The organism is Pseudomonas sp. LBUM1655 (assembly GCF_059716085.1).
Map to the genome: position 1 here is coordinate 990515 of NZ_CP166801.1, position 56058 is coordinate 1046572.

The 56058-nt window shown below is 59.4% G+C and carries 56 protein-coding genes and 1 pseudogene (2 of these 57 only partly in view); 33 read left to right on the forward strand and 24 right to left on the reverse strand.

The window, feature by feature from the left end:
* On the forward strand, window positions 1–607 hold the 3' portion of the coding sequence (locus ACA074_RS04250; protein ID WP_187676755.1) for a FadR/GntR family transcriptional regulator. It extends 143 nt beyond the left edge of the window; 607 of the gene's 750 nt are visible here — the last part of the coding sequence; its start codon lies beyond the left edge, outside the window; its stop codon occupies window positions 605–607.
* A 4-nt stretch (window positions 608–611) separates the two neighbouring features.
* Here the strand turns inward: ACA074_RS04250 and ACA074_RS04255 are convergent, their stop codons facing one another.
* The 3 genes and pseudogenes from ACA074_RS04255 to ACA074_RS04265 all read right to left on the reverse strand — a co-directional run bounded on the left by ACA074_RS04255 (window position 612) and on the right by ACA074_RS04265 (window position 2647).
* A complete protein-coding gene (locus ACA074_RS04255; RefSeq protein WP_489879241.1) occupies window positions 612–926 on the reverse strand; it encodes a hypothetical protein in 315 nt (104 codons plus the stop codon).
* A 210-nt stretch (window positions 927–1136) separates the two neighbouring features.
* On the reverse strand, window positions 1137–1328 hold the full coding sequence (locus ACA074_RS04260) for a hypothetical protein (protein ID WP_489879240.1): 192 nt from the start codon (window positions 1326–1328) through the stop codon (window positions 1137–1139).
* Between the two features lie 15 nt (window positions 1329–1343).
* Window positions 1344–2647 (reverse strand): annotated as a pseudogene (locus ACA074_RS04265) (phospholipase).
* A 235-nt stretch (window positions 2648–2882) separates the two neighbouring features.
* Here ACA074_RS04265 and kdgD point away from each other — a divergent pair.
* The 5 genes from kdgD (at window position 2883) to ACA074_RS04290 (ending at window position 9607) form a co-directional block, all read left to right on the forward strand.
* Window positions 2883–3794: a 5-dehydro-4-deoxyglucarate dehydratase gene (gene kdgD / locus ACA074_RS04270; protein ID WP_042557640.1), complete on the forward strand. Its 912-nt coding sequence runs from the start codon at window positions 2883–2885 to the stop codon at window positions 3792–3794.
* Window positions 3795–3867: 73 nt separating this feature from the next.
* Window positions 3868–5313, forward strand: a complete 1446-nt coding sequence (locus tag ACA074_RS04275; RefSeq protein WP_497678502.1) for an aldehyde dehydrogenase family protein — start codon at window positions 3868–3870, stop codon at window positions 5311–5313.
* Between the two features lie 163 nt (window positions 5314–5476).
* The gene (locus tag ACA074_RS04280) at window positions 5477–6838 is read left to right on the forward strand and encodes an MFS transporter (RefSeq protein ID WP_497678503.1); all 1362 of its coding nucleotides are present in this window, start codon (window positions 5477–5479) and stop codon (window positions 6836–6838) included.
* A gap of 11 nt (window positions 6839–6849) precedes the next feature.
* The gene (garD, locus tag ACA074_RS04285) at window positions 6850–8403 is read left to right on the forward strand and encodes a galactarate dehydratase (RefSeq protein WP_497678504.1); all 1554 of its coding nucleotides are present in this window, start codon (window positions 6850–6852) and stop codon (window positions 8401–8403) included.
* Between the two features lie 262 nt (window positions 8404–8665).
* Complete coding sequence (locus tag ACA074_RS04290; protein ID WP_489879237.1) at window positions 8666–9607, forward strand: AEC family transporter; 942 nt, start codon at window positions 8666–8668, stop codon at window positions 9605–9607.
* A gap of 77 nt (window positions 9608–9684) precedes the next feature.
* On the opposite strand, the gene ACA074_RS04295 is transcribed toward ACA074_RS04290, so the two are convergent.
* The 7 genes from ACA074_RS04295 to gatC all read right to left on the reverse strand — a co-directional run bounded on the left by ACA074_RS04295 (window position 9685) and on the right by gatC (window position 16202).
* Entirely contained in the window at window positions 9685–10656 is a 972-nt protein-coding gene (locus tag ACA074_RS04295; RefSeq protein ID WP_497657519.1) for an IS110 family RNA-guided transposase, read from the reverse strand.
* A 262-nt stretch (window positions 10657–10918) separates the two neighbouring features.
* Window positions 10919–11296: a carboxymuconolactone decarboxylase family protein gene (locus tag ACA074_RS04300; RefSeq protein WP_187676762.1), complete on the reverse strand. Its 378-nt coding sequence runs from the start codon at window positions 11294–11296 to the stop codon at window positions 10919–10921.
* Window positions 11293–12354, reverse strand: a complete 1062-nt coding sequence (locus ACA074_RS04305) for a calcium/sodium antiporter (protein ID WP_489879235.1) — start codon at window positions 12352–12354, stop codon at window positions 11293–11295. The genes ACA074_RS04300 and ACA074_RS04305 overlap by 4 nt, the downstream gene beginning before the upstream one ends.
* Window positions 12355–12400: 46 nt before the next feature.
* Complete coding sequence (locus tag ACA074_RS04310; protein WP_187676764.1) at window positions 12401–12772, reverse strand: septal ring lytic transglycosylase RlpA family protein; 372 nt, start codon at window positions 12770–12772, stop codon at window positions 12401–12403.
* A 218-nt stretch (window positions 12773–12990) separates the two neighbouring features.
* Entirely contained in the window at window positions 12991–14436 is a 1446-nt protein-coding gene (gene gatB, locus ACA074_RS04315) for an Asp-tRNA(Asn)/Glu-tRNA(Gln) amidotransferase subunit GatB (protein ID WP_489879234.1), read from the reverse strand.
* A 10-nt stretch (window positions 14437–14446) separates the two neighbouring features.
* The gene (gatA, locus tag ACA074_RS04320; RefSeq protein ID WP_489879233.1) at window positions 14447–15898 is read right to left on the reverse strand and encodes an Asp-tRNA(Asn)/Glu-tRNA(Gln) amidotransferase subunit GatA; all 1452 of its coding nucleotides are present in this window, start codon (window positions 15896–15898) and stop codon (window positions 14447–14449) included.
* 16 nt (window positions 15899–15914) lie between these two features.
* Window positions 15915–16202 (reverse strand): Asp-tRNA(Asn)/Glu-tRNA(Gln) amidotransferase subunit GatC, encoded by a 288-nt coding sequence (gatC, locus tag ACA074_RS04325; RefSeq protein WP_007901429.1) that lies wholly within the window; start codon window positions 16200–16202, stop codon window positions 15915–15917.
* A 211-nt stretch (window positions 16203–16413) separates the two neighbouring features.
* Between gatC and mreB the strand changes: the two genes are divergently transcribed.
* The 8 genes from mreB to tldD all read left to right on the forward strand — a co-directional run bounded on the left by mreB (window position 16414) and on the right by tldD (window position 27604).
* The gene (gene mreB / locus ACA074_RS04330; RefSeq protein WP_002555108.1) at window positions 16414–17451 is read left to right on the forward strand and encodes a rod shape-determining protein MreB; all 1038 of its coding nucleotides are present in this window, start codon (window positions 16414–16416) and stop codon (window positions 17449–17451) included.
* Window positions 17452–17592: 141 nt separating this feature from the next.
* The gene (gene mreC / locus ACA074_RS04335) at window positions 17593–18720 is read left to right on the forward strand and encodes a rod shape-determining protein MreC (protein WP_497618195.1); all 1128 of its coding nucleotides are present in this window, start codon (window positions 17593–17595) and stop codon (window positions 18718–18720) included.
* Entirely contained in the window at window positions 18720–19211 is a 492-nt protein-coding gene (gene mreD, locus ACA074_RS04340; RefSeq protein WP_497616443.1) for a rod shape-determining protein MreD, read from the forward strand. The genes mreC and mreD overlap by 1 nt, the downstream gene beginning before the upstream one ends.
* Before the next feature lie 37 nt (window positions 19212–19248).
* The gene (locus tag ACA074_RS04345; protein WP_497678505.1) at window positions 19249–19845 is read left to right on the forward strand and encodes a Maf family protein; all 597 of its coding nucleotides are present in this window, start codon (window positions 19249–19251) and stop codon (window positions 19843–19845) included.
* A gap of 57 nt (window positions 19846–19902) precedes the next feature.
* A complete protein-coding gene (gene rng / locus ACA074_RS04350) occupies window positions 19903–21360 on the forward strand; it encodes a ribonuclease G (RefSeq protein WP_305441406.1) in 1458 nt (485 codons plus the stop codon).
* 75 nt (window positions 21361–21435) lie between these two features.
* Entirely contained in the window at window positions 21436–25239 is a 3804-nt protein-coding gene (locus tag ACA074_RS04355; protein WP_497678506.1) for a YhdP family protein, read from the forward strand.
* A 58-nt stretch (window positions 25240–25297) separates the two neighbouring features.
* Window positions 25298–26158: a carbon-nitrogen hydrolase family protein gene (locus ACA074_RS04360; RefSeq protein ID WP_305441410.1), complete on the forward strand. Its 861-nt coding sequence runs from the start codon at window positions 25298–25300 to the stop codon at window positions 26156–26158.
* A 3-nt stretch (window positions 26159–26161) separates the two neighbouring features.
* Window positions 26162–27604, forward strand: a complete 1443-nt coding sequence (tldD, locus tag ACA074_RS04365; RefSeq protein WP_064387936.1) for a metalloprotease TldD — start codon at window positions 26162–26164, stop codon at window positions 27602–27604.
* A 51-nt stretch (window positions 27605–27655) separates the two neighbouring features.
* Here the strand turns inward: tldD and yjgA are convergent, their stop codons facing one another.
* The gene (yjgA, locus tag ACA074_RS04370) at window positions 27656–28180 is read right to left on the reverse strand and encodes a ribosome biogenesis factor YjgA (RefSeq protein ID WP_007915377.1); all 525 of its coding nucleotides are present in this window, start codon (window positions 28178–28180) and stop codon (window positions 27656–27658) included.
* Between the two features lie 102 nt (window positions 28181–28282).
* On the opposite strand from yjgA, the gene pmbA reads away from it, so the two are divergent.
* From pmbA to ACA074_RS04400, 6 genes are all read left to right on the forward strand, one after another.
* The gene (gene pmbA, locus ACA074_RS04375; protein WP_187676772.1) at window positions 28283–29635 is read left to right on the forward strand and encodes a metalloprotease PmbA; all 1353 of its coding nucleotides are present in this window, start codon (window positions 28283–28285) and stop codon (window positions 29633–29635) included.
* A 152-nt stretch (window positions 29636–29787) separates the two neighbouring features.
* Complete coding sequence (locus ACA074_RS04380; RefSeq protein WP_095190848.1) at window positions 29788–30195, forward strand: FagA protein; 408 nt, start codon at window positions 29788–29790, stop codon at window positions 30193–30195.
* On the forward strand, window positions 30176–31552 hold the full coding sequence (locus ACA074_RS04385; protein WP_489879230.1) for a class II fumarate hydratase: 1377 nt from the start codon (window positions 30176–30178) through the stop codon (window positions 31550–31552). Before ACA074_RS04380 ends, ACA074_RS04385 begins: the two co-directional genes overlap by 20 nt.
* Before the next feature lie 27 nt (window positions 31553–31579).
* Window positions 31580–32020, forward strand: coding sequence for a DUF2753 family protein (locus ACA074_RS04390; RefSeq protein ID WP_110719038.1), 441 nt, complete (start codon window positions 31580–31582; stop codon window positions 32018–32020).
* Between the two features lies 1 nt (window position 32021).
* Window positions 32022–32633, forward strand: a complete 612-nt coding sequence (locus tag ACA074_RS04395) for a superoxide dismutase (protein WP_489879280.1) — start codon at window positions 32022–32024, stop codon at window positions 32631–32633.
* Between the two features lie 30 nt (window positions 32634–32663).
* Window positions 32664–33557: a ZIP family metal transporter gene (locus ACA074_RS04400; RefSeq protein WP_497678507.1), complete on the forward strand. Its 894-nt coding sequence runs from the start codon at window positions 32664–32666 to the stop codon at window positions 33555–33557.
* A 94-nt stretch (window positions 33558–33651) separates the two neighbouring features.
* Here the strand turns inward: ACA074_RS04400 and ACA074_RS04405 are convergent, their stop codons facing one another.
* The 10 genes from ACA074_RS04405 to ACA074_RS04450 all read right to left on the reverse strand — a co-directional run bounded on the left by ACA074_RS04405 (window position 33652) and on the right by ACA074_RS04450 (window position 40679).
* Window positions 33652–33927, reverse strand: a complete 276-nt coding sequence (locus ACA074_RS04405) for an HPr family phosphocarrier protein (RefSeq protein WP_497616454.1) — start codon at window positions 33925–33927, stop codon at window positions 33652–33654.
* Window positions 33928–33942: 15 nt separating this feature from the next.
* Window positions 33943–34800 carry an RNase adapter RapZ gene (gene rapZ / locus ACA074_RS04410; RefSeq protein WP_401271477.1) on the reverse strand — a complete coding sequence of 286 codons (858 nt, stop codon included), beginning with the start codon at window positions 34798–34800 and terminating at the stop codon, window positions 33943–33945.
* A 2-nt stretch (window positions 34801–34802) separates the two neighbouring features.
* On the reverse strand, window positions 34803–35267 hold the full coding sequence (gene ptsN, locus ACA074_RS04415; RefSeq protein ID WP_187676779.1) for a PTS IIA-like nitrogen regulatory protein PtsN: 465 nt from the start codon (window positions 35265–35267) through the stop codon (window positions 34803–34805).
* Between the two features lie 11 nt (window positions 35268–35278).
* Window positions 35279–35587: a ribosome hibernation-promoting factor, HPF/YfiA family gene (gene hpf, locus ACA074_RS04420; protein ID WP_187676780.1), complete on the reverse strand. Its 309-nt coding sequence runs from the start codon at window positions 35585–35587 to the stop codon at window positions 35279–35281.
* A 73-nt stretch (window positions 35588–35660) separates the two neighbouring features.
* A complete protein-coding gene (locus ACA074_RS04425; RefSeq protein ID WP_489879229.1) occupies window positions 35661–37154 on the reverse strand; it encodes an RNA polymerase factor sigma-54 in 1494 nt (497 codons plus the stop codon).
* A gap of 187 nt (window positions 37155–37341) precedes the next feature.
* Complete coding sequence (gene lptB / locus ACA074_RS04430; protein WP_008085069.1) at window positions 37342–38067, reverse strand: LPS export ABC transporter ATP-binding protein; 726 nt, start codon at window positions 38065–38067, stop codon at window positions 37342–37344.
* On the reverse strand, window positions 38067–38612 hold the full coding sequence (gene lptA, locus ACA074_RS04435) for a lipopolysaccharide transport periplasmic protein LptA (RefSeq protein WP_008085067.1): 546 nt from the start codon (window positions 38610–38612) through the stop codon (window positions 38067–38069). Before lptA ends, lptB begins: the two co-directional genes overlap by 1 nt.
* Window positions 38599–39171 (reverse strand): LPS export ABC transporter periplasmic protein LptC, encoded by a 573-nt coding sequence (lptC, locus tag ACA074_RS04440; RefSeq protein ID WP_497678508.1) that lies wholly within the window; start codon window positions 39169–39171, stop codon window positions 38599–38601. The genes lptA and lptC overlap by 14 nt, the downstream gene beginning before the upstream one ends.
* Window positions 39172–39179: 8 nt before the next feature.
* Entirely contained in the window at window positions 39180–39704 is a 525-nt protein-coding gene (locus tag ACA074_RS04445) for a KdsC family phosphatase (RefSeq protein WP_042557670.1), read from the reverse strand.
* Window positions 39705–40679, reverse strand: a complete 975-nt coding sequence (locus ACA074_RS04450; RefSeq protein WP_047299779.1) for a KpsF/GutQ family sugar-phosphate isomerase — start codon at window positions 40677–40679, stop codon at window positions 39705–39707. It abuts the gene before it with no gap.
* 275 nt (window positions 40680–40954) lie between these two features.
* Here ACA074_RS04450 and ACA074_RS04455 point away from each other — a divergent pair, with 275 nt between their 5' ends.
* From ACA074_RS04455 to hisC, 10 genes are all read left to right on the forward strand, one after another.
* Window positions 40955–41764 carry an ATP-binding cassette domain-containing protein gene (locus ACA074_RS04455; RefSeq protein ID WP_187676785.1) on the forward strand — a complete coding sequence of 270 codons (810 nt, stop codon included), beginning with the start codon at window positions 40955–40957 and terminating at the stop codon, window positions 41762–41764.
* On the forward strand, window positions 41764–42561 hold the full coding sequence (gene mlaE, locus ACA074_RS04460) for a lipid asymmetry maintenance ABC transporter permease subunit MlaE (RefSeq protein ID WP_497616459.1): 798 nt from the start codon (window positions 41764–41766) through the stop codon (window positions 42559–42561). Before ACA074_RS04455 ends, mlaE begins: the two co-directional genes overlap by 1 nt.
* Window positions 42561–43028 carry an outer membrane lipid asymmetry maintenance protein MlaD gene (gene mlaD, locus ACA074_RS04465; RefSeq protein WP_187676787.1) on the forward strand — a complete coding sequence of 156 codons (468 nt, stop codon included), beginning with the start codon at window positions 42561–42563 and terminating at the stop codon, window positions 43026–43028. The genes mlaE and mlaD overlap by 1 nt, the downstream gene beginning before the upstream one ends.
* Window positions 43029–43039: 11 nt before the next feature.
* On the forward strand, window positions 43040–43681 hold the full coding sequence (locus ACA074_RS04470; RefSeq protein WP_187676788.1) for an MlaC/ttg2D family ABC transporter substrate-binding protein: 642 nt from the start codon (window positions 43040–43042) through the stop codon (window positions 43679–43681).
* Complete coding sequence (locus ACA074_RS04475; protein WP_187676789.1) at window positions 43678–43983, forward strand: STAS domain-containing protein; 306 nt, start codon at window positions 43678–43680, stop codon at window positions 43981–43983. The genes ACA074_RS04470 and ACA074_RS04475 overlap by 4 nt, the downstream gene beginning before the upstream one ends.
* Before the next feature lie 115 nt (window positions 43984–44098).
* On the forward strand, window positions 44099–44338 hold the full coding sequence (locus tag ACA074_RS04480) for a BolA family protein (RefSeq protein ID WP_007912386.1): 240 nt from the start codon (window positions 44099–44101) through the stop codon (window positions 44336–44338).
* Window positions 44339–44360: 22 nt separating this feature from the next.
* The gene (murA, locus tag ACA074_RS04485; RefSeq protein WP_187676790.1) at window positions 44361–45626 is read left to right on the forward strand and encodes a UDP-N-acetylglucosamine 1-carboxyvinyltransferase; all 1266 of its coding nucleotides are present in this window, start codon (window positions 44361–44363) and stop codon (window positions 45624–45626) included.
* Window positions 45627–45753: 127 nt separating this feature from the next.
* Window positions 45754–46389 carry an ATP phosphoribosyltransferase gene (hisG, locus tag ACA074_RS04490; protein WP_016771668.1) on the forward strand — a complete coding sequence of 212 codons (636 nt, stop codon included), beginning with the start codon at window positions 45754–45756 and terminating at the stop codon, window positions 46387–46389.
* A gap of 125 nt (window positions 46390–46514) precedes the next feature.
* Window positions 46515–47840: a histidinol dehydrogenase gene (gene hisD / locus ACA074_RS04495; protein ID WP_497678509.1), complete on the forward strand. Its 1326-nt coding sequence runs from the start codon at window positions 46515–46517 to the stop codon at window positions 47838–47840.
* A gap of 2 nt (window positions 47841–47842) precedes the next feature.
* On the forward strand, window positions 47843–48895 hold the full coding sequence (gene hisC, locus ACA074_RS04500; RefSeq protein ID WP_497616465.1) for a histidinol-phosphate transaminase: 1053 nt from the start codon (window positions 47843–47845) through the stop codon (window positions 48893–48895).
* A 119-nt stretch (window positions 48896–49014) separates the two neighbouring features.
* Here the strand turns inward: hisC and ACA074_RS04505 are convergent, their stop codons facing one another.
* The 3 genes from ACA074_RS04505 to algW form a co-directional block, all read right to left on the reverse strand.
* Window positions 49015–49734, reverse strand: coding sequence for a DUF4198 domain-containing protein (locus ACA074_RS04505; protein ID WP_497678510.1), 720 nt, complete (start codon window positions 49732–49734; stop codon window positions 49015–49017).
* A 12-nt stretch (window positions 49735–49746) separates the two neighbouring features.
* A complete protein-coding gene (locus tag ACA074_RS04510) occupies window positions 49747–51864 on the reverse strand; it encodes a TonB-dependent siderophore receptor (RefSeq protein WP_497678511.1) in 2118 nt (705 codons plus the stop codon).
* A gap of 87 nt (window positions 51865–51951) precedes the next feature.
* Window positions 51952–53109: a Do family serine endopeptidase AlgW gene (gene algW / locus ACA074_RS04515; protein WP_187676795.1), complete on the reverse strand. Its 1158-nt coding sequence runs from the start codon at window positions 53107–53109 to the stop codon at window positions 51952–51954.
* Between the two features lie 103 nt (window positions 53110–53212).
* Here algW and ACA074_RS04520 point away from each other — a divergent pair, with 103 nt between their 5' ends.
* The 3 genes from ACA074_RS04520 to cysN form a co-directional block, all read left to right on the forward strand.
* A complete protein-coding gene (locus ACA074_RS04520) occupies window positions 53213–53971 on the forward strand; it encodes a Nif3-like dinuclear metal center hexameric protein (protein ID WP_489879226.1) in 759 nt (252 codons plus the stop codon).
* A 249-nt stretch (window positions 53972–54220) separates the two neighbouring features.
* The gene (cysD, locus tag ACA074_RS04525; protein WP_007912374.1) at window positions 54221–55138 is read left to right on the forward strand and encodes a sulfate adenylyltransferase subunit CysD; all 918 of its coding nucleotides are present in this window, start codon (window positions 54221–54223) and stop codon (window positions 55136–55138) included.
* 9 nt (window positions 55139–55147) lie between these two features.
* Window positions 55148–56058, forward strand: the beginning of a protein-coding gene (gene cysN / locus ACA074_RS04530; RefSeq protein WP_187676797.1) for a sulfate adenylyltransferase subunit CysN. It continues 988 nt past the right edge of the window; the window shows 911 of its 1899 coding nt (coding positions 1–911); it begins with the start codon at window positions 55148–55150; its stop codon lies beyond the right edge, outside the window.

Consider the following 56058-nt stretch of genomic DNA (forward strand, 5'->3'; position numbering starts at 1 on the left):
AGCCCATGGCGTCAGCCGTACGGTGGTGCGCGAGGCGATTTCCCGTTTGCAGGCCGCCGGCCAAGTGGAAACCCGCCACGGCATCGGTACCTTCGTGCTCGACACACCGAGCCCGAGCGGCTTTCGTATCGACCCGGCCACCGTCGTTACCCTGCGTGACGTGTTGGCCATTCTTGAATTGCGCATCAGCCTCGAAGTGGAGTCCGCCGGCCTCGCCGCGCAACGCCGCAGCCCCGAGCAACTGGCAACCATGCGTGCCGCCCTCGATGCGCTGAACGACAGTGTCGCCCATGCCAGCGATGCCGTGGCTTCTGACTTCGCGTTTCACCTGGAAATCGCCCTGTCCACGGGCAACCGCTATTTCACCGACATCATGACCCACCTGGGCACCAGCATCATTCCGCGTACCCGGCTGAATTCCGCGCGACTGGCCCATGACGATCAGCAGCACTACATGAATCGCCTGAGCCGCGAGCACGAAGAAATCTACGAGGCCATCGCCCGCCAGGATTCCGATGCGGCCCGTGCGGCCATGCGCCTGCACCTGACCAACAGCCGCGAAAGACTGCGCCAGGCCCATGAAGAGGCGCAGGCGCAGAGGGGGTAACGGCTTAGGCTTCGATACGCAGCATCAGCGGGGCCGAAAACGGCTCCATGCTCGATTCGTCCTGAAACTTGTAGCGCAGTTCAATTTCGCAACTCACGTACGTCTTCAGCACTTCCTTCGGAATCTGCAATTCGATGCCCGTGAGTTTTTCCATCTCGTCCTCGGCGTCATCCCAGGCGCCAGTATCGACTTCTTCGCCTGCCCATTCGGGCTCTTCGGGATCGTCGCCAAGAATGGCGTAGACGCTCCAATTGGCTGCAAAGTCGCTGGAGTCCGGGACCTCAACGATCAGGTGATCGCTCAGTTCCGACAAGTTCACGGTTACCGTTTCAGATGAATGAGGCAGAAATTGCGGGAGTGTGGGTGAGGCTAAAGTCATGAGGGTCGCTCTCCATGCGTAGTGCGCCGTGATCCATTCACGGCGGTTCTGCACGGTAAAAGACTCTCGCGGAAGGTGTTTTAAACCGTTCATTTCCAGTCATTTCAAAGCCCCCCCTGCGGCAGTCCCGGCAGGGGGGGGCGGATGTTGTCAGTGGCGCGGCAGAATTGACCGGTCAACTCTTACGGCGAGCAGGCCGGCAACGGGTTTGGCATCAAAGGTGGCGTAACCTTGGGCATTTACCGTCGCCCGGGCGATCGGCAGGCCTTTGGCCAACAACTCCAGCGGCGCACCCTTGAGCGATTCGCCCGAGGCCAGTTCCAGTTTCAATGTGATCGTCATGGCGGTTCTCCTTGATTAATTGACGTTGCCGGTCGGGTGGTAATCCTTGAGCAGCAGGTAAGTGCTCCAGCCCCACCAGTCGTCGACGGTCGCGGTGTCGTTGAGGTTGTTGACGTCCTTGCGCCGCAACACTTTGCCGCCTTCGGTGCGGAACAGTGGCGAGAAGTTGTTCGCCAGATTCAGTACCGCCGTCAGGTCCGGCAGGCGTTTGAGCGCGGCGAACGCGGAAGGCGCGGGGAGGTTGCCGCTGAGGTAAGCCGCGAACACTTCATCTGCCGAGGTTTGCACCGCTTGATTGACCTGTTGGCGGTTGTCGGCGTCGGTGGCCTCGAAGTAGCGCTTGTCACCGTATGCCCGCCACTGATCACCACGACTGTTTTGTACCTTGAGGCCGAATTTGCTGTCCTCATCGTGCATAAAACGGGTGATCAACGAACCCAGATCGCTCGGTGTCACCACTGCCGCCAGCTCCTTGCGTGGCACCCGCAGGTGGCCGGAGGAAAACAGGTCGGTGAGGAAGTGGTCGGCAAACGCGTTCATCGCGTAAGCCCGTTCCAGTTGCAGCTCATCCTGATTGGCGCGGGCAGCAATGGCGGTTTGCAGCGCGGCGGTGTGGCCGGCGATATAGGCCAGTTTTGCCCATTCGCCAAAGTGGTCAGCGTTATTTGCCGCCAGTTTCAGGTAACGCCCGAGCGGGAACAGCGCCGAGACAAAACTGCCGCCACCGGTGATTTTGTTCCACTCTTCGGACAACGTATCTCCTAACGCGTCGTAGGCTTCGTGCGGTTGTTTCCCGTCCTGATGGCCTGTTTAACCGCGTCGATCTCTTTTTGCATTACCGCAAGAATCTGCGTGGCTTCGGCCCGTGCGGCGGGCAACACCGCAAGAGAGTCGAAAGCGGCGTTGAAACGTTGCAGGCGATCCACCGGCGTAGCGCCTTCGCTGATCGGGCGATCCGGGATGCCGTAGAAATCACCCCCCAACGCCAGAACCTGGCCGTAAGTGAAGGCTGAGCCGTTCGGCAGGTGCAGTTGCACGTTTTGCGCGAGCACCGGTTCGGCATTTTCGACAAAGCGCAGCAGCGTGTTGTCGCCGATGGCCGTGTGTTCGCCACCTTCGAAGCGTGCCTGCGGCCTGCCTTTAAAGGCGTTTGCGGGGAGGGCAGTGACCGGTTCGACATCGCTGTGGGCATCGGCGATGTGCAGCACCAGATGCGGATTTTCGGCGTCAAAGCCGATGCCGGATTCAGTGAACAGATCATCAAAACGGGCAATGATCGGCTTGGGTTTTTCCTGAGGTTTCGGGTGTAGACCGGACATTTCTTTCTCCTTGATATGTCATCGGAAGGTTTATGCTTGGCTGTATGTATATACAGTTAAACAAACCTTAGCCGAGAAATTTCCTACGTCAAGAAACGATCTTGTCCGACAAAAAGTGCCCGCCAACGATGAAATGCAGTTGACGGTTATCTTTTAAGTTGTACGATGACCTACAACTTCAGCGAGCGCTGAAAGGTTTACTCACAACAATATTGCTACCCAGGGTGTTCGAATAATGAATCCACAAGAACTGAAGTCCATCCTCTCTGCCGGCCTGCTGTCTTTCCCGGTCACCGATTTCAACGCGCAGGGCGATTTCAACCGCGCGGGCTATATCAAGCGTCTGGAATGGCTGGCCCCGTATGGCGCTTCGGCCTTGTTCGCAGCCGGTGGCACGGGTGAGTTCTTCTCCCTGGCCGCCAGCGAATACTCGGAAATCATCAAGACTGCCGTCGACACCTGTGAAACCAGCGTGCCGATCCTCGCCGGCGTTGGCGGTTCGACCCGTCAGGCCATCGAATACGCTCAAGAAGCCGAACGTCTGGGCGCCAAAGGCCTGTTGCTGCTGCCGCACTACCTGACCGAAGCCAGCCAGGACGGCGTTGCCGCCCACGTTGAAGCGGTGTGCAAATCGGTCAAGATCGGCGTGGTCGTCTACAACCGCAACGTCTGCCGCCTGACCGCGCCGCTGCTGGAACGTCTGGCCGAGCGCTGCCCGAACCTGATCGGTTACAAGGACGGTCTGGGCGACATCGAGTTGATGGTGTCGATCCGTCGCCGCCTCGGTGATCGCTTCAGCTACCTGGGTGGTCTGCCGACCGCCGAAGTCTACGCCGCTGCCTATAAGGCGCTGGGCGTGCCGGTTTACTCGTCGGCAGTGTTCAACTTCATTCCGAAAACCGCGATGGATTTCTACCACGCGATTGCCCGTGAAGATCACGCCACCGTCGGCAAGATCATCGATGACTTCTTCCTGCCGTACCTGGACATCCGCAACCGCAAGGCCGGTTACGCCGTGAGCATCGTCAAGGCGGGCGCAAAAATCGCCGGCTATGACGCAGGCCCGGTGCGGGCACCGCTGACCGACCTGACCGGCGAAGAGTACGAAATGCTCGCCGCACTGATCGACAAGCAAGGTGCGCAGTAACACACGACAAACCGAGGCCGCTGAGCAATCAGCGGCTTTTTGCGTGAAGGCTTTTAGTTTCGAGGGCTGTCCCGTGGCAAATGCAAAACGTTACGACAACTACATCAACGGTGAATGGGTCGCCGCTGCCGATTACTCGGCCAACATCAACCCTTCCGAGTTGAGCGACACCATTGGTGACTACGCCAAGGCTGACCTGACTCAGGTTAACGCCGCCATCGACGCCGCCCGCGCGGCGTTCCCGGCGTGGTCGACTTCGGGCATTCAGGCCCGTCACGATTCGCTGGATAAAGTCGGCACGGAAATCCTCGCCCGCCGCGAAGAACTCGGCACTTTGCTGGCTCGGGAAGAGGGCAAAACCCTGCCCGAAGCCATCGGCGAAGTGACCCGCGCCGGCAACATTTTCAAATTCTTCGCCGGTGAATGCCTGCGTCTGTCCGGCGACTACGTGCCGTCGGTGCGCCCGGGCGTCAACGTCGAAGTGACCCGCGAAGCACTCGGCGTGGTCGGCCTGATCACCCCGTGGAATTTCCCGATCGCCATTCCGTCGTGGAAGATCGCTCCGGCCCTGGCTTACGGCAACTGCGTAGTGCTCAAACCTGCCGATCTGGTCCCGGGCTGCGCCTGGGCGTTGGCCGAAATCATTTCTCGCGCAGGCTTCCCGGCCGGCGTGTTCAACCTGGTGATGGGCAGCGGTCGTGTCGTCGGTGAGGCGCTGGTCAACAGCCCGAAAATCGATGGCATCAGCTTCACCGGTTCGGTCGGCGTCGGTCGGCAGATCGCGGTCAACTGTGTGTCGCGTCAGGCCAAGGTTCAGTTGGAAATGGGCGGCAAGAACCCGCAGATCATTCTCGACGACGCCGACCTCAAGCAAGCGGTCGAACTGTCGGTGCAGAGCGCGTTCTACTCCACCGGTCAGCGTTGCACGGCGTCGAGCCGGTTGATCGTCACTGCCGGAATTCATGACAAGTTCGTTGAGGCCATGGCCGAACGCATGAAGTCGATCAAGGTCGGTCACGCGTTGAAATCCGGCACCGATATCGGTCCAGTGGTTTCGCAAGCGCAGCTTGAGCAGGACATGAAGTACATCGACATCGGTCAGTCCGAAGGTGCACGTCTGGTCAGCGGCGGTGGTCTGGTGACCTGCGACACCGAGGGCTACTTCCTCGCGCCGACCCTGTTTGCCGACAGCGAAGCCTCGATGCGGATCAGCCGCGAAGAGATTTTCGGCCCGGTGGCGAACATCGTCCGCGTCGCCGATTACGACGCCGCACTGGCCATGGCCAACGACACCGAATTCGGTTTGTCGGCGGGCATTGCCACCACGTCGCTGAAGTACGCCAACCACTTCAAGCGCCACTCCCAGGCCGGGATGGTGATGGTCAACCTGCCGACGGCGGGCGTGGATTATCACGTTCCATTCGGTGGGCGTAAGGGTTCATCCTATGGATCACGTGAGCAAGGCCGCTATGCGCAAGAGTTCTACACCGTGGTGAAAACCGCCTACATCGGCTCCTGATACACGCAATACCCCTGTAGGAGCTGCCGAAGGCTGCGATCTTTTGATCCTGATCTTAAAAACAAGATCAAAAGATCGCAGCCTGCGGCAGCTCCTACAGGGAGCAAGCGAATACACAACAGATTCACCCGCGCATAAAAATAATCAGTGGGAGTACATCTACATGCAATCGTCCAAGCCGACTCACGTCCGCTATTTGATCCTGCTCATGCTGTTTCTGGTGACCACGATCAACTACGCCGACCGCGCCACCATCGCGATCGCCGGTTCCAGCCTGCAAAAAGACCTCGGTATCGACGCGGTCACCCTCGGTTACATCTTCTCCGCATTCGGTTGGGCCTACGTGGCCGGGCAAATCCCCGGTGGCTGGTTGCTCGATCGCTTCGGCTCGAAAAAAGTCTATGCCCTGAGCATTTTCACCTGGTCGCTGTTCACCGTGCTGCAAGGCTTTGTCGGTGAATTCGGCATGTCCACGGCGATTGTTGCGCTGTTCATGCTGCGCTTCTTGGTCGGCCTGGCTGAAGCGCCGTCCTTCCCCGGCAACGCACGCATTGTCGCTGCCTGGTTTCCGACTGCTGAACGCGGTACCGCCTCGGCGATTTTCAACTCGGCGCAATACTTTGCCACCGTGTTGTTCGCCCCACTGATGGGCTGGATCGTTTACAGCTTTGGCTGGGAACACGTGTTCATCGTCATGGGTATTCTCGGGATCGTCTTCTCGCTGATCTGGCTGAAAGTGATCTACAGCCCGGGCGAACACCCGCGCATCAATGATGCCGAGTTCAAACACATCGCCGAAAACGGCGGCATGGTCGACATGGACCAGCGCGGCAAAAAATCCGACGGCCCGAAGTGGGATTACATTCGTCAGTTGCTGACCAATCGCATGATGCTCGGCGTATACCTGGGCCAATACTGCATCAACGGCATCACTTACTTCTTCCTGACCTGGTTCCCGGTTTATCTGGTGCAAGAGCGTGGCATGACCATTCTCAAGGCGGGTTTCATTGCGTCCTTGCCGGCGATCTGCGGTTTCATCGGTGGTGTGCTCGGCGGGGTGATTTCCGATTACCTGCTGCGTAAGGGCCATTCTCTGACCTTCGCCCGCAAGGCGCCGATCATCGCCGGCCTCCTGGTGTCCAGCAGCATCGTGGCTTGCAACTATGTCGATGTTGAGTGGATGGTGGTCGGCTTCATGGCCCTGGCATTCTTCGGCAAAGGCGTTGGCGCTCTCGGCTGGGCAGTGGTTTCCGACACCTCGCCGAAACAGATTGCCGGTCTGAGCGGTGGCCTGTTCAACACCTTCGGCAACATCGCTTCGATCACCACGCCGATCGTGATTGGCTACATCATTAGCTCCACCGGTTCGTTCAAGTGGGCGCTGGTGTTCGTCGGTGCCAACGCACTGGTCGCGGTGTTCAGCTATCTGGTGATCGTTGGCCCGATCAAGCGTGTCGTGTTGAAAGAGCCGCCAACCCAAGGTGGTACTGAAGCCACCGGCAAATTGTCTCAAGCGCATTCCTGAGGAGCGGCGTCATGCAGTTGATTGAACATTCCGACTCGCCGCGCTACATCCGCCTGCACGAGCGGGACAACGTCGTGGTTGTGGTCAATGACCAGGGCGTACCGGCCGGCACTGAATTCGCCGATGGCCTGGTGACGCTGGATTTTGTGCCGCAAAGCCACAAGGTCACTCTGGAGGACATTCCCGAGGGCGGCCAGGTGATTCGCTACGGCCAGATCATCGGTTATGCCTTGCAGCCGATCCGCCGTGGCAGTTGGGTCAAGGAAGATCAACTGCGCATGCCGACCGCGCCGCCGCTGGACAGCCTGCCGCTGTCGACCGAGGTGCCGGACGCTCAGGCACCACTGGAAGGCTTCACCTTCGAGGGGTATCGCAACGCCGACGGCACGGTCGGCACGCGCAACATCCTCGGCATCACCACCACCGTGCAATGCGTGACTGGCGTGCTCGATCACGCGGTGAAACGCATCAAGGAAGAACTGCTGCCGAAGTACCCGCACGTCGATGACGTAGTCGCATTGACCCACAGTTACGGCTGCGGCGTGGCGATCACGGCCACCGATGCCTACATCCCGATTCGCACGGTGCGCAATCTGGCACGCAACCCGAACCTGGGTGGCGAGGCGTTGGTGATCGGTCTGGGCTGCGAGAAATTGCAGGCCGGGCAGGTGATGCACGAGGACGATGCTTCGGTGGATCTCAGCGAGCCGTGGCTGTATCGCTTGCAGGATTCCAGTCACGGTTTTACCGAGATGATCGAGCAGATCATGCAACTGGCTGAAGTCCGCTTGAAGAAGCTCGACCAGCGTCGCCGCGAAACCGTGCCAGCGTCCGAGCTTATCCTCGGCATGCAGTGCGGCGGCAGCGACGCGTTCTCCGGCATCACCGCCAACCCGGCGCTGGGATACGCCTCGGACTTGCTGCTGCGCGCGGGGGCGACGGTGATGTTTTCCGAAGTCACCGAAGTGCGTGATGCGATTTATCTACTGACTTCTCGCGCCCAGACCAAGGCTGTCGCCGAGGAACTGGTGCGCGAGATGGACTGGTACGACCGTTATCTGGCCAAGGGCGAAGCGGATCGCAGCGCCAACACCACGCCGGGCAACAAGAAGGGCGGGTTGTCGAACATTGTCGAGAAGTCGCTGGGCTCGATCGTCAAATCCGGCAGCAGCGCGATCAACGGCGTGCTTGGCCCGGGCGAGCGCTTCAAGCAGAAGGGGCTGATTTTCTGTGCGACCCCGGCCAGTGATTTTGTCTGCGGCACGTTGCAGTTGGCGGCGGGGATGAACCTGCATGTGTTTACCACGGGGCGCGGCACGCCATATGGCTTGGCGATGGCGCCGGTGGTGAAGGTCTCGACGCGTACTGAGCTGGCGCAGCGTTGGCCTGACTTGATCGACATCGACGCCGGGCGGATTGCCACCGGGCGGGCGACGATCGAGGAGTTGGGCTGGGAGTTGTTCCACTACTACCTGGCCGTGGCGAGCGGCAAGCAGCAGACGTGGGCGGAGAAGCACAAACTGCATAACGACATTACGTTGTTCAATCCGGCGCCGATTACCTGAGTTTTGGGGGGAGGTCAAAAGCTTACCCTCACCCCAGCCCTCTCCCGGAGGGAGAGGGGGCCGATTCGGGAATATTTTAGAAGTACATCGACCTGAAAGTGCTTGGCTGAATCCATAATCGACTCGCACTTTCAGGTCGATGTATAGCGAAAGACACCTCGGTCAGTCCCCTCTCCCTCCGGGAGAGGGTTAGGGTGAGGGGCTCTTGAAGCTTTTGGCTTATCATTAGCCCCCTAACGACGCTCACCCAAGGCTCCCCGGCATGCTGGCAATCTTCCTCGAAACCCTGAACATCACCGCGCCGGTGTTTGCCATGCTGTTTCTCGGTGTGCTGCTCAAGCGCATCGACTGGATCAACGACAACTTCATCCACACGGCCTCGTCGCTGGTGTTCAACGTCACCATGCCGGCGTTGCTGTTCCTTGGCATCCTGCATGCCGACTTGCACGCCGCGTTGCAACCGGCACTGCTGATCTATTTCTCCATTGCCACGCTGGTGAGTTTTGCTGTGGCCTGGGGCTGGGCGATTTTGCGCTGTCCGCGTGAAGATCGCGGCATCTATACCCAAGGCGCGTTTCGCGGCAACAACGGTGTGATCGGCCTGGCACTGGCCGCGAGCATGTACGGCGACTATGGGATTTCCCTCGGGGCGATTCTCGCGGCGCTGGTGATCCTGTTTTACAACACGCTGTCGACCATCGTGCTGGCGGTGTACAGCCCGGTGATCAAGTCCGATCCGTGGAGCATCTGCAAAAGCGTGTTCAGCAATCCGCTGATCCTCAGCGTGATCGCGGCGGCGCCGTTTGCCTATTTCAAGATCGGTCTGCCGGGGTGGCTGGAAACCTCCGGCCAGTATCTGGCGCAGACCACTTTGCCGCTGGCGCTGATCTGCATCGGCGGCACCTTGTCGCTGGCGGCGCTGCGCAAGAGCGGCAACATGGCGCTCAGTTCCAGTCTGGTGAAGATGATCGGCCTGCCGGTGCTGGCGACGTTCGGCGCATGGCTATGCGGTTTTCGCGGGGCTGAGCTGGGTATTCTGTTTCTGTACTTCGGCAGCCCGACGGCGGCGGCCAGTTTTGTCATGGCCCGGGCGGCGCAGGGCAATCACGAGCTGGCGGCGGCGATCATTGTGCTGACCACTCTGATGGCGGCGATCACCACCAATCTCGGGATCTTTGTGTTGCAGTGGGGTGGGTGGATCTGACCGGCAAGATCAAAAGATCGCAGCCTGCGGCAGCTCCTACACAGGATTGCGTTCCCCTGTAGATACCGTCTTGCCCCTCATCGGGCAAGGGCAATTTTCGGGTCAAATGGCTGGCCCGATTTAAGAACGGCGTAGACAAAATGTAGGAGTTTGCGCATCGCTGCACAGATGATTTGCTTGGGGGCCTTGCCGTTGGCCTTCAAGCGGTCCTTCATGGCGATGATTGCCTTGTTGTGCTTCAGTGCAACCAACCCAGGCATGTATAGACCCGCCCGAACGCGAGCCGATCCGATTCTCGAAATCACTGTTCTGCCTTTGAACTTTCCCGAGTCCTGCAGCTTTGGGTTCAACCCGGCGGCAGCGACCAGCTTGCGAGGGTCGTCATATTTACGCAGGTCGCCCAACTCGGCCAGCAGCCGCTCAAGGGTTTTCTGGCCGATACCGTCGATGGTCACGATCAAGTCGCGCATTTGGCGCATGTCTGGATCATCGTCGATGTGTTTTTTGATTGCTTTGTGAGTTTCAACGATCTCTTTCTCGATGTGACGCAGCACAGAGTTGATCGAGTCTTTGACCTTTTCGTCGGACACATCCAGGCGATTGAGCTCCATTTGCTCCATTTCCTGAAGGTCATCCAAGCGACGTACCATCGCCTTTAGCTGACGATATTTCAGCGGCTCTGGAGCCCAAAGCTGAAGCTTTTCAGCCTTTTCCCGAGCAAAGTCAGCGATCAATTTGGCGTCGCTTTTGTCGGTTTTGATCCGGCGCAGCTCGCTGTCAGCGTAAGCGTGGGTCGTAGCCGGATTGACGACGCAGACCCGGTAACCCTTGTTGTAGACGAACTCGGCAAGTTCCAGGTGATAAACGCTGGTGGCTTCCATCACGATCAGAGCTGTAGGCTCGACCTGCTTGTTCAGCCAGGCGTCAAACTCTTTGAAACCTTTTGAGTCGTTAGCCAGTTTGGCCTTGGTTTTGTGCTTGCCGTTTGGCAGGTGAGTGGCAATATCAAAGGTATTTTTAGCGACATCGACGCCGACGAAATTGGACATGACCGTTTCTCCATTAATCCGTTTTCGATCATCACTGCACTCTGTCCAACCTTGCGAATGCGGGCTCTCGCCAGAGACGGGCCCAAGATACCGTTCGAACTATACGAGTGAGTGTGGAGGGCTGGAGCACGATCTACATCACAGGCAAAAAGCCTAAGGAGCTGCACGGCTTCCAAGTCCCTCCCTCGATGATCAGTCGAGAACTATCGCTCCTGACGGAGCGATAGTCGAGATACAAGGAGCTGCCGAAGGCTGCGATCTTTTAGCTCTTCTGATAGGTATCGATCACTTCCTGCGCCGCGCGAAACGCATCGATCGCCGCGGGCACACCGGCATACACCGCACAATGCAGCAGCGCCTCGCGAATCTCATCCACTGTGCAGCCATTGTTCAGCGCTCCGCGCACATGACCTTTCAGCTCTTGCGGACATTTCAAGGCAGTCAGCGCAGCAAGCGTGATCAAACTGCGGGTCTTCAACGGCAGGCCTTCGCGGTTCCACACGCCACCCCAGGCATGCTCATTGACGAAATCCTGCAGCGGCTGGGTGAATTCCGTGGCGTTGCCCAGCGCCCGATCAACAAACGCATCGCCCATTACCTGGCGGCGGACTTCAACCCCGGACTTCTTCGACTCGGTCATGGCATATCCTTTTTGTGGTGTTGGCGGCGCCAGGCGATGACTGACGTGATCAGCAAAAACGTCAGCAGCGTCGGCAAGACGTAAAACAACATCAGCCGCTCAAGCTTGCCGGCCAGCGGCATGCCGGTGGTGAACGACACCACATGCAGCCCGTACGCCAGATACAAACCAAGCAGCAGCAGACCTTCGGCGCGGGTCACGCGGTAGCCGGAATAGAACACCGGCAGACACAGCGCTGCGACACCGAGCATCACCGGCAAGTCGAAATCCAGCGCATTGGGCGACACCGACAGCGGTGTCGGCGCGATCAACGCGGTGATGCCGAGTACCCCGAGCAAGTTGAAAAGATTGGCACCGATCACGTTGCCTACCGCAATGTCCCGTTGCCCGCGCAATGCGGCGATCAGCGAGGTCGCGAGTTCCGGCAGCGAGGTGCCGACGGCCACCACGGTCAGGCCGATGACGCGCTCGGAAAATCCAAGATCGGTCGCCACCACAACGGCAGCGCCCAACAGCAGATGCCCGGCGAAGACCAACATCGCCAGACCGACAATGATCATCAGCGAACAACCGATCCAGGACGTCTGCGCTGCTTCGGGATGCTCCGAATGCGGTCGTGTCGAGTGCCGTGACTGGCGCAGCAGCAAACCAAGGTATAGCGCCAGTGCGCCCAGTAAGAGGATGCCGTCGATGCGACCGATTTCCTCATTCCACGCCAGAACGAACACCAGCAGGCAGGCACCGATCATCAGCGGAATATCGAGGCGCACCAGTTGCCGCGACACGCGCAGCGGAATGATCAGCGCCGACAAACCGAGGGTCACGAGGATGTTGAAGATGCTGCTGCCGACCACGCTACCGACGGCGATGTCGGGATTGTGCGCCAGTGCGGCTTGCAGACTCACCGCCATCTGCGGTGCGCTGCTGCCGAGGGCGACGATGGTCAGGCCGATGATCAGTGGCCGTACATTCAGTCGCGCGGCGAGGCGCACCGCTGCGCGCACCATCAGTTCGGCACCGAAGATCAGCAGGCATAGCCCGGCGAGCAATTCGATCACGCTGATCAGCGGTAAATCGGTCAGTCCGAAAATGGTCGGCGCTCCATCAGTCGAGGGCCTGAATGCGGACCCGCGCAGTACCGGCGCGCAGCATGCCGATCTGGTTTGCGGCCTCGCGGGACAGGTCGATCAGTCGGCCACGGGTATGGGGGCCGCGGTCGTTGATACGCACCACGACGGATTCGTCATTCTTCAGATTGGTGACCTTTACCCGGGTGCCGAACGGCAACTGGCGATGGGCGGCGGTCAGGCCATGCTGGTTGAACGCTTCGCCGCTGGCGGTGCGTTTACCGTGGTGTTTGGCTCCGTAATAGGAGGCGACGCCGGTCTGGTCGTAACCGTGCGGGTCGATGGTGTCGGTGCTGGCGCATCCGGCCAGTAAAGAGAGCAGGGCGCAGCTGACTAACAGACGCTTCATTCAAAGGTTTCCCGAAACAAATGTGGGAGCGACCTGTGGCGAGGGGATTTATCCCCGTTGGACTGCGCAGCAGTCCCAAAATCTGAGAACTCGGTTTATCTGGTGCAAATCAAGCTCAGCAATTGGGGCCGCTTCGCGGCCCAACGGGGATAAATCCCCTCGCCACAGGTTACTCCCACAAGGGGTGGAGCCAGGATGTGGATCTGGCTCCATTGTGGTCAGCCTTCGAGCTTGCTTTTCAGCAGTTCGTTCACTTGCTGCGGGTTGGCCTTGCCTTTGGAGGCTTTCATGGCCTGACCGACGAAGAAGCCGAACATCTTGCCGCGTTTGGCTTCGTCTGCCGCGCGGTATTGCTCGACCTGCTCGGCATTGGCCGCGAGCATTTCGTCCAGCACCGCCGAGATCGCGCCGCTATCGGTGACTTGCTTGAGACCGCGTTTTTCGATGATCTCGTCCGCGCTGCCTTCGCCGTTGGCCATCGCTTCGAACACAACCTTGGCGATCTTGCCGGAGATGGTGTTGTCCTTGATGCGCTGCAGCATGCCGCCCAGCAGTTCAGCGGAAACCGGCGACTCGTCGATGTCCAGGCCTTGCTTGTTGAGCAGGCTGCCCAACTCGACCATCACCCAGTTCGCCGCCAGTTTGGCGTCGCCGCCGATGGCTGCAACTTTCTCGAAGTAGTCGGCTTGTTCGCGGCTGGTGGCCAGCACGCTAGCGTCGTAGACCGACAGACCGAATTGCTCCTGGAAGCGCTCGCGTTTCTGCGGAGGCAGTTCCGGCAGGGTGGCGCGCACCTCGCCCAGGAACGACTCTTCGATGACCACGGGCAGCAGGTCCGGATCGGGGAAGTAACGGTAGTCGTTGGCTTCCTCTTTGGAGCGCATCGGACGGGTTTCGTCCTTGTTCGGATCGTACAGACGGGTCTGCTGGATCACTTTGCCGCCGTCTTCGATCAGCTCGATCTGACGCTGGATCTCGGAGTTGATCGCCTTCTCGATGAAACGGAACGAGTTGACGTTCTTGATCTCGCAGCGCGTGCCGAAGGCTTCCTGACCTTTCGGACGGATCGACACGTTGCAGTCACAACGCAGCGAACCTTCGGCCATGTTGCCGTCGCAGATGCCCAGGTAACGCACCAGCGCGTGGATCGCCTTGACGTAAGCCACGGCTTCCTTGGCGCTGCGCATGTCCGGCTCGGAGACGATTTCCAGCAGCGGCGTGCCGGCACGGTTCAGGTCGATGCCGGTAGCACCGTTGAATTCTTCGTGCAGGCTCTTGCCGGCATCTTCTTCCAGGTGCGCGCGGGTGATGCCGACACGTTTGACCGTGCCGTCTTCCAGCGCGATGTCCAGGTGGCCCTTGCCAACGATCGGCAATTCCATCTGGCTGATCTGGTAGCCCTTCGGCAGGTCCGGGTAGAAGTAGTTTTTACGGGCGAACACGTTGTGCTGACCGATCTCGGCGTCAATCGCCAGACCGAACATCACCGCCATGCGCACTGCTTCCTGGTTCAGCACCGGCAAAACGCCCGGCATGCCCAGATCGATCAGGCTGGCCTGCGTGTTCGGCTCGGAACCGAACGTGGTGGAACTACCGGAAAAGATTTTCGACCGGGTAGTGAGCTGAGTGTGAATCTCCAGCCCGATCACGACTTCCCATTGCATGTGTGTCTCCTCAGAAGCCGGTTGGGGTGCGGGTGTGCCAGTCAGTGTTCAACTGATACTGATGCGCAACGTTGAGCAAACGGCCTTCCTGGAAATACGGAGCGAGCAGTTGCACGCCAACCGGCAGACCGTCGACAAAACCGGCCGGCATCGACAGGCCCGGCAGGCCCGCGAGGTTGGCGGTGATGGTGTAGACGTCTTCCAGATAGGCAGCGACCGGGTCGCTGTTCTTGGCGCCGAGTTTCCAGGCCGGGTTCGGCGTGGTCGGGCCGAGGATGATGTCGACTTCATTAAAGGCAGCCATGAAGTCGTTCTTCACCAGACGACGGATTTTCTGCGCCTTCAGGTAGTAGGCGTCGTAGTAACCGGCGGACAGCGCATAGGCACCGACCATGATCCGGCGCTGTACTTCAGGCCCGAAGCCTTCGCCACGGGAGCGCTTGTACAGGTCGATCAGGTCTTTCGGCTGCTCGCAACGGTGGCCGAAACGCACGCCGTCGAAACGCGAGAGGTTCGAAGAAGCTTCGGCCGGGGCGATCACGTAGTACGCAGGAATCGCGTGCTGCATGTTCGGCAGGCTGATTTCCTTGATCACGGCACCGAGCTTCTGCAGCTCTTTGATGCTGTTCTGGATCAGCTCGGCAATGCGCGGGTCGAGACCGGCGCTGAAGTATTCCTTCGGCACACCGATGCGCAGGCCCTGCAGCGACGTGTTGAGGCTGGCGGAGTAATCCGGCACGGGCTCATCGATGCTGGTGGAGTCGTTCTGATCGAAGCCGGCCATACCTTGCAACAAAATTGCGCAGTCTTCGGCAGTGCGCGCCAACGGGCCGCCCTGATCGAGGCTGGAAGCGTAAGCGATCATGCCCCAGCGCGAAACGCGACCGTAGGTCGGTTTCAGGCCAGTGAGGTTGGTGAACGCGGCCGGCTGACGGATCGAACCACCGGTGTCGGTGGCAGTGGCCGCAGGCAACAGACGAGCGGCAACGGCCGCCGCCGAACCACCGGACGAACCGCCCGGCACGTGTTCCAGGTTCCACGGGTTTTTCACTGCGCCGTACCAGCTCGACTCGTTGGCCGAACCCATGGCGAATTCGTCCATGTTGGTCTTGCCCAGGGTCACGGCACCGGCTGCGGCCAGTTTCGCGACCACGGTGGCGTCATACGGGGCCTTGAAGTTGTCGAGCATCTTCGAGCCGCAACTGGTGCGGATGCCCTGGGTGCAGAACAGGTCTTTGTGGGCGATCGGCGCGCCAAGCAGCGCGCCGCTCTCACCGTTGGCCCGGCGTACGTCGGCGGCTTTCGCCTGCTCGATGGCCAGCTCTTCGGTGAGGCTGATGAAACTGTTGAGCTGCGGGTCGAGCTGGGTGATACGCGCCAGCAGGACTTTGGTCAGCTCTTCGGAGGAAAACTTTTTATCGGCGAGACCGCGGGCGATCTCGGCCAGAGTCATTTGATGCATTGCAGGCTCTTTCCCTTTAGTCGATGACTTTCGGAACCAGATACAGGCCGTTTTCGACCGCTGGTGCGATGGACTGATAGGCCTCGCGATGATTGGTCTCGGTCACGACGTCGGCGCGCAGGCGCTGACTGGCTTCCAGCGGGTGGGCCAGAGGCTCGATACCGTCGGTATTAACAGCCTGCATTTCGTCGACCAGCCCGAGAATGCTGTTGAGGGCGGAAGTAATGTGCGGAAGATCGGCATCATTGAGGCCAAGGCAGGCCAAATGAGCGATTTTTTCCACGTCGGAGCGTTCTAGCGCCATCGGGATTCTCCAGTGGAAAACAGAACGGACGGCGTCCGTGTGTTAGATTGTCGGAACACTACCGCACTTCTACGGTCATAAGGCCGCGATTGTGGGGCTTGGTGCACAGAAAAGCGGCCAATTTAACATATTGGCGCCTTGCCCAAAATCCCTGTCGTTGTTAGAGTTTGCCGCACTTTTTTACCCACGCGTTGCCTAGGGTCCCTTTCCCATGTTCAAGAAACTGCGTGGCATGTTTTCCAGCGATCTTTCCATTGACCTGGGCACTGCCAACACCCTTATTTACGTGCGCGAGCGCGGTATCGTCCTGAATGAGCCATCGGTTGTGGCCATTCGGACACACGGTAATCAGAAAAGTGTCGTTGCTGTCGGCACCGAGGCCAAGCGCATGCTCGGCCGTACGCCGGGCAACATTGCTGCCATTCGTCCGATGAAGGACGGCGTGATCGCCGACTTCAGCGTCTGCGAAAAGATGCTGCAATACTTCATCAACAAGGTTCACGAAAACAGCTTTCTGCAGCCTAGCCCTCGTGTGCTGATCTGTGTTCCATGCAAATCCACCCAGGTTGAGCGTCGTGCCATCCGTGAATCGGCTCTTGGTGCCGGTGCGCGTGAAGTGTTCCTGATCGAAGAGCCAATGGCTGCTGCGATCGGTGCCGGCCTGCCGGTAGAAGAGGCGCGCGGTTCGATGGTCGTCGATATCGGTGGTGGTACTACCGAAATCGCGCTGATCTCCCTGAACGGTGTGGTTTACGCCGAATCCGTCCGCGTTGGTGGCGACCGTTTCGATGAAGCGATCATCACTTATGTGCGCCGCAATTACGGTAGCCTGATCGGCGAATCCACCGCCGAGCGAATCAAGCAGGAAATCGGTACGGCCTACCCGGGCGGCGAAGTTCGCGAAGTCGACGTTCGCGGTCGCAACCTGGCCGAAGGCGTTCCACGCGCATTCACCCTGAACTCCAACGAAGTGCTGGAAGCTCTGCAAGAGTCCCTGGCCACCATCGTTCAGGCCGTGAAAAGCGCCCTGGAGCAGTCGCCGCCGGAATTGGCTTCCGACATCGCCGAGCGTGGCCTGGTGCTGACCGGTGGTGGCGCGCTGCTGCGTGACCTCGACAAGTTGCTGGCTCAGGAAACCGGTCTGCCGGTGATCGTTGCCGAAGATCCGCTGACTTGCGTTGCTCGCGGCGGTGGCCGTGCATTGGAAATGATGGATAAGCACACCATGGATCTGCTCTCGAGCGAATAAGTCGCCGAGTGCAATACGTGGGTGAGCGCGCAGGCAGCACTTTGCAGTGCTGCCTGTTGGCGTTTATCTTCTGTCAGTCTTCATCCAGGCCGGTTTGATGCCGTATGAATAAACAGAACATTTGCCTGGGAGGAGCGGCTTATTAAACCGCTTTTCGCCAAGGGCCCTTCACTGGGCGTCCGCCTGTTGGTGCTGGCCGTGTTGTCGGTTGCGCTGATGGTGGTCGATGCCCGCTTTGATCTGCTCAAGCCTGCGCGCAAACAAGCGTCGCTCGTGCTGATGGATGCCTACTGGATCACCGACCTGCCCGGACGGCTGTGGGACGGTATCGCCAGCCAGTTCGGCAGTCGCACCGAACTCATCGCCGAAAACGAAAAACTCAAGACCGAAAACCTGCTGTATCAGGGCCGCATGCAGAAGCTTGCCGCACTGACCGAGCAGAATGTTCGGCTGCGCGAGTTGCTCAACTCTTCAGCGCTGGTCAACGAAAAGGTTGAAGTAGCCGAGTTGATCGGCATGGACCCCAACCCCTTCACCCACCGCATCATCATCAACAAAGGTGAGCGCGACGGCGTGGTCCTCGGTCAGCCGGTGCTCGATGCACGCGGTCTGATGGGGCAGGTGGTCGAGTTGATGCCGTACACCTCCCGTGTATTGCTGCTGACCGACTCAACTCACAGCATTCCTGTGCAAGTGAACCGTAACGGTTTGCGGGCAATCGCCAGCGGTACCGGCAACCCGGAACGTCTGGAACTACGCCACGTCGCCGACACGGCGGATATCAAGGAAGGCGATTTGCTGGTCAGCTCTGGCCTCGGTCAGCGTTTTCCGGCGGGTTATCCGGTGGCGACGGTCAAGGAAGTGATCCACGATTCCGGTCAACCGTTCGCAATCGTTCGCGCCGTGCCGACTGCTGCGTTGAACCGTAGTCGCTACCTGCTGCTGGTGTTCAGTGACTCGCGCACCGCCGAGGAGCGCGCCAACGACGCCGCGCAGGCTCAGGAAGCTCTGGATGCCCATGGCGGCGGTCCGATGCAGCCGGTTAACGTTTCGCGACCGCTGGTCATGCCGGCGCCTGCCGCAACGCCAACCGCCGAACAGGCACCCGCCGCCACAGTGCCCGCCGCGACGCCGGTCAAGCCTGGCGCGAGCAAGCCGCCGGCGACTGCTCCGACGGCGACAAAGCCACCGGCTTCTGCGCCAGCAGCCAGCAAACCGCCCGCCAAACCGCCGGCGACGGCGCCAGTCACCACTGGGGGACGAGAATAATGGTCGGTGTAAAAGCCTCTCGAAATGGCTGGTTGGTCTGGCTGACGTTTGTTATCGGCTTGTTGCTCAGCGTCTCGCCGTTGCCGATCTTCATGGAAATACTGCGTCCGCTGTGGCTGGCGTTGCTGCTGACGTTCTGGGCGCTGTACATGCCGCAGACGGTCGGCATGGTCACGGCGTTCTGCCTGGGTCTGGCCGAAGACGTGCTGCAGGGTGATCTGTTCGGGCAGAACGCGCTCGTCCTCTCGCTGATCACTTTCCTGGTGCTGTCACTGCAACAACGCTTGCGAATGTTCCCGATGTGGCAACAGTGCCTGGTGATCCTGGTGATCTTCGGCCTCGCACAACTGGTGCAGTTGTGGCTCAGTGCATTGACCGGCAACCGTCAGCCGACTCTGGCGCTGGTCTTGCCGGCACTGGTCAGCGCCTTGCTCTGGCCCTGGATCAGTTTCGCCCTGCGTGGATTGCGCCGCCGCTACAAAATCAATTGATCCGGTGAAGCAGGGCACTGAACAGGGAGACGTTTTGATGAAGCCGCTTTACCTCGCCTCTGGATCGCCGCGTCGGCGTGAGTTGCTCACGCAGATCGGCGTTCCGTTCTCCGCCATCAGCGCGGATATCGATGAAACCCCGTTGCCCGAAGAATCGCCATCGGCCTATGTCGAGCGCCTTGCGCGCGGCAAGGCTGAGGCCGGCCGGCGCACGGTCGTGTCCGGCCAGGCATTCTGCGTGTTGGGTGCCGACACCGCGGTGGTGCTGGACGGCAAAATTCTTGGCAAACCGGTGGACGAAGCCGATGCATGCGCCATGCTGATGATGTTGTCCGGCAAGGAGCATGAAGTGCTGACGGCGATTGCCGTGCTCGAAGGTGAGCGCTGCGACTCGTGGGTGGTGCGCAGTCTGGTGCGGTTCCGGCCGATCAGCCGCGAAGAGGCCGCTGCCTACTGGGCCAGCGGCGAGCCCCGGGACAAGGCCGGTGGATACGGCATTCAGGGGCTCGGTGCGGTATTTGTCGCGGGGCTCAATGGCAGTTATTCGGCGGTGGTCGGGTTGCCTGTTTGCGAAACCGCAGAACTGTTGGGCCATTTCGGCATACCCTGTTGGCAAAACCTGAACGCGCAATAAGCGTCGTACGAACAAGATGCGGCCATTATCGTGAACATGCCTGAACGAGATCCTGCCATGAGTGAAGAGATTCTGATCAACATCACGCCGATGGAGTCGCGCGTGGCGGTGGTCGAAAACGGTGTGCTGCAAGAAGTCCACGTCGAGCGCACGCAAAAACGCGGGATCGTCGGCAACATCTATAAAGGCAAGATTGTCCGGGTGCTGCCGGGTATGCAGGCAGCGTTCGTCGACATCGGTCTGGATCGTGCGGCGTTCATTCATGCTGCGGAGATTTCTCTGCGCGAAGGCCCTGCGGTGGAAAGTATCAGCGCGCTGGTGCACGAAGGTCAGAGCCTGGTGGTGCAGGTCACCAAAGACCCGATAGGCTCCAAAGGCGCGCGGTTGACCACGCAATTGTCGATTCCGTCGCGCTACCTGGTGTACATGCCGCGCACCGCCCACGTCGGTATTTCGCTGAAAATCGAAGACGAAGCCGAGCGCGATCGCCTTAAGCAGGTGGTCACCGATTGTGTGGCCAAAGAAGGCATCAAGGAGGCTGGCGGGTTTATTCTGCGTACCGCCGCTGAAGGCGCCGGGGCCGATGAGATCCTTATGGACATCCGCTATCTGCGGCGCCTGTGGGATCAGATCAACGAACAGATCAAAACCATATCTGCGCCGAGTGTGATCTACGAAGACCTCGGTCTGGCCCTGCGTACGCTGCGTGACCTGGTCAATCCGAAGATCGAGAAAATCCGCATCGATTCCCGGGAAACCTTCCAGAAAACCACGCAGTTCGTCGCCGAACTGATGCCTGAAATCGCCGATCGTCTGGAACATTACCCGGGCGAGCGGCCGATTTTCGATTTGTACGGCGTCGAAGACGAAATCCAGAAAGCGCTTGAGCGCAAGGTACCGCTGAAATCCGGTGGCTATCTGGTGGTCGATCCGGCGGAAGCCATGACTACCATCGACGTCAATACCGGGGCATTCGTCGGTCATCGCAATCTGGAAGAAACCATCTTCAAGACCAATCTCGAAGCGGCCACTGCGATTGCCCGGCAGATGCGTCTGCGCAATCTGGGCGGGATCATCATCATCGACTTCATCGACATGGAAGATGAAGAGCATCAGCGCCAGGTGTTGCGTACGTTGGAGAAACAGCTGGAGCGCGATCACGCCAAGACCAACATCATCGGGATTACCGAGTTGGGCCTGGTGCAGATGACCCGCAAGCGTACCCGCGAAAGCTTGGAGCAAGTGCTGTGCGAACCGTGCAGCAGTTGTCAGGGTCGCGGCAAGCTGAAGACTGCGGAAACCATCTGTTACGAGATTTTCCGCGAGATACTTCGTGAAGCCCGAGCCTATCAGGCCGAGGGTTATCGCGTGCTGGCGAACCAGAAAGTGGTCGACCGACTGCTCGACGAAGAGTCCGGCAACGTTGCCGAGCTTGAAGGGTTTATCGGGCGCACCATTCGCTTCCAGGTGGAAACCATGTATTCCCAGGAACAATATGACGTGGTGCTGCTCTGAACCCCTGCGTTATCTTTTTTCCACAGCGGCTGGCCTCAGCTTTTCGCAGTATTTTTGCCATGGGAGCCAACTGACATGGACCGTCTGACACGCATTTTGGCCGCACTCACCCGCTGGGGGCTGGGCCTGTGCGCGTTGGTTCTGGTGTTGATGGCGTTGTACGTCAGTCTTGGTCGCGAGCTGACCCCGTTGGTGGCCGAGTACCGCACCGACATCGAAGACAAGGCCAGTGCAGCCCTCGGCATGCCGTTGCAGATTGGCGAGCTGGAGGGTAATTGGAGCGGGTTCGCGCCGATCCTGCTGGCCCATGATGTGATGGTCGGCGACGGTGCCAATGCCCTGCGTCTTGATCGAGTGCGTGCACTACCCGATCTGTGGGCCAGTCTGTTGGCCCGCGAAGTGCGCATCGCTCATCTGGAACTCAATGGCCTGAAAATCAGCCTCAAGGAATCCGAGGACGGCACCTGGGCGCTGGAAGGCTTGCCGGTGCAGAAGGATCAACCGTTCGATCCCGAGCAACTGTTCAAGCGCTCGCAAATGATTCAGCAACTGTCGGTGCTCGACAGTCAGGTGACCTTGCAGCCACTGGATCACGCGCCGATGACCCTCACCTACGTCGGCCTCAACCTGAAAACCGGTGCCAGTCGTCAGCGTATCGATGCACGTTTGACCCTGCCTGATGGCCAACCCGTTGCACTGAACCTGCGAACTCGAATCCGCCCCGGCCAATGGCAAGACAGCGCGATAGAAGGCTATGCCAGCCTGCCGCAAAGTGATTGGTCGAAGTGGCTGCCAGAGCGCCTCACTCAACAATGGAATTTCTCCGAGATCAAGGCCGGCGGCGAGCTCTGGGTGAACTGGGCCGAGGGCGCGCTGCAAAGTGCGGCGCTGCGTTTGAACGCACCGCAAGTGACTGGCGCCTACGCCGAGCGCAAGCCGATCCAGATCAACAATCTGGCGCTCAACGCCTACTACAAAAACAGTGCCAACGGCGCGACCGTCACCCTAGATTCGCTGGCGATGAACTTCGGCGAAACCCGTTGGGAGACGCGCGTGCAAGTGCAGCAGACGCGCGCCACTGACAAGGTCGACGAACTCTGGCATTTGCAGGCAGATCGTCTCGATCTCACCCCGATCACCCCGTTACTCAATGCGTTGGGGCCGTTGCCGCAAGGCTTCGCCACGGTGGTCGAGCGCCTGAAAGTGACCGGTGGGCTGCGCAACGTGTTGCTGGATTTCCGCCCGAACGCCACTGACGGTACGAAATTCGGCTTTGCCGCCAACCTCGATCGTGTCGGTTTTGATGCCTATCACGGCGCCCCTGCGGCGCGAAATGTCAGCGGCAGCCTCAGCGGTAATCTCGATGGTGGCGAGTTGCGCATGGACAGCAAGGATTTTGTCCTGCACCTCGATCCGATCTTCGCCAAGCCCTGGCAATACATTCAGGCCAACGCACGGCTCACCTGGAAACTGGATAAAGACGGCTTCACTCTGATCGCGCCGTACCTGAAGGTACTGGGCGAGGAGGGCAAGATTGCCGGCGACTTCCTCATTCGCCTGCATTTCGATCACAGCCAGGAAGACTACATGGACTTGCGGGTCGGTCTTGTCGATGGCGACGGCCGCTACACCGCCAAGTATTTGCCCGAAGTGCTGAGCCCGGCGCTCGACGAATGGCTGCGCACCGCGATTCTCAAAGGCGCGGTGGATCAGGGCTTCTTCCAGTACCAAGGTTCGCTGAGCAAAAATGCCGGCGAGGCCGACCGCAGCATCAGCCTGTTCTTCAAGGTGCATGACGCCGAACTGGCCTTCCAGCCGGGCTGGCCGCATGTGAGCAAGGTCAGTGGTGACGTGTTCATCGAAGACAGCGGCGTGCGGATCTGGGCCAGCAAGGGCCAGTTGCTCGATACGCAGGTCAGTGATGTTTTCGTCAATATTCCCCATGTTCCGTCGGGTCAGAACACCCATATGTTTCTCGACGGCGCATTTGCCGGTGGTCTGGGTGACGGGCTGAAGATCCTGCAGGAAGCACCGATCGGCACCGCCGATACCTTCGCCGGCTGGGAAGGCTCGGGCGATCTGCAAGGCAAGCTGAAACTGGATATTCCGCTGGCCAAGGGAGACCAGCCGAAAATTCTCGTCGACTTCAAAACCGCCAATGCGCGGCTGAAACTGGCCGAACCGAAACTGGAGCTGACGCAACTCAAGGGCGACTTCCGTTTCGACAGCGCCAAGGGGCTCAGTGGGCAGAACATCGCAGCTCGGGCGTTCGACAAACCGGTCACCGCGCAAATCTTTGCCGATGGCAGCCCCGGTAAGCTCAGAACCCGAGTGGCCGCTTCGGGACAGGTAGAGGTCAAGAAACTCACTGACTGGCTCGGCGTGACTCAGCCGTTACCGGTGACCGGGACGATTCCCTATCAGCTGCAACTGAACCTCGACGGCGCCGACAGCCAGTTGATGGTCAGCTCCAACCTCAAAGGGGTGACCGTCGACCTGCCCGCACCGTTCGGTATGGCAGCCGATGTCGGTCGCGACACGGTCTTCCGCATGACTCTGCAAGGGCAGGAGCGGCGTTACTGGGTCAATTACGATCAACTGGCCAATTTCACCTTTGCCGCACCACCGACGAATTTCGCTGACGGGCGCGGCGAGTTGTTTCTCGGTGCAGGCGAAGCTGTGCTGCCGGGCGGCAAGGGCTTGCGTATTCGCGGCGTGCTGTCGGAGCTGGACGTTGCGCCGTGGCAGGAACTGGTCAACAAATATGCCGGACAGGACCCGGGCGGCAGTGCCAAGCAACTGTTGAGCAGTGCTGACTTCAAGATCGGCAAGCTCACGGCGTTCGGCACAACGCTGGATCAGGCCTCGGTTCAGGTCAATCGCAAACCGGGGGCGTGGAATCTGGCGCTCGACAGTCAACAGGCCAAAGGCACTGCCAGCCTTCCGGACGCGAAAAGCACACCGCTTGCGGTGAATCTGCAATACGTTCGACTGCCGGCGCCGGACCCGACGGTACAGGCCGACGAAAATTCACCAGACCCGTTGGCGTCGGTGGATCCATCGAAAATTCCGGCGCTGGATATCACCATCAATCAACTGTTCCTCGGCCAGGATCTGGTCGGTGGCTGGTCGCTCAAAGTGCGCCCGACCGCCAAAGGCATTGCCCTGAACAACCTCGACATGGGCCTCAAAGGCATTCTGTTGCAGGGCAACGGCGGCTGGGAAGGCGCGCCGGGGTCGACCAGCAGCTGGTTCAAGGGCCGGATTGGCGGCAAGAATCTGGCCGACGTGCTCAAGGGCTGGGGCTTTGCGCCAAGCGTGACCAGTGAAGAGTTCCATATGGACGTCGATGGCCGCTGGCCGGGTTCGCCGGCATGGCTGGCGACCAAACGCTTCTCCGGCACCCTCGATGCGTCGCTGAACAAGGGCCAGTTTGTCGAAGTCGAGGGCGGTGCGCAGGCACTGCGGGTGTTTGGGCTGCTGAACTTCAACTCCATCGGCCGCCGTTTGCGTCTGGATTTCTCCGACCTGTTCGGCAAAGGCTTGAGCTACGACCGGGTTAAGGGACTGCTGGTTGCCAGCAACGGTGTGTATGTCACACGGGAACCGATTCGCCTGACCGGGCCGTCTAGCAACCTCGAACTGAACGGTACGCTGGATCTGGTCGGTGATCAGGTCGATGCCAAATTGCTGGTGACCTTGCCGGTGACCAATAACCTGCCGATTGCCGCGCTGATCGTCGGTGCCCCGGCGGTCGGTGGTGCGCTGTTCCTCATCGACAAGCTGATCGGTGACCGTGTGGCACGTTTTGCCAGTGTGAAATACACCGTCAAAGGCCCGTGGAAAGAACCGAAAATCACGTTCGACAAGCCTTTTTGAACAGCCAGGCCTTGAGACGATGGAGTAGCATGGCCGCATATGTCTTGCGGAGTTCGCCATGTCTTTAGCGGTCATTCAAATGGTCAGCCAGAGTGACGTGCTGGCCAATCTGGCTCAGGCCCGGCGCTTGCTCGAACAGGCTGCGGCCGGTGGTGCGAAGCTGGCCGTGTTGCCGGAAAACTTCGCTGCCATGGGCCGTCGCGACATCGCTGACATCGGTCGCGCTGAAGCATTGGGCGAAGGTCCGATCCTGCCATGGTTGAAACAGACGGCCCGCGACCTCAGGTTATGGATAGTCGCCGGCACGTTGCCGCTACCACCCATCGATCAACCTACGGCCAAGTCGCATGCATGCTCGCTGCTGATCAACGATCAGGGCGAAACCGTTGCTCGGTATGACAAGCTGCACCTGTTTGATGTGGATGTGGCGGACAATCGCGGGCGTTACCGCGAATCCGATGACTATGCTTATGGCGGTGGTGTGGTGGTTGCGGATACACCGGTCGGCAAAGTCGGTCTGACCGTGTGTTATGACCTGCGCTTTCCGGAGCTGTACAGCGAATTGCGTGCCGCCGGTGCCGAGTTGATTACGGCACCTTCAGCCTTTACCGCGGTGACCGGCGCGGCGCATTGGGATGTGCTGATTCGCGCGCGGGCCATCGAGACTCAGTGTTACGTGTTGGCGGCAGCACAGGGCGGGACCCATCCGGGACCGCGGGAAACCTTCGGGCATGCGGCGATCGTCGACCCGTGGGGGCGTGTGCTGGCGCATCAGGATCAAGGCGAAGCGGTGCTGTTGGCCGAACGCGATAGCGACGAACAGGCGTCCATCAGGGCGCGAATGCCGGTGACGCGTCATCGGCGGTTTTTCTCTCAGGGCGCACAGCGACCTGCTTCAGAACATGAATTTAAGGCCTAAACCATGAGCGAGTTGTTGTCCTCAGTCAGTGATCACCTTTTGGCGCCCGGCGGCGTGACGATCGAGAGCCTGCAAGGCGTGCTCGGCGATTTGGCCGGCCCGGGCATCGATGCTGCCGACCTGTATTTCCAGGGCCAGATCTCCGAGTCCTGGGCGCTGGAAGACGGCATCGTCAAGGAAGGCAGCTTCAACCTCGATCAGGGTGTCGGCGTGCGTGCGCAGTCCGGTGAGAAAACCGGTTTCGCCTACAGCAACGCGATCACTCTCGAAGCCCTCGGCGCTGCGGCGCGTGCAGCACGCTCGATTTCCCGTGCCGGGCAAAACGGCACGGTGCAGGCGTTCTCCACACAAGACGTCGCCCAGCTGTATGCGCCGGACAATCCGCTGGAAGTGCTGACCCGCGCCGAGAAAGTCGAACTGCTCAAGCGCATCGACGTCGCCACTCGCGCCCTCGATCCGCGCATCCAGCAAGTCAGCGTGAGCATGGCCGGGGTCTGGGAGCGGATTCTGGTGGCGTCCACCGACGGCGGACTGGCGGCGGATGTCAGGCCACTGGTGCGCTTCAACGTCAGCGTCATCGTTGAGCAGAATGGTCGTCGCGAGCGCGGCGGCCATGGCGGCGGCGGGCGTACCGACTACCGTTATTTCCTCGCTGAAGACCGTGCCATGGGCTATGCCCGTGAAGCGCTGCGTCAGGCGCTGGTGAATCTGGAAGCCATTCCGGCACCGGCCGGTACTTTGCCGGTGGTGTTGGGTTCGGGCTGGTCTGGCGTACTGCTGCACGAAGCAGTCGGCCACGGTCTGGAAGGCGACTTCAACCGCAAGGGCAGTTCGGCCTACAGCGGGCGCATGGGCGAGATGGTCGCCTCGAAACTCTGCACCATCGTTGATGACGGCACCCTGAGCGGGCGTCGTGGATCGCTGAGTGTCGACGACGAAGGCACCCCGACCGAATGCACCACGCTGATCGAAAACGGCGTACTCAAGGGCTACATGCAGGACAAGCTCAACGCGCGCCTGATGGGCGTCGCCCGTACCGGCAACGGTCGTCGTGAATCCTATGCGCATCTGCCGATGCCACGGATGACCAACACCTACATGCTCGGCGGCGAAAGCGATCCGGCGGAAATCATCGCTTCGGTGAAGAAAGGCATCTACTGCGCCAACCTTGGCGGCGGTCAGGTCGACATCACCAGCGGCAAGTTCGTGTTCTCCACCAGTGAGGCTTATTTGATCGAGGACGGCAAGATCACCGCACCGGTCAAAGGCGCGACGTTGATCGGCAACGGTCCCGAGGCGATGAGCCGGGTGTCGATGGTCGGTAACGATCTGGCGCTGGACAGCGGTGTGGGGACGTGTGGCAAGGATGGACAGTCGGTGCCGGTGGGTGTTGGCCAGCCGACGCTGAAAATCGATGCGATCACCGTGGGTGGCACGGGCGCATAAGATGAGGTGGAGTTGCGGGTGGCGCACAGGGCGACCACCCGATGACGAATATCAACGCAGACCGCGTTGAGTCTCGTCCAGCTCACGGATGTACTTGAAGATCTTGCGGCTCGATGCAGGAGGTTTGTTTTGCGCAACCTCATGCTGGGCCTGACGGATCAGGGAACGCAATTGCTGGCGATCGGCGTCCGGGTACTCGACGACGAATTTCTCCAGCACGGCATCGTCGCCCGCGATCAGGCGATCACGCCAGCGTTCGAGATTGTGGAAACGCTCGTTGTACTGGCGAGTCGAGGCATCCAGTTGATCGAGCAGCGTCAGAATCGCGTCAGTGTCCTGATCGCGCATCAGCTTGCCGATGAACTGCAAGTGCCGTTTACGCGCGATGTTCGCGGTGTGCTTGGGCGCATCGGCCAAGGCACGGCGCATCGCGTCGGTCAGCGGCAGTTTTGCGATCAAGTCAGGCTTGAGTGTTGTAAGGCGCTCGCCGAGGTCAACCAGAGCATGCAGCTCGCGTTTGACCTGAGATTTGCTTTTTTCTCCCGTATCGAGGGAGTCGTCGTAAGAATCAACCATGGTGGCAGTCCGCAAAGAAACGCCGCCATGATAACCAGTCGGGGGCCGCTTGTCCGGCCCGGTCGCTCGATGACCCCAGCCGAAAGCAGAATTTGAGTGGAGATGAGCATGAGTGCAGTTCAAAGCGTCGGCCCGCAGGCATTGCCGGCACTGCAGGAACAAGTCGAGCAGATCATCGCCGAAGCCAAGCGTCAGGGCGCCAGTGCCTGCGAAGTCGCGGTGTCGCTGGAGCAGGGGCTGTCCACATCGGTACGTCAGCGCGAGGTCGAAACCGTCGAGTTCAACCGCGATCAGGGCTTTGGCATCACGCTGTATGTCGGCCAGCGCAAAGGCTCGGCCAGCACGTCCGCCACCGGGCCTGATGCGATTCGCGAAACGGTCGCCGCTGCACTGGCCATCGCCAAGCACACGTCCGAAGACGAAGCGTCAGGTCTGGCCGATGCCGCCCTGATGGCCAAGGATCAGCAGGATTTCGATCTGTTCCACGAATGGGATATCACCCCGGAGCAGGCCATCGAGAAGGCATTGCTCTGCGAAGCAGCGGCGTTTGATGCCGATGCACGAATCAAGAACGCCGACGGCACTACGCTCAGCACCCATCAGGGTTGCCGCGTTTACGGCAACAGCCACGGTTTTATTGGTGGCTATGCGTCGACCCGGCACAGCCTGAGCTGCGTGATGATCGCCGAGGCTAATGGCCAGATGCAGCGTGATTACTGGTACGACGTGAACCGTCAGGGCACTTTGCTCGCTGACCCGGTGAGCATTGGCCAACGTGCCGCGCAACGGGCGGCGAGCCGTCTGGGCGCACGTCCGGTGCCGACTTGCGAAGTCCCGGTGCTGTTTTCTGCAGAACTGGCGGGTGGGTTGTTCGGTAGCTTCCTGTCGGCGGTTTCCGGCGGAAGTCTTTATCGCAAATCGTCTTTCCTGGAAGGCACGCTAGGGCAGAAACTGTTCCCGGAATGGCTGACCATCGACGAGCGTCCGCACCTGATGCGCGCCATGGGCAGTGCTTCTTATGACGGTGATGGCCTGGCAACTTACGCCAAACCGTTCGTCGAAAAAGGTGAGCTGGTGTCGTACATCCTCGGCACTTATTCCGGGCGCAAACTCGGCATGCCTAGCACCGCCAACGCCGGCGGCGTGCACAACCTGTTTGTCACCCATGGCGATGAAGACCAGGCTGCATTGCTGCGTCGCATGGGTCGTGGGCTGTTGGTCACTGAGTTGATGGGCCATGGTTTGAACATGGTCACTGGTGACTATTCTCGCGGGGCGGCGGGTTTCTGGGTCGAGAACGGCGAGATCCAGTTCGCGGTGCAGGAAGTGACCATCGCCGGCAATATGCGCGACATGTTCAAGCAGATTGTCGCCGTGGGCAATGATCTGGAGTTGCGCAGCAATATCCGCACCGGTTCGGTGTTGATCGAACGGATGACGGTTGCGGGCAGCTAAACCCAGTCCCGTAACTCCAAAAGGCGCGCCATCCGATCGGGTGGCGCGCCTTTTTTATGCCTGCCACAACGATGGCTCCTAAAAAAGGCACTCTTGTTTTGGTTCTCATTATCATCTAATAATGAATCTCATCTCCGAACGAGTCCCGGATCATGAGTTCTGCCTTGCATGAGCAGCCGTACCTCGAAAGCTGGCGCTGGATGAGTCGCCAGATCCGTTGCGCGATGGATCCCGACGAACCGCGTCTGATCGAACACTATCTGGCCGAAGGCCGGTATCTGGCCTGCTGTACCGCAACTTCCCCGTGGACTATCGCTGAAACCTCGTTCCGTCTGCTGCTCGACACAGCCACCGACATCGCCTTGCCGTGGCACTGGCGCAGCCTCTGCCTCGATCAAGCCTGGCGCCCGTTGCGTGAAATGGAGCGCCTGTCGCTGTGCAATTGCCGGCTCAAACGCTGGCAGCGTTACACCTGGCAACTGGCGACCTGCGAGTTGCAACCCTCGATTCCTCTCATTGAACTGGTGCAAGGATTTACTGATGACCAAGACTCGTATTGAGCGCGACAGCATGGGCGAACTGCAGGTGCCGGTGGACGCTCTCTACGGCGCGCAAACCCAGCGTGCAGTGGATAACTTCCCGATCAGCGGCAAGCCGATGCCGGCGCAATTCATCCGCGCGCTGATTTTGGCCAAAGCCGCCGCCGCCCGGGCCAACGTCGAACTCAACCAGATCAGTGCCGCCCAGGGCAAAGCCATCAGCGACGCCGCCCAAGGCCTGCTCGAAGGCGACTTCATGAAGCACTTCCCTGTGGATATCTTCCAGACCGGGTCCGGCACCAGCTCCAACATGAACGCCAACGAAGTGATCGCCACGTTGGCCAGCCGTCTTCTCGATGAGCGAGTCAATCCGAACGATCACGTCAACTGCGGGCAGAGCAGCAACGACATCATCCCGACCACCATCCACGTCAGCGCCGCGCTGGCGTTGCACGAACAACTGCTGCCGGCGCTGCTGCACCTGGTGCAAGTCATCGAGCACAAAGCCGGGCAAGTGCATCACCACGTCAAAACCGGGCGCACGCATTTGATGGACGCGATGCCTGTGCGCATGAGCCAGGTACTCAACGGTTGGGCACAACAACTCAAGGCCAACATCGGCCATCTGCAAGACCTGTTGCCAAGCCTGCAATCCCTGGCGCAGGGCGGCACGGCGGTGGGCACTGGCATCAATGCGCATCCTGAATTCGCCGCGCGTTTCAGCCGCCAGTTGAGCCAACTCACCAACGTGCAGTTCACCCAAGGCAAAGACCTGTTCGCGCTGATCGGCTCGCAGGACACCGCCGTCGCCGTCTCCGGGCAACTCAAGGCGACCGCTGTGTCGCTGATGAAAATTGCCAACGATCTGCGCTGGATGAACTCTGGCCCGCTCGCCGGCCTCGGTGAAATCGAACTTGAAGCTCTGCAACCGGGCTCCTCGATCATGCCGGGCAAGGTGAATCCGGTGATCCCGGAAGCCACCGCCATGGTCGCAGCCCAAGTGATCGGCAACGATTCGGTGATCACCATCGCCGGCCAGTCGGGCAACTTCGAACTCAACGTGATGCTGCCGATCATCGCTCAGAACCTGCTGAGCAGCATCGAACTGCTGGCCAACTCCAGCCGCCTGCTGGGCGACAAGGCTATCGCCAGCTTCAAGGTCAATGAGTCGCGGCTCAAGGAAGCGCTGTCGCGTAACCCGATTCTGGTCACCGCGCTCAATCCGATCATCGGGTATCAAAAAGCCGCCGAAATTGCCAAGCAGGCCTACAAGCAGGGTCGCCCGGTGATCGACGTCGCCTTGGAACACACCGACCTGTCGCGCAGCCAACTGGAAGAGTTGCTCAACCCCGAGAAACTCACCGCCGGCGGCGTGTAATCACCGCAACCGCTTTGGAGGTTCACCATGGAGCACTGGAAACGCACGATCGAACGGGCCAATCGCTGCTTCATGCTGGGAGAGCTGATTGACGCCCGTGAGGCTTACCTGCAAGCCCTGGCCCTGGCGCAAGTCTTGTTCGAACGCTGGGCAGATGCCGACGAAGCGGTGGCGGCCTGTGTCATCTCCCATCACAACCTGGCGGATCTGCACCTGCGCCTGAATCAGCCGGAGGAAAGCGCCGAGTATCTCTGCGCCATTCACCAGCGGTTGTTGCAGACCATGCAGGACGAGCGTTTACGCTTGGCCCTGCGCGAAGCAGCGTTGCGCCAAAGCAGCAAGACCTACGTCGAGTTATTGAATTTCATCAGCGAGCACGGCGAATACCCGCGCACTCAGCGCCTGCTGCACCCGGATACCGGCAATGCGCGCCGCGCGCCTGCCCCACATCATCATGGAGTCCACTGAAATGGCTTTTACCTTGCCTGCCTTGCCCTACGCCTACAACGCCCTGGAACCGCACATTGATGCGCAGACCATGGAAATCCACTACACCAAGCATCACCAGACGTACATCAACAACCTTAACGCGGCAGTCGAAGGCACCGAATATGCCGAGTGGCCGATAGAAAAACTGGTGGCCAGCGTCCAGCAATTGCCGGAAAAACTCCGTGCGGCGGTAATCAATCAGGGCGGCGGTCACGCCAACCATTCGCTGTTCTGGGAAGTCATGGTGCCAAATGGCGGCGGCAAGCCGGACGGTGCACTGGCCAAGGCCATCGATGAACAATTGGGTGGTCTCGACAGTTTCAAAGAGGCATTCACCAAAGCTGCACTGACCCGTTTCGGCAGCGGTTGGGCGTGGCTCAGCGTTACCCCGGAGAAGACCCTGGTTGTGGAAAGCAGCGGCAACCAAGACAGCCCGCTGATGAGTGGCAACACGCCGATTCTCGGTCTGGATGTCTGGGAACACGCCTACTATCTGCGCTACCAGAACCGCCGCCCGGAATACATCAATGCGTTCTACAACGTGATCAATTGGCCTCAAGTTGCTGCGCGTTATCACGCCGCACTGGTTTAAGTCTTCTATAAAAACAATCCAAGGCTGACTATGGGCACTGAAACACTGGCGATCGGAAGTGGGCGTATGTTTCGTTACGCAGTGGGATCGCTGTTGCTGTTAGCGGGTATGACTTTGCTAGTCGCCCACGGACTGGAATGGCTGAACCTGGAGCCGCGGCTGTCAAGGGCGTTGCAGGGCGGTGCGATCTGCGCCCTGGGAACGGCACTTGGTGCTGTGCCAGTGCTGGTGATTCGCAACATGCCGCAGGCACTAGGCGATACGTTGCTCGGTTTCGGTGCCGGGGTGATGCTGGCAGCGACGGCTTTTTCGTTGATCGTCCCGGGCATTGCCGCTGCCGAAAGCCTTGGTTTGACACCTTGGGCAGCCAGCGGCCTGATCTGCTTCGGCATCATGCTCGGCGCATTCGGCCTGTACCTGGTTGATCGCAGGGTCTCTGGCGCCTCACCCGAAATGCTCATCGGCACAGTCGAGCACCCGGTGATTCCACCGCGGATCTGGCTGTTTGTGTTCGCCATCATTGCCCATAACATTCCGGAGGGCATGGCGGTCGGCGTGTCGGCCGGTGGTGGTATGCCCGATGCTGACAGTCTGGCCATGGGCATCGCGTTGCAGGATGTGCCGGAAGGTCTGGTGATCGCGCTAGTGCTGGCCGGTGCAGGGATGTCGCGGGTCAAAGCGTTTTTGATCGGTGCGGCGTCAGGGCTGGTCGAGCCGGTGTTTGCGCTGCTCTGTGCGTGGCTGGTCAGCTTGGCGCAGGTGCTGTTGCCCTTGGGCCTGGCGCTGGCGGCGGGAGCGATGTTGCTGGTGGTGACCCACGAAGTGATCCCCGAGTCGCGACGCAATGGTCACGACAAACTGGCCAGCCTTGGGCTTTTGATCGGATTTTGTCTGATGATGGTGATGGACACGGCGTTGGGTTGAAGCAGATCAAAAGATCGCAGCCTTCGGCAGCTCCTACAGGAAAAGCATTCCAATGTAGGAGCTGCCGAAGGCTGCGATCTTTTGACTTTGGCTATTAACCGCCTTCATCGAAGTAGTTGTTGATCAACGCTACCAGCGCATCCAGAGCTTCCCGTTCCTGATGTCCTTTGGTACTCAAATAGATTTTGGTGCCTTTGCCCGCAGCCAGCATCATCATCGCCATGATGCTTTTGCCATCCACGGTGGACTCTGGTGTCCGGCCCACTCTGATCGTGCAATCCGGATACTGACCGGCGACCCCGACAAACTTGGCTGACGCACGGGCATGCAAACCCAGTTTATTGATGATTTCGATTTCCAGAGCAGGCATCGCGGTGTGAATCCTTTAAGTGAGGTCGCGGTGGCGAACCTGGACGTTCTTCAGGGTTTTCTGCAGGGCCTGACCCAGACGTTCGGTCAGGTAGACGGAGCGGTGATGTCCGCCGGTGCAGCCAATGGCAATGGTGACGTAGGCGCGGTTGCTCGCGGCGAAGCGCGGCAGCCATTTGTGCAGGTAGCCGAAAATGTCCTGAAACATTTCCTCGACTTCCGGCTGTGCCGCCAGGTACTCGGCCACTGGCTCATCAAGACCGGATTGCGCGCGTAACTCTGGCTTCCAGTACGGATTGGGCAGGCATCGCACGTCAAATACCAGATCGGCGTCGACTGGCATGCCGCGCTTGAAACCGAATGACTCGACCAGAAACGCCGTACCGGGCTCCGGCTGGTTCAGCAAACGAAGCTTGATGGTATCGCGCAGCTGGTACAGGTTCAGATTGGTGGTGTTGACCTTGAGGTCGGCAAGATCGGCAATCGGGCCGAGCAGGGCGGTCTCATCGTTGATGGCTTCAGCCAGCGACCGATTGGCGGTGCTCAGCGGGTGCCGACGACGGGTTTCCGAGAAACGTTTGAGCAGAGTTTCTTCGTCAGCGTCCAGATACAACACATCGCACTGGATGTGGCGGCTGCGGACTTCTTCCAGCAACTCGGGGAAGCGTGACAGATGACTCGGCAGATTACGCGCATCGATCGACACTGCCACCAGCGGTTGTGCCAGTTCAGTATGAATGAGTGCGCGCTCTGCGAGTTCCGGCAGCAGGCCCGCCGGCAAATTGTCGATGCAGTAGTAGCCGTTGTCCTCAAGGACATTCAACGCCGTACTTTTGCCCGAGCCGGAACGGCCACTGACGATGATCAAGCGCATGATTAGTGCCCGCTTTGTTCGTCCACGACGACCTGATACAAGGCTTCGTTGCTCGAAGCACTACGCAATTTTTCGCGAACGTCCTTGCGATCAAGCATGCTGGCGATCTGACGCAGCAATTCCAGATGCGCATCGGTCGCAGCTTCAGGCACCAGCAATACGAACAGCAGGTCAACCGGAGCACCGTCGATGGCGTCGAAATCGATTGGGGCTTCAAGGTGCATCAAGGCGCTGATAGGCGATTGGCAACCCTTGAGGCGGCAGTGAGGAATGGCGATGCCGTTGCCGAAACCGGTGGAGCCGAGTTTCTCACGAGCGATCAGGGCCTCGAAGACATCTTGCATCTCCAGAGCCGGCACTTCGCGGGCGATCAGATTGGCAATCTGTTCGAGGGCTTTCTTTTTACTGCCGCCCGGCACGTTCACGAGGGAACGGCCGGGGGTCAGGATACTTTCAAGTCGGATCATGGAGTGGGGGGTTATCGACCGGTCGCGCCCTGGAGCAGGCTCTGGGTCTTTTCCTTATGCTTTTTGAGTTGTTTATCCAGCTTGTCGGTCAGGGCGTCGATCGCGGCGTACATATCGGTATGTTCCGCGTTGGCGACCACTTCACTGCCGGGAATATGCAAGGTGGCTTCGATTTTCTGCTTCAGCTTTTCGACACACATCGTGACTTGCACGTTGGTAATCTTGTCGAAATGGCGCTCCAATCGTTCGAGTTTCTCGTTGATGTAGGTGCGCAGAGGTTCGGTCACTTCCAGTTGGTGTCCACTGATGTTGACTTGCATACAGCTTCTCCTTCGTTGCCAGTGCATAAAGCGGCAGGCCGAAAAGCCTGCCACTGGAACGCTGTAACGTGGCTTACATCAACCGCTTGCGTTCGCTCGAAGGCGCGATCCCTAGGGACTCGCGGTACTTGGCGACGGTGCGGCGAGCCACCTGAATGCCTTGTGCCTCCAGTAAACCAGCGATCTTGCTGTCACTCAACGGCTTTTTCTGATTTTCCGCGGCAACCAGTTTTTTGATGATCGCGCGGATCGCCGTGGACGAGCATTCACCGCCTTCGGAGGTGCTGACGTGGCTGGAAAAAAAGTATTTCAATTCATAGATACCGCGCGGTGTATGCATGAATTTTTGCGTGGTCACCCGGGAAATCGTCGACTCGTGCATGCCGACCGCTTCAGCGATGTCATGCAGGACCAGCGGCTTCATGGCTTCATCGCCGTATTCCAGAAACCCGCGCTGATGCTCAACGATCTGGGTGGCAACTTTCATCAGGGTTTCGTTGCGGCTTTGCAGGCTCTTGATGAACCAGCGCGCTTCCTGCAACTGATTGCGCATGAAGGTGTTGTCGGCGCTGGTATCGGCGCGTCGCACGAAGCCGGCGTACTGGGCGTTGACCCGTAGGCGAGGCACCGACTCCTGATTCAGCTCGACCAGCCAGCGCTCGTTGTCCTTGCGCACGATGACGTCCGGTACGACGTACTCGGCTTCAGTCGATTCGATCTGCGAGCCCGGGCGCGGGTTGAGGCTCTGCACCAGCTCGATGACCTGACGCAACTCGTCTTCCTTGAGCTTCATGCGCCGCATCAACTGGCTGTAATCGCGGCTGCCCAGCAGGTCGATATAATCGGTGACCAGACGTTTCGCTTCGGCCAGCCAAGGCGTCTTGGCCGGCAACTGGCGCAGTTGCAGCAGCAGGCATTCGCCAAGATTGCGGGCGCCGATGCCGGCAGGCTCGAATTGCTGGATGCGGTGCAGAACGGCTTCGATTTCGTCCAGCTCGATGTCCAGTTCCGGATCGAACGCTTCGAGGATCTCTTCGAGGGTTTCGTCCAGATAGCCCTGATTGTTGATGCAATCGATCAGGGTGACGGCGATCAGTCGATCGGTGTCGGACATCGGCGCGAGGTTAAGTTGCCACAGAAGGTGGCTTTGCAGGCTTTCGCCGGCGGAGGTACGGGTGGTGAAGTCCCACTCGTCATCGTCGCTGCTGGGCAGGCTGCTGGCGCTAGTCTGGTAGACGTCTTCCCAGGCCGTATCGACCGGAAGCTCGTTGGGGATGCGTTCGCTCCAGTCGCCTTCCTCTAGGTTATCCACCGTCGGGGCGGTTTCCTGATAGGAGGGTTCCTGGATCTCGGTGTTGGGCTTCTGTTCAGCGTTGTCGGCCAGAGGATCGGAGTTGTCGAAGTCGTCGCCTTCTTCCTGGCGTTCGAGCATCGGATTGGATTCCAGGGCCTCCTGGATTTCCTGTTGCAGATCCAGGGTCGACAATTGGAGCAGGCGGATAGCCTGTTGCAGCTGCGGTGTCATCGTCAGCTGCTGGCCCATTCTCAAGACTAGCGATGGTTTCATGGCAGGGGCTTAACACCTTATTCGCCGGCGCTATGCGCCATCCACTACAGGGCGCCGGAGCGCCAAACTTAAGCAAATTATATGCCTGAAACTGAAGTGTTTGCCTAGAGCGCTGTAACAATTAAAGCGTATTAAATTCTGCTTGAATCGATACAGCGCCCGGGCGGCTCACTCGGCACTAACAGGCTTACAGGCGGAATTCATGGCCCAGATACACTTCCTTGACCAGATCGTTGGCCAGGATGGTTTCTGCATCGCCTTCGGCAATCAACTGACCGTCGTTGACGATATAGGCGGTTTCGCAGATGTCCAGCGTCTCACGGACGTTGTGGTCGGTGATCAGAACACCGATGCCCTTGGCCTTGAGATGATGGATGATCTGCTTGATGTCGCCGACCGAGATCGGGTCGACACCGGCGAACGGTTCGTCGAGCAGGATGAATTTCGGTGCTGTCGCCAGGGCGCGGGCGATTTCCACCCGTCGGCGTTCACCACCGGACAGGCTCATGCCGAGGTTGTCGCGAATGTGGCTGATGTGGAATTCCTGCAGCAGGCTTTCCAGCTCCTTGCGACGGCCGGCCTTGTCGAGTTCCTGACGGGTCTCGAGGATGGCCATGATGTTGTCGGCCACCGACAGTTTGCGGAAGATCGACGCTTCTTGCGGCAGATAGCCGATACCCGCCTTGGCGCGACCGTGCATCGGCTGGTGGCTGACGTCCAGATCATCGATCAGCACACGGCCCTGATCGGCCTGTACCAAGCCGACGATCATGTAGAAGCAAGTGGTCTTGCCGGCACCGTTGGGGCCGAGGAGGCCGACAATCTGGCCGCTGTCGATCGACAGGCTGACGTCACGCACGACCTGGCGGCTTTTATAGGCCTTGGCCAGGTGCTGAGCTTTCAGAGTTGCCATTACTGGGTTTTCTCTTCGGTTTTCTTCTTCGGCTGGATCACCATGTCGATGCGCGGACGCGCTTCGGTGACTTTGCTGCCGGTAGCGCGGCCGGCGCTGGCCAGTTTCTTCACGGTGTCGTAGACGATTTTCTCGCCCTGGGTGGTGTTGTTGTCCTTGTCGACAACCTTGGCTTTATCGATCAGCACGACGCGATTTTGCGCAGCGTGGTACTGGATCGTCACGCCCCAGCCCTGAACAGGTTTGGTATCGCCAGCGGTTTGCAGTTGCTCGAAGTAGGCCAGGTTGCCCACCGAGGTCACCACGTCGATGTCACCGGTCGGGGTACGGGTGATGGTTACGGTGTTGCCGGTAACCTTCATCGAACCCTGGGTGATGATCACGTCGCCTTTATAAGTGGCAACGCCATTCTTGTCGTCCAGCTGGGCATCGTCGGCCTGAATGCGGATTGGCTGCTCTTGATCGTTCGGCAGAGCCCAGGCGCTCACGCTTCCCAGTGCTGCGCCCAGACTGAGCAAAATAGGGAGGGTTTTAACGAGCCTCATACTGTCCTCTTACGTTCGATTGCAGGTGTATCCTGCTTTCCTTCAGATACGCTTTCATTCCTACGCCAGTCGATACACCGCCAGCGCCGTCGATTCTAACGGGTTGCGCGGTCTGCGCATATTCCTGCTGCGGGAACACCGTCATGCGAGTGGACGTGATCAGGGTGGCGCGGTTCTTTTTATCGGTGCGCTTGATGCGTACTGAATCGATCAGCTCGACTTCGGTGCCGCCCGAGTTCACTTCGCCGCGTTCGCTGGTTACGTGCCACGGGAAATCTGTGCCGCGGTACATGTTCAGGTCAGGCTTGGTGACCAGTGTGATGTCGGTCGCCTTGACGTGCTCGGCCTTCTCGGAGGTCATTTCATACTGCACTTTGCCGTCCGGAAGGTATTGCACGGTGTGCGTGTTGGTCGCATACCAGTCGATAGGCGTTTCTACGGACGAAACCGCAGGCTTGTCGAGGAAGCGTTCCGGGCTGATGTTCCAGTAGCCGACCGCAGCGAATATCGCGGCGATGCAACCGAACAGCAGGAAGTTACGAAATTTTTTGCTGAACATGGTTTGGCTCATAAGTACGCGGCATTGGCCGCATCGAGGCGGCCCTGGGCGCGCAGGATCAATTCGCAGAATTCGCGGGCTGCACCTTCGCCGCCACGTGCCCGGGTTACGCCGTGGGCATGTTCGCGGACGAAGTCGGCAGCGTTGGCTACGGCCATGCCCAGTCCCACGCGACGGATCACCGGCAGGTCGGGCAGGTCGTCACCGAGGTAGGCGACCTGTTCATAGCTTAGGCCCAGTTGTTCAAGTAGACCGTCCAGAACCACCAATTTGTCTTCGCGCCCCTGGAACAGGTGCGGGATGCCGAGGTTTTTCGCTCGGCGCTCGACTACGGGGGTTTTGCGGCCACTGATGATGGCGGTCTGCACACCCGCGTTCATGAGCATTTTGATGCCCTGGCCGTCGAGGGTGTTGAAAGTCTTGAATTCGCTGCCGTCTTCAAGGAAGTACAGGCGACCGTCAGTGAGGACGCCGTCGACGTCGAAAACCGCCAGTTTGATCGCTTTGCCGCGTTGTAACAGATCGGTGCTCATTTACATCACTCCTGCGCGCAACAGATCGGAGAGGTTGAAAGCGCCGACCGGGCGATCTTCCTCATCGACAACGACCAGTGCGTTGATTCGGTGGTCTTCCATGATTTTCAGGGCTTCGGCGGCGAGCATTTCGGGCCGTGCGGTTTTGCCGTGGGCCGTCATCACCTGATCGATGGTGGCGCTGCGGATGTCGATGCTGCGATCCAGGGTGCGGCGCAAATCGCCGTCGGTAAAAATCCCGGCGAGCTTGCCGTCGGCTTCAAGGATGACAGTCATGCCCAGACCCTTACGGGTCATTTCCATCAGCGCATCCTTGAGCAGTGTGCCCCGCTGCACCTGCGGCAATTCCTGCCCGGCGTGCATGACGTTTTCCACTTTCAGCAACAAGCGACGGCCCAGGGCGCCACCCGGGTGGGAAAAGGCGAAATCTTCAGCGGTAAAACCGCGAGCTTCCAGCAACGCTACGGCCAGGGCATCGCCCATGACCAGCGCGGCGGTGGTCGAAGAGGTGGGGGCCAGGTTCAGGGGGCAGGCTTCGTGCTCGACGTGAACATTGAGGTTCACTTCGGCGGCTTTCGCCAGCGGCGAGGCCGGGTTGCCGGTCACGCTGATCAACTGGATGCCCAGGCGTTTGATCAAGGGCAGCAGGGTGACGATTTCGTTGGTCGAGCCGGAGTTCGACAGGGCCAGGATCACGTCATCACGGGTAATCATGCCCATGTCGCCATGGCTGGCTTCAGCCGGGTGTACAAAGAATGCCGGGGTGCCGGTGCTCGCCAGAGTTGCGGCAATCTTGTTGCCGACGTGCCCGGATTTGCCCATGCCGACCACCACCACACGGCCTTTGCTGGCCAGAATCATCTCGCAAGCGCGTACGAAATCGGCGTCGATATGGGGCAACAAGCCTTGAACGGCTTCCACTTCGAGGCGGATGGTGCGTTGTGCCGATTGAATCAGGTCGCTGGATTGGCTCATGTCAGAAATCGTATAGCCCGATGAAAAGGCGGCGATTATAGCGGTTATGTTGCAAAGCCTCACGCAAGTTCGTCGTGCTTTGTCATTCCTCGTTACCAAAAGCCGGGAAAAGAGCCGCCAGCCCTGCCATATCGCCGAACACAGGCTGGCACAAGCCTTGGGCGCATGGCCTTTGCAGTGATATAGTTCGCCGCCAGTTCGGCCTGCCCGGGATGTACGTGCTTTTTAAATAAAGCCAGGCGTCCGAGTGAGAGGCTGCATCGCAAGGAGTTTAGATGAGTGCCGATAACGCCTACGCGGTCGAGCTGAAGGGAGTCTCCTTCAAGCGCGGTGCGCGCAGCATTTTCAATAACGTCGATATTCGCATACCGCGCGGCAAGGTCACCGGCATCATGGGACCTTCCGGGTGTGGCAAGACCACGCTGCTGCGTTTGATGGGCGCACAGTTGCGTCCTGCCAGCGGCGAAGTCTGGGTCAACGGTCAGAACCTGCCGGCGCTGTCGCGCAGTGATCTGTTCGATGCACGCAAGCACATGGGTGTGCTGTTTCAGAGCGGCGCTCTGTTCACCGATCTCGATGTCTTCGAGAACGTCGCTTTTCCCCTGCGCGTTCATACCGAGTTGCCGGAAGAAATGATCCGCGACATCGTCCTGCTCAAATTGCAGGCGGTGGGGCTGCGTGGTGCAATCGACTTGATGCCCGATGAGCTGTCCGGTGGCATGAAGCGGCGCGTAGCGCTGGCGCGGGCCATTGCGCTCGATCCGCAGATTCTCATGTACGACGAACCGTTCGTTGGGCAGGACCCGATCGCCATGGGCGTGCTGGTACGCCTGATTCGTCTGCTCAACGATGCGTTGGGGATCACCAGTATCGTGGTTTCGCACGATCTGGCCGAAACCGCGAGCATCGCCGACTACATCTATGTAGTGGGTGATGGTCAGGTACTGGGGCAGGGCACGCCCGATGAGCTGATGAACTCGGACGAACCGCGTATCCGCCAGTTCATGACCGGCAATCCCGATGGCCCGGTGCCGTACCATTTTCCAGCGACGGATTACCGCGCAGATCTTCTGGGGAAGCGCTGATGCGCAGAATTTCATTAATAGAACGCGTGCGTCGGTTCGGCGAAGCAGCGATCGACGCCGTTGCGGTGTTCGGTCGGGCCACGCTGTTCCTGTTTCACGCCTTGATAGGGCGTGGCGGTATCAGCGGCGGTTTCGGCTTGCTGGTCAAGCAGTTGCATTCGGTCGGCGTCATGTCGCTGGTGATCATTGTGGTCTCCGGGATTTTCATCGGCATGGTGCTGGCACTTCAGGGTTTCAGCATTCTGTCGAGCTACGGTTCGGAGCAGGCGGTGGGGCAGATGGTTGCGCTGACGCTGCTGCGTGAGCTCGGCCCTGTGGTGACCGCGCTGCTGTTCGCCGGACGTGCCGGTTCGGCGCTGACCGCGGAAATCGGCAACATGAAGTCCACCGAGCAGCTTTCCAGTCTGGAAATGATCGGTGTCGACCCGCTCAAATACATTATTGCCCCGCGTCTGTGGGCCGGATTCATTTCCCTGCCGGTGCTGGCGATGATTTTCAGCGTGGTGGGTATCTGGGGCGGTTCTTGGGTGGCTGTCGACTGGCTGGGTGTGTATGAAGGGTCTTATTGGGCAAACATGCAGAACAGCGTGAACTTCACCAGCGATGTGCTCAATGGCGTCGTCAAAAGTATCGTTTTCGCCTTCGTCGTGACCTGGATCGCCGTATTCCAAGGCTATGACTGTGAGCCCACTTCCGAGGGGATCAGTCGTGCCACCACCAAGACCGTAGTATTTGCCTCGCTGGCAGTACTGGGCCTGGACTTTATTCTGACCGCTTTGATGTTTGGAGATTTCTGATGCAAAACCGCACCCTGGAAATCGGTGTCGGCCTGTTCCTGCTGGCAGGGATCCTGGCTTTGCTGCTGCTTGCTTTGCGGGTCAGTGGCCTGTCTCCGACTTCGACCACCGAAACTTATAAACTTTATGCCTACTTCGACAATATCGCTGGTTTGACGGTCAGAGCCAAAGTGACCATGGCCGGTGTAACCATCGGCAAGGTCACCGCAATCGATCTGGATCGCGACAGCTTCACCGGTCGGGTGACCCTGCAAGTGGATAAAAAGGTCGACAACCTGCCGACCGACTCCACAGCGTCTATCCTGACCGCTGGTCTGCTGGGCGAGAAATACATCGGTATCAGCGTAGGCGGGGAAGATACCCCTCTGAAGGATGGTGGAACCATTCACGACACACAGTCGTCACTGGTACTGGAAGACCTGATCGGTAAATTCCTGCTCAATACCGTTAGCAAAGACGCCAAATGAGGAGCTTTTGAATGATCTCTACCTTGCGACGTGGCCTGTTGGTGTTGCTCGCGACATTGCCACTGATGGGTACCGCTGTGGCGGCACAGTCAGCGCACGATCTGATTCAGGACACCACCACCCGGATGCTTGCTGATCTGTCGGCCAATAAAGAGAAATACAAGCAGGATCCGAACGACTTTTATGCTGCACTGAACACTATCGTTGGTCCGGTGGTCGATGCCGAAGGCATCTCCAAAAGCATCATGACGGTCAAATATTCGCGCAAGGCAACGCCTGCGCAGATGCAGACCTTCCAGGAAAACTTCAAGAAAGGCCTGTTCCAGTTCTACGGCAACGCCTTGCTCGAATACAACAACCAGGGCATCACCGTTGATCCTGCCAAGGACGAATCGGGTGATCGCACCAGCGTCGGCATGACCGTAAAGGGCACCAACGGCGCGGTATACCCTGTGCAGTACACCCTGGAGAAGATCAACGGCGAGTGGAAACTGCGCAACGTGATCATCAACGGCATCAACATCGGCAAGTTGTTCCGGGACCAGTTCGCCGACGCGATGCAGCGTAACGGCAATGATCTGGACAAGACCATCAACAATTGGGCAGGTGAAGTGGCCAAGGCCAAGCAAACCACCGAGAAGCCAGCGCAATGAATGAGGCGGCAGTTCGTATGAGTGATGTCGACGAGCTATTGCTCAGCGGAGTGCTGGACTACCGAACTGGCCCGGACTTGCGCAAGGAAGGTCAGGCGCTGATCAAGTCGAGCAAGGCTTCTGCGCTGGTCATCGATTGTTCGGCCGTGAAGAAGTCCAGCAGCGTCGGCTTGTCGTTGCTGCTGTGCTTTATGCGCGATGCTCAGGCGGCCGGTAAGGCTGTGAGCATCCGCGCGATGCCCGAAGACATGCGCGAAATTGCTCAGGTCAGTGAACTGACCGAACTGTTGGCGCAATCCTGAACCCGCATCAATAAAGAAGCCCCCCGTCAGAGTCCTGCCTTGCGGGGTTCGCAGGCGCGGGGCTTTTTTGTATGATGTCCGACCCGTGCGCACAGGGCGCCGATTGAGGTTGAGCATGCAGGCCGTAGAAGTGAAGAGCTTCCTTGAAGGAAAGCTGCCCGGAACGTTGGTAGAAGTTGAGGGCGAAGGCTGCAATTTCCAGCTGAACGTGATTAGCGATGAACTGGCGGCGTTGAGCCCGGTGAAGCGTCAGCAGCAGATCTATGCCCATTTGAACCCATGGATCACCGATGGCAGCATCCATGCGGTCACTATGAAATTTTTCAGCAGCGCGGCCTGGGCCGAGCGCACCTGAGCCTAAGGGCGTCGAGATTCTTATGGATAAATTGATTATTACTGGTGGCGCTCGTCTTGATGGCGAGATCCGCATTTCCGGGGCAAAGAACTCTGCCCTGCCGATTCTGGCTGCCACTCTGCTGTGCGATGGCCCGGTGACGGTCGGCAACCTGCCGCACTTGCACGACATCACCACCATGATCGAGCTGTTCGGTCGCATGGGCATTGAGCCTGTGATCGACGAGAAACTCAGCGTCGAAATCGACCCGCGCACCATCAAGACCCTGATCGCTCCGTACGAACTGGTGAAAACCATGCGTGCGTCGATCCTGGTACTGGGCCCTATGGTTGCCCGTTTCGGTTCAGCCGAAGTCGCGCTGCCTGGCGGTTGCGCCATCGGTTCGCGTCCGGTCGACCTGCATATCCGTGGTCTCGAAGCCATGGGCGCGGTGATTGATGTCGAAGGCGGCTACATCAAGGCCAAGGCGCCTGAAGGCGGCCTGCGCGGTGCGCACTTCTTCTTCGATACCGTCAGCGTGACCGGTACTGAAAACATCATGATGGCTGCTGCTCTGGCCAAGGGCCGCAGCGTGCTTCAGAACGCAGCGCGCGAGCCTGAAGTGGTTGACCTGGCGAACTTCCTCAACGCCATGGGCGCGAAGGTTTCCGGTGCTGGCACCGACACCATCACCATCGATGGCGTCGAGCGTCTGGGTTCGTGTTTCTACAAGGTGATGCCTGACCGTATCGAAACCGGCACCTACCTGGTGGCCGCTGCGGTCACCGGTGGTCGCGTCAAGGTCAAGGACACCGATCCGACCATCCTCGAAGCGGTTCTGGAAAAACTTCGCGAATCCGGCGCAGAAATCACCTGCGGTGAAGACTGGATCGAGCTGAACATGCACGGCAAGCGCCCGAAAGCGGTCAACGTGCGCACTGCGCCGTACCCGGCGTTCCCGACGGACATGCAGGCGCAGTTCATCTCGCTCAATGCCATTGCCGAAGGCACTGGTGCCGTGATCGAGACGATCTTCGAAAACCGCTTCATGCACGTTTACGAACTGCATCGCATGGGCGCCAAGATCCAGGTCGAAGGCAACACTGCCATCGTCACCGGTACTGAAGTCCTCAAAGGCGCGCCAGTGATGGCAACCGACCTGCGTGCTTCGGCCAGTCTGGTGATCTCGGCTCTGGTCGCCGAAGGCGATACCCTGATCGACCGCATCTACCACATCGACCGTGGTTACGAGTGCATCGAAGAAAAACTGCAGATGCTGGGCGCCAAGATCCGTCGCGTTCCGGGCTAACAGCTGCATGAGGACACAGGGACGTGTCCACTGAATTCGTTTCGAATCGAGCCGTTATCCGGCTCGATGTGTGTCCGGCGTCGATTGCGACCGGACATGAGTACCTTGATAAGGACTGACGTTTCCCATGTTGACCATCGCACTGTCCAAGGGCCGTATCCTTGACGACACCCTGCCGCTTCTCGCTGAAGCGGGCATTGTGCCGACCGAGAATCCGGACAAGAGCCGCAAGCTGATCATCCCCACGACCCAGGACGACGTGCGTCTGCTGATCGTGCGTGCCACCGACGTGCCGACGTATGTCGAGCATGGCGCGGCCGACCTCGGCGTTGCCGGCAAAGACGTGCTGATGGAATACAGCGGTCAGGGCTTGTACGAGCCACTGGACCTGCAGATCGCCCAATGCAAACTGATGACCGCCGGCAAGATCGGCGCGGCCGAGCCCAAGGGCCGTCTGCGTGTGGCTACCAAGTTCGTCAACGTCGCCAAGCGTTATTACGCCGAACAGGGCCGTCAGGTCGACATCATCAAGCTCTACGGCTCGATGGAGCTGGCACCGCTGATCGGTCTGGCCGACAAGATCATCGACGTGGTCGACACCGGCAACACCCTGCGCGCCAACGGTCTGGAACCCCAGGAGTTGATCGCCACGATCAGCTCGCGTCTGGTGGTCAACAAGGCTTCGATGAAAATGCAACACGCCCGTATCCAGGCGTTGATCGATACCCTGCGCAACGCTGTGGAATCGCGACACCGCGGCTGATTTACCTGCGCGACCTTGAGTCGCGCCCGTCTATCCGCCTCATAGCCAGAATCTCAGGTGCCCAAGCGGAAACGACTGCTAAGTTAGGGCGCCTGAGTTTTTGCCATTCCTATGAGGCTCTCGCTATGACCGCACCGACTGCAATTCGCCGACTCAACGCTGCTGACCCGGATTTCGCGCATCATCTGGATCATCTGCTGAGCTGGGAAAGTGTGTCTGACGACTCGGTCAATCAGCGCGTGCTGGACATCATCAAGGCTGTGCGCGAGCGCGGTGACGCGGCGCTGGTCGAGTTCACCCAGAAGTTCGACGGTCTCGAAGTCGCCTCGATGGCCGACCTGATCCTGCCGCGCGAGCGTCTGGAGCTGGCCCTGACCCGCATCACCGTGCCTCAGCGCGAAGCACTGGAAAAAGCCGCGGCCCGTGTGCGCAGCTACCACGAAAAACAGAAGCAGGATTCCTGGAGCTACACCGAAGCCGATGGCACGGTGCTGGGCCAGAAGGTTACGCCGCTGGATCGCGCAGGCCTGTACGTGCCGGGCGGCAAGGCGTCGTACCCGTCGTCGGTGTTGATGAACGCCATTCCGGCCAAGGTTGCCGGTGTGACCGAAGTGGTCATGGTCGTGCCGACTCCGCGCGGTGAAATCAACGAGCTGGTGCTGGCCGCTGCGTGCATCGCAGGCGTCGATCGTGTGTTCTCCATCGGTGGCGCACAAGCCGTTGCCGCGCTGGCCTATGGCACCGAAAGCGTGCCGAAAGTGGATAAAGTGGTCGGCCCGGGCAACATCTATGTGGCCACCGCCAAGCGCCACGTGTTTGGTCAGGTCGGCATCGACATGATCGCCGGCCCTTCGGAAATCCTTGTGGTGTGCGACGGCCAGACCGATCCGGACTGGATCGCCATGGACCTGTTCTCCCAAGCCGAGCACGATGAAGACGCTCAAGCCATTCTGGTCAGCCCCGACGCCGAGTTCCTCGACAGGGTCGCCGCGAGCATCGACAAACTGCTGCCGACCATGGATCGCGCAACCATCATCGAAACCTCGATCAATGGCCGCGGCGCGCTGATTCAAGTGCGTGACATGGCACAGGCCATCGAAGTCGCCAACCGCATCGCCCCGGAACACCTGGAACTCTCGGTCGCTGACCCGCAAGCCTGGCTGCCGCAGATCCGCCACGCCGGCGCGATCTTCATGGGCCGTCACACCTCCGAAGCCTTGGGCGACTATTGCGCAGGCCCGAACCACGTATTGCCGACCTCCGGCACGGCGCGTTTCTCCTCGCCACTGGGTGTTTATGACTTCCAGAAACGCTCGTCGATCATCTTCTGTTCCGAGGCCGGTGCTTCCGAGCTGGGCAAGACCGCATCGGTACTCGCCCGTGGCGAATCCCTGAGCGCCCACGCGCGCAGCGCCGAATACCGCATCATTGACGACAAGCAGGGGAACTGAACATGAGTAAATTCTGGAGCCCGTTCGTCAAGGATCTGGTGCCTTATGTGCCGGGCGAACAGCCGAAGCTGACCAAACTGGTCAAGCTCAACACCAATGAAAACCCCTACGGCCCGTCGCCAAAAGCCCTGGCGGCGATGCAGACCGAACTCAACGATAATCTGCGCCTGTACCCTGATCCGAACAGCGATCTGCTGAAAAACGCCGTCGCCCAGTATTACGGCGTGCAGAGCAATCAGGTGTTCCTTGGCAACGGTTCGGACGAAGTGCTCGCCCACATTTTCCACGGCCTGCTGCAACACGATCAGCCGATTCTCTTCCCGGACATCAGCTACAGCTTCTATCCGGTGTATTGCGGGTTGTACGGCATCAAGTTCGACGCAGTGCCGCTGGACGCACAGTTCCAGATCAACCCGGCGGACTACGCCAAGCCGAACGGCGGGATCATTTTCCCCAACCCGAACGCACCGACCGGTTGCCTGCTGGCACTGGAAGCGGTCGAGCAGATTCTCAAGGCCAGCCCTGATTCGGTGGTGGTAGTGGATGAGGCTTATATCGACTTTGGCGGCGAGACAGCGATCAGTCTGGTGGACCGTTACCCGAACCTGCTGGTGACCCAGACTCTGTCCAAGTCGCGCTCGTTGGCCGGCCTGCGCGTTGGCCTGGCAGTGGGGCATCCGGACCTGATTGAGGCGCTGGAGCGGATCAAGAACAGCTTCAACTCTTATCCTTTGGATCGTCTGGCGAATGTCGGAGCGGCGGCGGCATTCGAAGACCGCGAGTATTTCGACAAGACCTGTCGTCTGGTGATCGAGAGCCGTGAGTGGGTGGTTGCGCAGTTGCAGGGCAAAGGTTTTGAAGTCTTGCCGTCGGCAGCGAACTTCATTTTTGCTCGGCATCCGCAACATGATGCGGCAGGGCTGGCGGCTAAATTGCGCGAGCAGGGCGTGATCGTTCGGCACTTCAAGCAGGAGCGGATTGCGCAGTTCCTGCGGATTTCGATTGGCACGCCGGAGCAGAATCAGGCGTTGATTGATGGGCTCGGCGAACTCTAAAACACCATTACCCCTGTAGGAGCGAGCCTGCTCGCGATAGCGGACGGACATTCAACATTTATGTTGACTGACCCGGCGCAATCGCGAGCAGGCTCGCTCCTACAGGGGACTTGTGTTGGTTATTCGTGATGTGGCTCACCCAAAAACGTTAGCGAACTGAACAGTCCACGACTGTTCACATCAACACTGTCCTTCACCGGCACCTCTACTTGCGCCGCAATCACATTCAACCCTTCATTACGCACCAACACCTGCGCACGCCCATCCTTGTCAGTCTCGGTGCTCAGCGTATTCGGCGCACTGCGATAGTCGCCAATCAACTTCACGCCCGCCGCCGGTTTGCCATCGAGCAATACCCGCACCGGCAATGATTTCCCCGGTCCGACCGTCAGCGGATCGACTTCCGGCAAAATCAGCAACTTGATCTGATCAAGCTTGGGCAACTTCGCCCCCGGCTGATAAATCGCCAGGCTGTACTTGAACGTCTCCGTCGCCTCGACAGCGCCCGGGACTTTGCTGCGACCCTCGTTGATCCACTTCTTGTCAGCGGTTTGCGACCACATCCCGTTGTTTAGTGCCACGGCTATGACCGCCGGTGTTTTCAGCGGCTTCAGACGTGCATGATCGGGCAGGCGTTCGACGCTGACCGGGATCATTTTGCCGCCCGCGTCATAGGCCCAGGCGCCGCTGATTTTCTGCGCCTTGAAGGCATTGTCTTCGGCGCCGTGGCCGTAGATCACTTCGATATTGCCGCGACGTTGTTCTGTCCACAGGCCATGGGCCGAAGCCTGGGTGGCGAACAGTGCGGCGATGATCAGGAGGGTTTTGCGGCATTGCATGATGACGTCCTTTTACAGGTTGAGTGTCAGGCTGACGGTGAAGTTGCGCGGCTCGCCGGGGTTGACCCAGTAGTTGCTGTAGGAGCGCTCGTAGTATTTTTCGTCGAAGACGTTGTTCAGGTTCAGGCCGACCGTGACGTTGTCGCTGGCCTTGTAATGGGCCAGCAGATCGACGGTGTGATAGGCCGGCATTTCAAAGTCGCCGCCGGCTTCACCGGAGCGATCGCCGACATAAGTAAACGCCGCGCCGACGTCCGAGCCGCGCAAATGGCCGTCCTGAAATTCATAAACCCCCAGCAGGCTGCCGCTGCGTTTGGCCACGCCAAGAATGCGGCTGCCGGTGGGAATCACCGCATCGCCCTTGGTGACTTCGGCGTCGATGTAGGCGAATGCGCCGATGACTCGCAGCGCATCGGTTACTTGCCCGGTCACTTGCAGATCGAATCCACTACTGCGTGCCTTGCCCATGGCCCGGCTGGTGTCGGTGGAGGGATCGAGGGCGAGGACGTTTTCCTTGTCGATGTGGAAGAAGGCGAGGGTGCTGCTCAGACGTTCGTCGAACAATTCGTTCTTGATGCCGATTTCGTAACCGACCCCTTCTTCGGGATCGAATGATTTGCCGGAGGCATCGAGGCCGTTGTTGGGTTTGAACGAGGTCGAGGCGTTGGCGAACAGGCCGGTATTCGGCGTCAGTTGATAGAGCAGGCCGGCGCGTTGGGTGAGGGCGTCGTGGGTCTGGCGGCTTTTGGTGTTGCGGCTGTGATCGTCGATGCGTTGATCAAAGTGCTCGAAGCGCGCACCGACCATTCCACGCAGTTTGTCGGTGAAGACGATTTGATCCTGCAGGTTCAGCGCATGGCTTTCGACGTGTTCGAAGAAATCGGTACCCGAGCGTGCGCCGTTGGGTTTCGGCTGGCCGTAGACCGGCTTGTAAATGTCGATGGCGTAAGGGCCGCCAGCGATGGTAGTGACGCGCTCGTTCTTGCGGTAGTTCTCGTACTCGCTGCCGATCAGCAGTTCGTGCTGCCAGGGGCCGAGGTCGAAGAGTCCGCGCAATTCCAGTTGGGTGATGCTGTCGTGCCAGTGGGTGTCACGCTCGCGATAACGTCGGTTCACCGTATGACCGTCAGCGTTCAGAGCACGACTTTCAGAAGCGTTGCCCCAGAGTTTGCCTTCCTTGTAATGGCTGGCCAGGCGCAGTTTCCAGTTGTCGTTGAGGTGATGTTCGAGGGTGGCCTGAAGCAGGTTGTTGTGGTTGTCGATGTTGCCGTCGTTCGGTTCGCCGAGGAAGGTCGAGCGCGAAACGCCGCTCCATTTGTTGTTTGGCGCGACGATGCCGCGGTCAAACGTGGAGCTGTGGCGGACAATTTCGCTTTCCACCAACAGCGATGTGTCGGGATTGAGTTGCCAACTGATCGAGGGCGCGACGAATACACGCTGGCTGTCGACGTGATCGCGAAAGCTGTGGTTGTCCTCGACGGCCAGGTTGATCCGCGAGAGCACATCACCCTGTTCATCGAGTGGCGTGTTGACGTCCAGCGCGGTGCGATAGCGATCCCAACTGCCGGCGCTGGTTTGCAGGGTAGTAAAGGCTTCGGGTTGCGGTTTTTTGGTGACGATGTTCACTGTGCCGCCCGGATCCCCTCGGCCATAGAGGCTGGCGGCAGGGCCTTTGAGCACTTCGATGCGCTCGATGTTGGCGGCGTCGGGTGTGGCCGGGTAGCCGCGATTGGCGCTGAAACCGTCCTTGTAGAACTCCGAGGTGGTGAAACCGCGCACGCTGTATTCGTAGAGGGTCAGGCCGCCGAAGTTGTTTTGCTTGGACACGCCGCCGGCAAAATCCAGCGCGCGTTCGACGCTGCTGCTGCCCAGATCCTTGAGCACGCTGGCGGGCACCACGCTGATTGCCTGCGGGATGTCGCGGATCGCGGTGTCGGTTTTGGTCGCGCTGGACGAGCGCGTGGCGCGGTAGCCTGTGACGGGCCCGGTAGGGGATTGGTAGTCGGAGGTGACGCTGATGGCGTCGAGTTCGAGTGGCTGCGATTCTTCGGCGAAGACTGGATCGCACAGCAGACCCAGAGGTAAACCGAGGGTCAGGCCCAGCAGCAAGGCCTTTGTTCGAGACGACATGTTATGTTGTTCCAATTGTTTAATTGAAACAATATAACATGCCTGTTGAGAATGTCTGTTATTCGCGCCGCTGGCGCGAACAAAGTCTTACTCTTCTTTTTCCTTCACCGGTGCCGGTGGTGGTCGCAGGCCGATTTCAGCGGTCAGCTTGATCTCTTTGCCATTGCGCATGACCTGAATCGTCACTTTGTCGGTCGGTTTGATCCGCGCCACCTGGTTCATCGAACGGCGGCCATCGCCGGCCGGTTCGCCATCGATGCTGAGAATCACGTCACCCAGTTGCAGGCCGGCCTTCTGCGCCGGGCCATCGCGGAAAATCCCCGCCACCACGATTCCCGGGCGCCCGGACAAACCAAACGACTCGGCCAGTTCCTGGGTCAGCGGCTGTACTTCAATCCCCAGCCAGCCACGAATCACCTGGCCGTGCTCGATGATCGATTTCATCACTTCCATCGCCAGTTTCACCGGGATGGCAAAGCCGATGCCTTGCGAGCCACCGGATTTGGAGAAGATCGCGGTGTTGATGCCGGTGAGGTTGCCATTGGCATCGACCAGCGCACCGCCGGAGTTGCCCGGGTTGATCGCCGCGTCGGTCTGGATGAAGTCTTCGTAGTTGTTCAGGCCCAACTGATTGCGCCCGGTGGCGCTGATGATGCCCATGGTCACGGTCTGGCCGACGCCGAACGGGTTGCCAATGGCCAGTGCGACGTCGCCGATACGGATGTTGTCCGAGCGGCCTACAGTGATCGCCGGCAGATTTTTCAAGTCGATCTTCAGGACAGCGAGGTCGGTTTCCGGGTCGCTGCCAATCACCCTGGCCAGGGTTTCACGGCCATCCTTGAGCGCCACAACGATTTGATCGGCGCCGCTGGTCACGTGGTTGTTGGTCAGGATGTAGCCCTCCGGGCTCATGATCACGCCCGAGCCGAGGCTCGATTCCATGCGTTTCTGCTTGGGCGAGTTGTCACCGAAGAAGCGGCGGAACTGCGGGTCTTCAAACAGCGGATGCGCCGGTTTGTTGATGACCTTGGTCGTATAGAGGTTGACCACGGACGGCGCGGCGATGGTGACCGCATCGGCATAGGACACCGGCCCCTGCTGCACGCTGGTGGTTTGCGGGGCCTGCTGCAGGTTGACGTCGAGGCTCGGAAGCCCGACCCACTGCGGGTAACGCTGAATAATCAACAGTGCGATAAGCACACCGGCCAACAGCGGCCAGCCAAAAAAACGCAGCGCCTTGAGCATTAAGCACGTCCTGGAAAAGTTGCAGGCGGGGTCAGACCGCCCATAATGTCGCGCATTATACGAGGCCGCGCGTGCCTCTGAACGGGATATTTAGGAGTCTTTCATGGCCGTTGCCCTCAGCACCCTCGTCGAAGAAGCCGACCGTTACCTTGGCAGTGCGAAAATTGCCGATTACTGCCCCAACGGCTTGCAGGTCGAAGGCCGTCCGCAAGTGATGCGAATCGTCAGCGGCGTCACCGCCAGCCAGGCTCTGCTCGATGCTGCCGTTGAAGCAGGGGCCGATCTGGTGCTGGTGCACCACGGCTACTTCTGGAAGGGCGAGAACCCGTGCATTACCGGCATGAAGCAGCGTCGCTTGAAGACTCTGCTCAAGCACGACATCAGCCTGCTCGCTTATCACCTGCCACTGGATCTGCATCCGGACGTTGGCAATAACGTGCAACTGGCGCGTCAACTCGACATCACGGTCGAAGGCCCGCTGGATCCGGACAATCTGAAAATCGTCGGTCTGGTCGGTTCGCTGAGCGAACCCATGACCCCGCGTGATTTCGCCCGCAAGGTGCAGGAAGTCATGGGCCGCGAACCGCTGCTGATTGAAGGCAGCGCAATGATCCGCCGGGTCGGCTGGTGCACCGGCGGCGGTCAGGGTTATATCGATCACGGTGTGGCGGCGGGGGTCGATTTGTTCATCAGCGGTGAAGCATCGGAGCAGACCTTCCACAGTGCCCGGGAAAACGACATCAGCTTCATCGCCGCTGGCCACCATGCCACCGAGCGCTATGGTGTGCAGGCGCTGGGCGATTATCTGGCGAAGCGTTTTGCCGTCGAACACATCTTCATCGACTGCCCGAATCCGATCTGAATCCACCACAAATCCCTGTGGGAGCGAGCCTGCTCGCGAAGGCGTCAAACCTTCAATACAAAGGTGTCCGGCACACCGCTTTCGCGAGCAGGCTCGTTCCCACAAGGGCACTGCTCGGCAGAACTGGCAGGCATATTCATATACCCTTTCGATCTAGTTGGCGTCCTGATTAGAAGAGGTCGCTGTGCTAGGATTCCCCGCTCGAACACGGCCCGCTGGCCGTTCATAAGAAAGCTTTCGTGAGTAGCCATGGTCGACAAACTGACGCATCTGAAACAGCTGGAGGCGGAAAGCATCCACATCATCCGCGAGGTGGCCGCCGAGTTCGACAACCCGGTGATGCTGTACTCCATCGGTAAAGACTCCGCCGTGATGCTGCACCTGGCACGCAAGGCGTTCTTCCCGGGCAAACTGCCGTTTCCGGTGATGCACGTCGACACCCGGTGGAAATTCCAGGAGATGTACAAGTTCCGCGACAAGATGGTCGAAGAGCTGGGCCTGGACCTGATCACCCACATCAATCCGGACGGCGTGGCGCAGAACATCAACCCGTTTACCCACGGCAGCGCCAAGCACACCGACATCATGAAAACCGAGGGCCTGAAGCAGGCACTCGACAAGCATGGTTTCGACGCAGCGTTCGGCGGTGCCCGTCGCGATGAAGAGAAATCCCGCGCCAAAGAGCGCGTGTACTCGTTCCGCGACAGCAAGCACCGCTGGGACCCGAAAAACCAGCGTCCTGAGCTGTGGAACGTCTACAACGGCAAGGTCAACAAGGGCGAATCCATTCGTGTGTTTCCGCTGTCGAACTGGACCGAACTGGACATCTGGCAGTACATCTACCTCGAAGGCATCCCGATTGTGCCGCTGTACTTCGCCGCCGAACGTGAAGTGATCGAGAAGAACGGCACGCTGATCATGATCGACGACGAGCGCATCCTCGAGCACCTGTCCGATGAAGACAAAGCGCGCATCGTCAAAAAGAAAGTGCGTTTCCGTACCCTTGGCTGCTACCCGTTGACGGGCGCGGTGGAGTCCGAGGCCGAAAGCCTGACGGACATCATTCAGGAAATGCTCCTGACGCGAACTTCCGAGCGCCAGGGCCGTGTCATCGACCACGATGGCGCAGGCTCGATGGAAGACAAAAAACGTCAAGGCTATTTCTAAGGGGTTGTCATGTCGCATCAATCTGATTTGATCAGCGAGGACATCCTCGCCTACCTGGGCCAGCACGAACGTAAAGAGCTGCTGCGCTTTTTGACCTGCGGTAACGTCGATGACGGCAAGAGCACCCTGATCGGGCGCCTGCTGCACGACTCCAAAATGATCTACGAAGATCACCTGGAAGCCATCACCCGCGATTCGAAGAAAGTCGGCACCACCGGCGAAGACATTGACCTCGCGTTGCTGGTCGACGGCCTGCAGGCCGAGCGCGAGCAGGGCATCACCATTGATGTTGCCTACCGCTACTTTTCCACCGCCAAGCGCAAATTCATCATCGCCGACACCCCTGGCCATGAGCAGTACACCCGCAACATGGCCACCGGTGCGTCCACCTGTGACCTGGCGATCATTCTGGTCGACGCCCGTTACGGCGTGCAGACCCAGACCCGTCGTCACAGCTTCATCGCCTCGTTGCTGGGCATCAAACACATCGTCGTCGCCATCAACAAGATGGACTTGAAAGACTTCGATGAAGGCGTGTTCGAGTCGATCAAGGCCGACTATCTGAAGTTCGCCGAAGGCTTGAAGCTGAAGCCGACCAGCATGCACTTTGTGCCGATGTCCGCTCTCAAGGGCGACAACGTGGTGAACAAGTCCGAGCGCTCGCCGTGGTACACCGGCCAGTCGCTGATGGAAATCCTCGAGACCGTGGAAGTGGCGGGCGACCGCAACTTCACCGATCTGCGTTTCCCGGTGCAGTACGTCAACCGTCCGAACCTGAACTTCCGTGGTTTCGCCGGCACTCTGGCCAGCGGCATCGTCAAGAAGGGCGACGAAGTCGTGGTATTGCCGTCGGGCAAGAGCAGCCGCGTCAAATCCATCGTCACTTTCGAAGGTGAGCTGGAACACGCCGGTCCAGGTCA

What these genes read in the sequence shown, in the direction of transcription:
- ACA074_RS04260 (WP_489879240.1), bottom strand. Translation starts at nt 1,328, where the DNA reads ATGACGATCACATTGAAACTGGAACTGGCCTCGGGCGAATCGCTCAAG.
- kdgD (WP_042557640.1), top strand. Translation starts at nt 2,883, where the DNA reads ATGAATCCACAAGAACTGAAGTCCATCCTCTCTGCCGGCCTGCTGTCT.
- ACA074_RS04280 (WP_497678503.1), top strand. Translation starts at nt 5,477, where the DNA reads ATGCAATCGTCCAAGCCGACTCACGTCCGCTATTTGATCCTGCTCATG.
- garD (WP_497678504.1), top strand. Translation starts at nt 6,850, where the DNA reads ATGCAGTTGATTGAACATTCCGACTCGCCGCGCTACATCCGCCTGCAC.
- ACA074_RS04290 (WP_489879237.1), top strand. Translation starts at nt 8,666, where the DNA reads ATGCTGGCAATCTTCCTCGAAACCCTGAACATCACCGCGCCGGTGTTT.
- ACA074_RS04295 (WP_497657519.1), bottom strand. Translation starts at nt 10,656, where the DNA reads ATGTCCAATTTCGTCGGCGTCGATGTCGCTAAAAATACCTTTGATATT.
- ACA074_RS04300 (WP_187676762.1), bottom strand. Translation starts at nt 11,296, where the DNA reads ATGACCGAGTCGAAGAAGTCCGGGGTTGAAGTCCGCCGCCAGGTAATG.
- ACA074_RS04310 (WP_187676764.1), bottom strand. Translation starts at nt 12,772, where the DNA reads ATGAAGCGTCTGTTAGTCAGCTGCGCCCTGCTCTCTTTACTGGCCGGA.
- gatB (WP_489879234.1), bottom strand. Translation starts at nt 14,436, where the DNA reads ATGCAATGGGAAGTCGTGATCGGGCTGGAGATTCACACTCAGCTCACT.
- gatA (WP_489879233.1), bottom strand. Translation starts at nt 15,898, where the DNA reads ATGCATCAAATGACTCTGGCCGAGATCGCCCGCGGTCTCGCCGATAAA.
- gatC (WP_007901429.1), bottom strand. Translation starts at nt 16,202, where the DNA reads ATGGCGCTAGAACGCTCCGACGTGGAAAAAATCGCTCATTTGGCCTGC.
- mreB (WP_002555108.1), top strand. Translation starts at nt 16,414, where the DNA reads ATGTTCAAGAAACTGCGTGGCATGTTTTCCAGCGATCTTTCCATTGAC.
- mreD (WP_497616443.1), top strand. Translation starts at nt 18,720, where the DNA reads ATGGTCGGTGTAAAAGCCTCTCGAAATGGCTGGTTGGTCTGGCTGACG.
- ACA074_RS04345 (WP_497678505.1), top strand. Translation starts at nt 19,249, where the DNA reads ATGAAGCCGCTTTACCTCGCCTCTGGATCGCCGCGTCGGCGTGAGTTG.
- rng (WP_305441406.1), top strand. Translation starts at nt 19,903, where the DNA reads ATGAGTGAAGAGATTCTGATCAACATCACGCCGATGGAGTCGCGCGTG.
- ACA074_RS04355 (WP_497678506.1), top strand. Translation starts at nt 21,436, where the DNA reads ATGGACCGTCTGACACGCATTTTGGCCGCACTCACCCGCTGGGGGCTG.
- ACA074_RS04360 (WP_305441410.1), top strand. Translation starts at nt 25,298, where the DNA reads ATGTCTTTAGCGGTCATTCAAATGGTCAGCCAGAGTGACGTGCTGGCC.
- tldD (WP_064387936.1), top strand. Translation starts at nt 26,162, where the DNA reads ATGAGCGAGTTGTTGTCCTCAGTCAGTGATCACCTTTTGGCGCCCGGC.
- yjgA (WP_007915377.1), bottom strand. Translation starts at nt 28,180, where the DNA reads ATGGTTGATTCTTACGACGACTCCCTCGATACGGGAGAAAAAAGCAAA.
- pmbA (WP_187676772.1), top strand. Translation starts at nt 28,283, where the DNA reads ATGAGCATGAGTGCAGTTCAAAGCGTCGGCCCGCAGGCATTGCCGGCA.
- ACA074_RS04380 (WP_095190848.1), top strand. Translation starts at nt 29,788, where the DNA reads ATGAGTTCTGCCTTGCATGAGCAGCCGTACCTCGAAAGCTGGCGCTGG.
- ACA074_RS04385 (WP_489879230.1), top strand. Translation starts at nt 30,176, where the DNA reads ATGACCAAGACTCGTATTGAGCGCGACAGCATGGGCGAACTGCAGGTG.
- ACA074_RS04390 (WP_110719038.1), top strand. Translation starts at nt 31,580, where the DNA reads ATGGAGCACTGGAAACGCACGATCGAACGGGCCAATCGCTGCTTCATG.
- ACA074_RS04395 (WP_489879280.1), top strand. Translation starts at nt 32,022, where the DNA reads ATGGCTTTTACCTTGCCTGCCTTGCCCTACGCCTACAACGCCCTGGAA.
- ACA074_RS04400 (WP_497678507.1), top strand. Translation starts at nt 32,664, where the DNA reads ATGGGCACTGAAACACTGGCGATCGGAAGTGGGCGTATGTTTCGTTAC.
- ACA074_RS04405 (WP_497616454.1), bottom strand. Translation starts at nt 33,927, where the DNA reads ATGCCTGCTCTGGAAATCGAAATCATCAATAAACTGGGTTTGCATGCC.
- rapZ (WP_401271477.1), bottom strand. Translation starts at nt 34,800, where the DNA reads ATGCGCTTGATCATCGTCAGTGGCCGTTCCGGCTCGGGCAAAAGTACG.
- ptsN (WP_187676779.1), bottom strand. Translation starts at nt 35,267, where the DNA reads ATGATCCGACTTGAAAGTATCCTGACCCCCGGCCGTTCCCTCGTGAAC.
- hpf (WP_187676780.1), bottom strand. Translation starts at nt 35,587, where the DNA reads ATGCAAGTCAACATCAGTGGACACCAACTGGAAGTGACCGAACCTCTG.
- ACA074_RS04425 (WP_489879229.1), bottom strand. Translation starts at nt 37,154, where the DNA reads ATGAAACCATCGCTAGTCTTGAGAATGGGCCAGCAGCTGACGATGACA.
- lptB (WP_008085069.1), bottom strand. Translation starts at nt 38,067, where the DNA reads ATGGCAACTCTGAAAGCTCAGCACCTGGCCAAGGCCTATAAAAGCCGC.
- lptA (WP_008085067.1), bottom strand. Translation starts at nt 38,612, where the DNA reads ATGAGGCTCGTTAAAACCCTCCCTATTTTGCTCAGTCTGGGCGCAGCA.
- lptC (WP_497678508.1), bottom strand. Translation starts at nt 39,171, where the DNA reads ATGTTCAGCAAAAAATTTCGTAACTTCCTGCTGTTCGGTTGCATCGCC.
- ACA074_RS04445 (WP_042557670.1), bottom strand. Translation starts at nt 39,704, where the DNA reads ATGAGCACCGATCTGTTACAACGCGGCAAAGCGATCAAACTGGCGGTT.
- ACA074_RS04450 (WP_047299779.1), bottom strand. Translation starts at nt 40,679, where the DNA reads ATGAGCCAATCCAGCGACCTGATTCAATCGGCACAACGCACCATCCGC.
- ACA074_RS04455 (WP_187676785.1), top strand. Translation starts at nt 40,955, where the DNA reads ATGAGTGCCGATAACGCCTACGCGGTCGAGCTGAAGGGAGTCTCCTTC.
- mlaE (WP_497616459.1), top strand. Translation starts at nt 41,764, where the DNA reads ATGCGCAGAATTTCATTAATAGAACGCGTGCGTCGGTTCGGCGAAGCA.
- mlaD (WP_187676787.1), top strand. Translation starts at nt 42,561, where the DNA reads ATGCAAAACCGCACCCTGGAAATCGGTGTCGGCCTGTTCCTGCTGGCA.
- ACA074_RS04470 (WP_187676788.1), top strand. Translation starts at nt 43,040, where the DNA reads ATGATCTCTACCTTGCGACGTGGCCTGTTGGTGTTGCTCGCGACATTG.
- ACA074_RS04475 (WP_187676789.1), top strand. Translation starts at nt 43,678, where the DNA reads ATGAATGAGGCGGCAGTTCGTATGAGTGATGTCGACGAGCTATTGCTC.
- ACA074_RS04480 (WP_007912386.1), top strand. Translation starts at nt 44,099, where the DNA reads ATGCAGGCCGTAGAAGTGAAGAGCTTCCTTGAAGGAAAGCTGCCCGGA.
- murA (WP_187676790.1), top strand. Translation starts at nt 44,361, where the DNA reads ATGGATAAATTGATTATTACTGGTGGCGCTCGTCTTGATGGCGAGATC.
- hisG (WP_016771668.1), top strand. Translation starts at nt 45,754, where the DNA reads ATGTTGACCATCGCACTGTCCAAGGGCCGTATCCTTGACGACACCCTG.
- hisD (WP_497678509.1), top strand. Translation starts at nt 46,515, where the DNA reads ATGACCGCACCGACTGCAATTCGCCGACTCAACGCTGCTGACCCGGAT.
- hisC (WP_497616465.1), top strand. Translation starts at nt 47,843, where the DNA reads ATGAGTAAATTCTGGAGCCCGTTCGTCAAGGATCTGGTGCCTTATGTG.
- ACA074_RS04505 (WP_497678510.1), bottom strand. Translation starts at nt 49,734, where the DNA reads ATGCAATGCCGCAAAACCCTCCTGATCATCGCCGCACTGTTCGCCACC.
- ACA074_RS04510 (WP_497678511.1), bottom strand. Translation starts at nt 51,864, where the DNA reads ATGTCGTCTCGAACAAAGGCCTTGCTGCTGGGCCTGACCCTCGGTTTA.
- algW (WP_187676795.1), bottom strand. Translation starts at nt 53,109, where the DNA reads ATGCTCAAGGCGCTGCGTTTTTTTGGCTGGCCGCTGTTGGCCGGTGTG.
- ACA074_RS04520 (WP_489879226.1), top strand. Translation starts at nt 53,213, where the DNA reads ATGGCCGTTGCCCTCAGCACCCTCGTCGAAGAAGCCGACCGTTACCTT.
- cysD (WP_007912374.1), top strand. Translation starts at nt 54,221, where the DNA reads ATGGTCGACAAACTGACGCATCTGAAACAGCTGGAGGCGGAAAGCATC.